This is a genomic window from Enterobacter sp. V89_11, assembly GCF_029967775.1.
Taxonomy (GTDB): domain Bacteria; phylum Pseudomonadota; class Gammaproteobacteria; order Enterobacterales; family Enterobacteriaceae; genus Enterobacter; species Enterobacter ludwigii.
In genome coordinates this window covers 57,672-114,090 of the sequence record NZ_JASCAN010000006.1, presented here as the reverse complement: position 1 = coordinate 114,090, position 56,419 = coordinate 57,672, and the positions used below count along the sequence as shown (strand labels likewise).

The window sequence follows — 56,419 nt, the reverse complement described above, 5'->3', positions numbered from 1 at the left end:
TGCGCTCGCCGTAGGTGGCGGTCACCTGCTCCAGCCCGCGTTCGAAGCGGTTTTCCAGGCGGGCGACTTCATACCACTTGCCGAGATAGCGGCTGGCTTCAAAATTTGAAATGGGCTTTACGCCTTTCGGTGGCGTAGGGGATTTGCAGGCCACCAGAGTCAGGGCAATGGCGACACCCGTCACAACAGGCCATAGTTTCATGAGAATTCCTTTCATTTGCACGGTTGGAAGTAAAGTGTAGTGCACCGTTACGGCGCTTCATCCCGTGAGGGAAAATTCGTAGTATATTGAGAGTATTCCTCCACTCTGGACACGGACATGGCTTACTCCATCGGCGAATTCGCCAGACTCAGCGGGATCACCGCCACGACGCTGCGGGCATGGCAGCGTCGCTATGGTTTACTCAAGCCACAGCGCACGGAGGGCGGCCATCGCCAGTACAGTGATGAGGACGTCCAGCAGGCACTGAAAATCCTCGACTGGGTGAAAAAAGGCGTACCCATTGGCCAGGTCAAACCGCTACTGGAACGCCCCGTCCCGCGCCGGACCAACAACTGGCAAACGTTGCTTGAGACCATGCTGCAACGCCTGCAGGACGGGAAAATTGAGTCCCTGCGCCAGATGATTTACGACGCCGGCCGCGAATACCCCAGGCCAGAGCTGGTTGCAAATGTGCTGCGTCCTTTGCGCAGCCAGATGTCAGCCAACATCCCTGCCGCCATGACCCTGCGCGAGATCCTCGACGGCATTATCATCGCCTATGCCTCGTTCTGCCTTGAAGGCGACAAAAAAGCGCCGGGTGATAACATCCTGCTCAGTGGCTGGTACCTGAATGACCCGTGTGAAATCTGGCTCGAGGCCCTGACGCGTACCGGACAAGGGCACCGTATCGATATTTTGCCTACCCCCTCCACGTCACTGGCGCCTGAGATTTTCCCCGAGCGCAAATGGCTTCTGGTGACCAGCGGTAAACTGACCGCCGCACGGAAAAAGCAGGTGGCGCAGTGGCAGCAGCAGGTATCCCTTGAAGTGATTATCCTCTGATTATTTTCTCCTGCGGTAAACTTCACGAAAAGTTGAATATTTTTCCGTCCCGCAAATGCTAACGTTTTCCTGTGACTGACAACTCCACAGGAAAACACAATGAAAAAAACAACCCCTCTGCTGATGCTGGCCGCCATGGCCTTTACTCCTGCCGCGTTTAGCGCCCCTGCCGGCACCCTGAGCGTACATATTCTCGACCAGCAAACCGGGATGCCGCCATCTGACGTTACCGTCACGCTGGAGAAGCAGCAGCAGAACACATGGACCCAGATTGCCAGCGGCAAAACCGACCACGACGGACGTATCAAATCACTCTATCCGCAGGATCAGGACATGCAGCCAGGCGTGTATAAAGTGACCTTTAAAACCGCTGATTACTTCCACGGCAAAAAGCTGGACACCTTCTTCCCGGAGATCCCAGTGCTATTTACCGTGACCCGAACCAACGAGAAACTTCACATCCCGCTTCTGCTGAGCCAGTATGGCTACTCGACCTACAAGGGCAGTTAAGAAACATTGATTTTAAAGGATAATAAAAAATAACTCCGCCAATACTTGGACAAATTACTCATGTTGTGTAAGTTTTAGATATACGAACTGGAGACACACACCATGACAATGAAACCTGTAATCGGTATTAGCGGATGTTTGACCGGTTCCGCCGTTCGCTTCGACGGCGGACATAAGCGTATGGGCTTTGTCATGGACGAACTGGCCCAGTGGGTGAATTTCAGGCCCGTCTGCCCTGAGATGGCCATCGGCTTGCCGACGCCACGCCCTGCACTGCACTGCGTCTTATCGTGACGGACAGCGGTGAAACCCAAATGCGTTTTAGCCACGCCCCGCACGAAGACGTTACGCAAAAGATGGCTGACTTTACGGCAGATTATCTGCCTAAAATCGGCGATCTGGCAGGTTTTATCGTCTGTGCAAAATCCCCCAGCTGCGGCATGGAACGCGTGCGGCTGTATGATGAAAACGGCAACCGGGGCCGCAAGGAGGGTGTCGGGCTGTTCACTGCCACCCTCCTTGAAACCCTGCCATGGTTACCCGTGGAAGAAGATGGCCGCCTGCACGATCCGGTGCTGCGGGAAAACTTTGTTGAGCGTGTTTTCGCGCTTCATGAACTGAACACACTGCGCGCCCAGGGTCTGACGCGCCGTGCGCTATTGGACTTCCACAGCCGCTACAAACTTCAGCTGCTGGCGCACCATCAGGCGGGTTATCGTGAAATCGGCCCGTTCGTTGCCACGCTGCACGAGTGGGAAGATCTGGACGCCTTCTTTGTGGCGTACCGCGAAAAGCTGATGACCATCCTGAAAAAACCGGCTTCGCGGAAGAACCACACCAACGTGCTGATGCATATTCAGGGGTATTTCCGTAACCAGCTCAACAGCCGTCAGCGCGGCGAACTTCGCGACGTGATCCTGCACTACCGTAACGGGCAGTTGCCCATCCTCGCGCCGATCACGCTGCTGAAGCACTACCTGGCCGAATACCCTGACCGGTATCTGATGACGCAAAACTACTTTGATCCCTATCCTGATGATTTGGGTCTGCGTCTGGCAGTCAAGTGATCATAAAAATGCGAAGGCCCCATTGACCCTCAGAGGCCCAAAGCAGTACCCCGTTTAGACGACACCCTCACTGTCGTCTCTTTTTTTGCATTTAACCTTAAAGACTGTAATTATATACAGGCCTACAGTGCAAAAAAGGAGCCTGCCTGTGATCAAAAGCCTGCACATCCAAAACTACCGCTCGATTCGCGACATGTCGCTGGAGCTGGAAGCGCTCAATATCGTCTTCGGCCCTAACGGTACCGGGAAATCGAATATCTACAAGGCGATACACCTGATGCACAGCGCGGCGCAGGGGCAGTTCTCCCAGGCGCTGGCAAATGAAGGCGGTATTCTGAAGGTGTTCTGGGCAGGTAAGACCCGTAGCGACCAGCTCCGGCGGATGAACCTCGCGGTGGAAACGGACACTTACGAGTACGAGCTGCAGGTGGGCTTTGTCGAGCAGCTGCCCTATCCCTCCCAGTTTCAGCTCGATCCGGTCATTAAAGAAGAGTCCATCTGGCTTACCGGTCAGCGCCGTCGCCCTTCATCACAGCTGATGAAGCGCAGGAATCAGGCGGTATTTCTCAACAACGTGCACCACGAAAAAGTGACTCACAGCGGCACGCTGTATGAAAACGAATCGGTGTTCGGGCAGCTCGGCGAACCGCATCTCTACCCGGAAGTGTCGCAGATGCGCGAGTCCCTGCGTAACTGGCGCTTTTATCATGAATTTTCCGTCTCGTCCGGCTCGGCGATGCGTGCCCCGCAGGTCGGTTTCCGCTCCCCGGTACTGGCCAGCGACGGCGCCAACCTGGCGGCAGCATTTCAGACCATTGTCGAGATTGGTGATGAAATGTTGCTGATGCGCATTCTCGACCAGGCCTTCCCCGGCTGCGAGTTTTACAGCGACAACACCGGCGGCCGCTTTCGCATGATGATGCAGCGCGAGGGGCTGAGCAGGCCGCTGGAACCGGCGGAGTTTTCCGACGGCACCCTGCGCTTTCTGTGCCTGGCGGTAGCGCTGTTAAGCCCACGCCCACCGGCCTTTATCGCGTTGAACGAACCGGAAAACAGCCTGCACCCGCAGATGCTGCCCGCGCTGGCGAGCTTAATTGCAGAGGCCAGCCGCTACTCACAAATTTGGCTCACCAGCCACTCGCCGGAACTGGCGAATTTGATTGAGAAACAGCGGTCGTTTTCATTGTATGAGCTGTCGATGGCGGAGGGAGAGACGAGGGTGGAGAGGCTGGGGTAAGCCCGGTGCGAAAGCATGCGCTGCCACCGCCTGCGTGATACCTTCCGTTAAGATAAAATTTAAAGGCCTTTATTTGCCCCTTAACTCTTGAGTTAGCCGTAATAAATTAATGACGAAGCCGAAAAGTCTTACGCCACTCTGCCGGACTCACGCCAAAACGCGTCTTAAATTGCTGGCGCCAGGTCACCGCAGAGTTAAACCCTACCAGCTCTGCCACGCTTTCAATGGGCATATTCCCGGCTTCTAACAATATCTGGCTGCGCCGCAGGCGCTCGGTGGTCAGCCAGTCGGCCACGCTCATCCCGGTGGCTTTTACAAAATGGCGGGTAAGCGTGCGGCGGCTCATCGATACCACCTCTGCCAGCGAGTCCAGATTATGCGGTTCGGCAATGTGCTGCTGGAGATAGTCAATCAGATAATTGATTCGTCCGTCACGGGTATCTTTCGGTACCGGCTGGGCAATAAACTGTGCCTGCCCCCCCTCGCGGTGTGGCGGTACGATCATACGGCGGGCAATCTGGTTGGCGACCACGCTGCCAAAGCGCTGGCGGATGATGTACAGGCAGCAGTCAAGCGCGGCAGCGGTACCCGCAGAGGTGATGATATTGCCGTCATCGACGTAGAGCGCATTGATATCCAGCTTTACGTCCGGGAAAAGCGTCTGAAACTGATGTTCAAACTCCCAGTGCGTGGCCGCGCGTTTACCGTCGAGAATGCCCGCATAACCCAGCACAAACGACCCCAGACAAAGCCCGACGATCTCCGCCCCGTTGTCTCTGGCCTGGACCAGGCTGTCGAGAAGCGTCTGGGGCGGGCGTTGCTGGACATGCTGCCAGTAAGGCACCACGACGATATCTGCCTGGCCGATGGCGGAGAAATCGTGAGTCGCGTTAAGCGCAAACCCGTCTGTGGATGTCAGTAATCCCGGTTTTTCGGCGCAGATCAACACACTAAAGCGCTTTTCGCCGGATACCGTATCACCAAACAAAATGCAGGGAACGGAGTAGTGGAACGGGCTGAACCCGTCTACCGCAACAATCGCGACGTTGATTAGCGCCATGTATCTCTCCTTTCCCCTGGTGATGCTCAGAATATAACGGTTTCACCATCCTCGGGAATGCTCACCGCATCCCCAATCAGGTTCGCGTCAACGTACTCACGCAGCGCATGGCGGGTCAACAGACAGTGGTTGATTGCCTCCATATGGGTCGCCACAATTTTCGCCTGCGGCAGCAGGAAGTGGACGTTGAGCACATCTTCCTGGCCCATGATAATCGGCCCAAACCCGATGACGTGCGCATAGCCCGCGTTAAGCACCACCACATCCGGCTGATGCTTTTGCAGATCGGCTGCCACTTCATCACGCCAGATGGTATCCCCAACAATGTAGAGCGTCTTCTCATCAGGATGACGTAAAACCACGCCACAGGCTTCACCCAGCCGTTCCGCCAGCTCCGGCACGGCGTAAGCACGATCGGTACCGTGCTGGCCGCCGCGGGTTTTCGCGATCCGGATATCGCCAAACCCCGTCTCCTCGGTCATTACCGTCAGGTGGGTAAATCCCTGGCTGCGCAGCAGCGCGGCGTCGCTGTCGTTCTGCACAAAGACAGGTTTATCTTTGCCGATCAGTTCGACTGCGGCGCGATCCCAGTGATCGTCATGGGTATGGGTGACGATCACCGCATCCGCCTCCAGCAACGTGTTGACGTCAACGGGTAGCTCAACCATCGGGTTGCGGATTTCCGCATGCGCCGTGCCGGGGAAGCCCGGATAAGCGCCCTTCGGGGCCAGCATTGGGTCGATTAAAAAGCGTTTCCCGGCGTAGGTAATCAGCTGAGTGGCATTACGAATCTGGGTGATGTTCATGGGTATTCTCCTCATAGTGTGAAGAGGAGAATAGCCCGATGCCGCACGTAACAATGTGGGCCACAGGGCGATGATCGATGAAATCGGGTCAACGTTATCGCATCCGCAACGCATCCACCACCAGCGAAAAGGCCGGCGACGGCTGCTTTCGGCTCGGGTAGTAGAGATAATACCCCGGGAAGGGCAGACACCAGGGTTCCAGCACGCGGATTAACCGGCCTTCAGCAATATGATCGCCAAACTCGTCTTCGGGCAGGAAAGCAATCCCGAATCCCGCCAGGGCAGCTTCGACAATATGCCAGGAAGTATTGAAGGTCAGCTGGCCATTCACGCGCACGTTCAAATCGCCACCGTCCTGATCAAAATCCCAGACGTAAATCCCGCCGGATTTTATCATCCTCTGGTTAATGCACTGGTGCTGCGTCAGCTCATGCGGCGTTTGCGGAACAGGATGACGGGCGAAGTAGTCCGGCGAGGCGACCGCGGCCATACGCAACTGCGGGCCTATCGGCAACGCGATCATGTCTTTATCGATGGTATCTCCCATACGAACGCCCGCATCGAAGCGGTCGGCAACGATATCGCGAAAACCGTGATTGGCGTCGAACTCGATGTGAATGTCGGGGTATTGCCGCAAAAGTGGCGTCAACTTAGGCAACAGGGTGCGCGATAACACATCGGGTCCACAGGTGATCCTCACCGTGCCGGCGGGCTTGTCGCGAAGCTCCGTCAACATGTCCAGCTCCGCTTCGATTTCATCGAAACGGTTGCCAATGGCGTTGAGCAAGCGTTCGCCGGCTGCGGTGGGGGAAACGCTGCGGGTGGTGCGGGTGAGCAGGCGGATCTGCATCCGGTTCTCCAGCCCGGTTATGGCCTGGCTTAACGCGGGCTGGGTCACGCCCAACTGTGCCGCGGCACGGGTAAAACTGCCCTCACGCGCCACGGTGACAAAAGCAAAAAGATCGTTCAGGTTACGCTTCATCACACCCTCATTTATAAGCCATACTTATAAGCTCATTAAGCATTGATTAGCTAGTCAGAATACACCCGCCGTGTAAAATTTTCACTGTGACCTGACGTCAACCACACTCCAACCCTTCATCTGCATGCGTTATTCCCGTGAATAGCGCCCGGCCCCGGCTTGTCCGAATCTGGCCGAACGAATAACAAGGTAAACACGATGTCCGCTATGGTGAACGAAACATCAGCGCGCCAGTCCCGTGCCTGCTGGAGCGGCGTGCTGGCAATGACCCTCTGCGCTTTTACGCTGGTCGCCTCAGAATTTATGCCTGTAAGTCTGCTGACGCCCGTTTCGCGGGATCTCGCCGTCAGCGAAGGCCTGGCGGGCCTCGGGATCGCGATATCCGGCGCGCTGGCCGTATTGACCAGCCTGTTTCTCTCTTCTCTTGCGGGAGGCATTAACCGCAAATCGCTGCTGCTGGGCCTGACGGTGTTGATGGCCGTCTCCGGTCTGATTATCGCCGTGGCTGAGAGCTATCCCCTTTATATGCTGGGACGCGCACTGCTTGGCGTGGCCATTGGCGGCTTCTGGTCGCTCTCCGCGGCGACCGCAATTCGCCTTGTGCCACCGCATCAGGTTCAACGTGCGCTGGCCATTTTTAACGGTGGCAACGCCCTGGCGACCGTCGTTGCGGCTCCGCTCGGCAGCTGGCTGGGGGCGACAATCGGCTGGCGCGGTGCCTTTTACTGCCTGGTGCCCGTGAGCCTGCTCGCGTTTATCTGGCAGTGGTTCAGCCTGCCTTCCATGTCCGTGGAAAAGCGCACCGCGTCGTCCACCAGCGCCTTCGGCCTGCTGAAAAACCCACTGGTGGCAAAAGGAATGGTCGCGTGCGGCGTCTTTTTCATGGGGCAGTTCGCGCTGTTTACCTACGTGCGTCCGTTCCTGGAAACCGTGACTTTCGCCAGCGCGACGCAGTTATCGTTAATCCTGCTGGTGATTGGCGTGGCGGGTTTTATCGGCACCCTGCTGATCGGCACGTTTCTGCGCCGCGGATTTTACACCACGCTGGTCGCCATTCCCGTGGTGATGGCGCTGATTGCCGCGGCACTGATGGCCTTCGGCCATCACCTTGCCGCCGTCACCGCCCTGCTCGGCCTCTGGGGACTGGTCGCGACGGTCGCCCCCGTCGGCTGGTGGACCTGGGTTGCCAGAACGCTTCCTGAAAATGCCGAAGCGGGTGGCGGACTGATGGTGGCAATGGTGCAGCTCTCCATTGCGCTCGGCTCCACGCTCGGTGGCCTGGCCTTTGACCACAGCGGCTGGCAAAGCACCTTTGCACTCAGCGGTGTACTGCTTATCGCCGCTGCCATGTTCACGTTTTACACCTCACACAACGACACACTTCACAGGAGTTAATCATGAGAAGATTCACCATGGCGCTCGGGCTGTTAGTCAGCACCTTCGCCGCCAGCGCTGCCGATATGTCCCGGGGCGCAGATAATTTCTACAAAAGCGATAAGGTTACGCAGCAGAAGGTGACCTTTAAAAATCAGTATCAGATGAACGTCGTCGGCAATCTGTATAGGCCAAAAGAGGCGGATAAAAACGCCAGACTGCCGGCGATCGTGGTCGGCCATCCGATGGGCGCGGTGAAAGAGCAAAGCGCCAGTCTCTATGCGCAAAAGCTCGCGGAACAGGGCTTTGTCACCCTGGCGATTGATCTCTCATTCTGGGGGGAAAGCGAAGGTAAACCGGGGCATCTGATCTCACCAGAAATCTATTCCGATGATTTCAGCGCGGCCGTGGATTATCTGAGCACCCAGGCCTTTGTCGATCCGCAGCGCATCGGAGTGCTGGGCATTTGCGGCAGCGGCAGCTTCGTTATTAGCGCGGCGAAAATTGACCCGCGCATGAAAGCGATCGCCACCGTCAGCATGTATGACATGGGCTCCGCCTTCCGCAACGGTCTCAACCATTCCGTGACGGTTGAACAGCGTAAAGCGATGATTGCCTCTGCCGCTGAGCAGCGTCTGAAAGAGTATCAGGGTGCAGAGACAGCCTACATTCCCGGGACGGTAAATAAGCTGGATGATTCTACGCCGGCTATCCAGCGTGAGTTCTTCGATTTCTATCGCACCGAACGCGGCGGGTACACGCCACAGGGCGAGAAAGAGGCGCTGACGACGAAACCGATGATGAGCAGCATCGGTAAGTTTATGAACTTCTACCCGTTCAACGATATCGAAACCATTTCACCGCGTCCGATGCTGTTTATCACGGGTGATAAAGCGCATTCGAAAGAGTTTAGCGAAGACGCCTATAAACGCGCCGGTGAACCGAAAGAGCTGTATATCGTGCCGAATGCAGGCCACGTTGACCTGTATGACCGCACGGATCTGATCCCGTTTGCAAAACTGGCCTCGTTCTTTAAAGCCAACCTGAAATAACCCGGTAAGGCGTATAACACCCTGTTATACGCCTTTGTCCTGACTACCAGCCCGGCACCGCGCCACCGTTAAAGAGGGTCTCTGCGGCCTTCGCCACTTCCGGCGACTGATACGACTGGATAAATTCCTTCACGTTTTCCGCGTCTTTGTTGTCTTCCCGCGTCACTACGATGTTCACATACGGCGAGTTTTTATCTTCAATAAACACGCTGTCATGCACCGGCGACAGCCCGGTTTGCTGGAGATAGGTGGTGCTGATAATGGCAACATCCACTTTCGGATCATCCAGCACGCGCGGCAGTTGCGCCCCTTCCAGCTCCATAATGTTCAAATGCTTCGGATTGGCGGTGATATCCAGCGCCGTCGGCAGCAGGCCAACGTCAGGCTTCAGGGTAATCAGCTTCTCTTTTTGCAACAGCAGCAGTGCGCGGCCAAGGTTGGTCGGATCGTTTGGAATGGCGATGGTCGCGCCGTCCTTCAGCTCAGACACGGATTTTATCTTGCGGGAGTAGCCGGCCATCGGGAAAACAAAGGTATTCGCCACAGCAACCAGCTTGTAGTGATGCGCCTTATTATCTTCTGCCAGGAACGGGCGATGCTGGAAGACATTGGCATCAAGATCGCCCTGACTGGTGGCATCATTGGGCAACAGCGAGCCGCTGAACCCCACCAGTTCCACATCCAGACCGTATTTCTCTTTCGCCACTTTTTTAGCGACTTCCGCGACATCCTGCTCAGCGCCGTTAATCACGCCGACTTTTATGTGTTTGGCATCGCTGCCGCCTTGATCGCAACCTGCCAGCAGCAGGCCCGCGAGAACCAGAGCACCCAATCGAAGTTTCACGAGACATATCCTTTTGATAAACGTTTCAGTGACTATATCGACAACGGTACGGCTGGCTAAAAAACGAAAAAGCATCTATAAGACGGATAAGTTATATGTGCGGGGGCGCTATTGATCCGACCTGAGCATGCCCGCACGGCGTAACGGCGTTTCCCGTAAAAACCACGACAGTACAAACGCCAGCACCATAATGCTTGCCGCCAGCAGGAACACCGCGTGAATGGCTGAGCCAAACGCGTCCAGGTAATCGAGCCGCAGGGCTTCTGGCAGCCGGTGAATGGCCGCTGGATTGAGCTCATGCGGTAACTCCGCCCCTTGCGGTAAACGGTCCATCAGACCCGATTGCAAAACGTGGGTGAAGACCGCGCCAAACAGCGCGACGCCGATGGCCCCGCCAATGGAACGAAACAGCGTGACCCCGGAAGTCGCTACCCCGTATTGATCGGCAGAGACGCTGTTCTGCACGGCCAGCACCAGTACCTGCATGACCAGCCCCAGACCCATCCCCAGCACGCCGGTAAAAATGTACAGCTGCCAGGTCGGCGAGTGGATCGAGATGCGCGTCAGCAGCACCATGCCCACCACGCCAAGCAGCGTACCGGCGATCGGGAACAGACGGTATTTTCCGGTACGGCTGATAATCCGCCCGCTGATGATCGAGGTTAGCAGCAGTCCGCCCATCAGCGGGATCAGCTGCAGACCGGCCTGAGTCGGCGTGGCGTCTTTCACAACCTGCAGATAGAGAGGCAGGAAGGTGACCGAGCCAAAGAGCGACATCCCGATAATAAAGCCAATCAGGCTGCAGAGCAGAAAGCTGCGATCGCGGAACAGCGAGAGCGGAATGATCGGCTCCCAGGCCAGACGCTCCTCATAGATAAACCCGGCGATACCCGTCAGGCCAAAGGCCAGAATGCACCACAGCTGCGGGTCGTTCCACTGGCGTATCGTCCCGCCTTCAGTGGTAAACAGGATGATACACAGCAGCGCCATGCTGAGGTAAATCGCCCCCAGATAATCAATCTCGTGCTTGTTGCGCCGTGCGCTGCCGTGGAACACCGCGCCTATCACCAGCAGGGCAAAGAGACCGAGCGGCAGGTTGATATAAAAAATCCAGCGCCAGGAGGCGTGCTGTACGATAAACCCGCCGATAAGCGGCCCGATCACCGTCGCCAGACCAAACACGCCGCCAAACAGCCCCTGATAGCGGCCACGCTCCGCAGGCGGAATAACGTCCGCCACGGCGGCCATACTGATGACCATCAGACCGCCGCCGCCCAGCCCCTGCAGGCCGCGCATCAGCACCAGTTGGGTCATGTTTTGCGCCAGACCGCAGAGCACCGACCCCGCCAGAAACAGCACAATAGCGATTTGAAGGACGATTTTACGCCCAAACAGATCGCCGAATTTTCCGTACAGCGGCACCACAATGGTCGAGCTGAGGATATAGGCCGTCACCACCCAGGAGAGCTTATCCAGGCCACCCAGTTCCCCAACGATGGTGGGCAACGCCGTGGAAACAATCGTCTGGTCCAGCGCCGAAAGCAACATCACCAGCAGCAACGCGCTGAACAACAGCTTTATCGACGGCGCGTTTTGCGCAGGTTGAGTCATTACGTCGGACTCCATAAGAGATCGCTTGAAATTAATTAACTGGATAATTAATATTTAAGTAAGTGATGAATAAGATCAAGAGATCCTGCGACTATGCCAGCACATAAGGACAATTCTGAACCGCGCCGCCCCGGTCGACCACGCGGCGGAAAGCGGGCAACCGCCAGCCGCGAACAGCTGCTGGATATTGCGTTGAGCCTCTTTTCCCGCCAGGGAATCGCTCAAACCTCGCTGAACGCCATCGCCAAAGAAGCGGGCGTAACGCCAGCGATGCTGCATTACTACTTCAATTCACGAGAACAATTGCTCGACGCGATGATTGAGGAGCGCTTCCTGCCCTTACGTAACCGGATCGGCGCAATTTTCGCCGAAAACCCCGACTCGCCGGTCAACGCATTAACGCAAATGGTGAAGGTACTGGCCGAGCTGGCGGAGCAGCACCGCTGGTTTGCCCCGCTGTGGATGCAGGAGGTCATCGGGGAGATGCCTGTACTGCGCACGCATCTGCACGCGCGGTTCGGTGACGACAAATACCAGGCAACGCTTGCCACCCTTAAACGCTGGCAGCAGGAAGGGCAACTGAACCGGGCACTCGCGCCAGAACTGCTGTTCACCACGCTGCTAAGCCTGGTGCTGGTGCCGTTCTCAAGAATGCGCAACGACGAGAGGCTACACGCCCTCTCGCCAGAGATCATTGTGCGTCACGCGCTGGCCGTGATGGGTAACGGCATCGGCGGTTAAAGGGATTTGGTCAGATAATGCCTTTGCATACCCGGGTACGGATAATCCGGCAACGACATCTGCAGCTGATAGCCCTGCTTTTCATAGAATGGACGTGCCTGGAAGCTGACCGTATCCACCAGCGCATGGGTGCAGCCTTTGCGTCGGGCTTCGTCTTCTGCCGTTTTGATAAGCTGGCTGCCGACGCCCGATCCCCGCACGGTGTCGCTGACCCACAGAAAATCGATGTTTAGCCAGTCGCCTTTGCGCACGCCAATTAACCCACCCAGCATCACGCCCTTATCGTCTCGCACATAAACGCCAATGTCGCCGCTAAAGTTTGAGAGATCTAAAAATTGTCCGTTGTAGGCACGAAGCCCTGTTAATAATTCTTCTTTTTCATCGTGTGTGACGTTATCCGTCGTGCTCAGATGCATATTTTTCTCCTTATTTTCTGTGCAATCTTAATATTGCACAGCCTTTCCTTCATCAAAACTCCTTTTTTTCTCCATTCTTTAAACATTGAAATATTCATTCAATAAGTACTTAAAAAAAGTCTTTCCAATACGCACCTGAAACGTATAATGAGAACGATCATTCTCACTTTTATAGGGTAACCGACGATGAGCACAAAACTGGAAAAACGCCAAAAGCAGCGTCAGGACGACATCATCGCTGCCGCGCGTCAGTGCTTTCGCGCCAGCGGTTTTCATGCGGCCAGCATGTCGCAGATCGCCAGTGAGGCAAAGCTCAGCGTCGGGCAAATCTACCGTTATTTCAGTAACAAAGATGCGATTATTGAAGAGATGATTCGCCGTATCATCGACTCACGCATCGAAGAGATTCAGGGTAAAACGCTGGTCGAGGGGATGCCTCAGGCGCTCGCCTGGCGACAGACCCTGAATGAAGATGACGATGCGCTGATGCTTGAGATGTCGGCTGAAGCCACGCGTAATCCCCAGGTGGCGGCCATGCTGGTCGAAGCGGAAAAGCGGATGTTTGCTAATGCCTGCGCACACCTGAAAAAACAGTTTCCCCACCTGAGTGATGATCATATTCGCTGCTGCGTGGAGATTACTGCGGTAATGATTGAGGGGTCTATTTACCGTCGACTCACCCCCTTAAACGTACCCCCTGAACAATTAGAGCCTCTTTATCAAAATATTTTAAATATGCTTTTCTCTGCGAAGTAATCGCATGTGAATAATTAGCGGGAAGACGTTATTCCCTTATTAACATTTCCGGCTCTGCCGGAGATGCGGTATCGCTGTGCCTTTAAATAGCCCCCTTCCTTGTTAAGCCATTAACAGGGCAGGCATCGTTCACCCTGGAAAAAATTATGAAAGCCATAACAACCTCCATCGCAGCATTATTCCTCCTGACGGGGTGCGATAATGCACAAACATCTGCTCCTCAACATCCCCTCCCGCAAGTGGGGATTGTTACGCTCCTGAGCCAACCCGTTTCCGTGGTCAGTGAACTGACCGGACGCACCACGGCCGCCATGAGCGCGGAAGTGCGTCCTCAGGTGGGCGGCATTATTCAGAAACGGCTCTTTACCGAAGGCGATACCGTGCAAGCCGGACAGGCGCTGTATCAAATTGACCCTTCCAGCTACCGCGCCGCCTACGATGAAGCCGCCGCGGCCCTGAAACAGGCGCAGGCGCTGGTGCAGGCCGATTGCCAGAAAGCTCAACGCTATACACAACTGGTGAAAGACGACGGCGTATCGCGTCAGGATGCCGAAGATGCAAAGTCCACCTGCGCGCAGGACAAGGCCAGCGTGGAGTCGAAAAAAGCAGCCCAGGAAAGCGCGCGCATTAACCTCAACTGGACCACGGTGACCGCCCCGATTGCCGGACGTATTGGCATCTCTTCGGTCACCCCCGGCGCACTGGTCACTGCCCAGCAAGAGACCGCGCTCGCCACCATTCGCGGCCTGGACAATATGTACGTCGATTTAACCCGCTCCAGCGCCGATCTTCTGCGATTACGCAAACAAACGCTTGCCAGCAACAGCGAGACATTGAGCGTGTCGTTGATCCTTGAAGATGGCAGCACCTATCAGGAAAAAGGCCGTCTCGCCCTGACTGAAGTGGCAGTGGACGAATCCACCGGGTCGGTCACACTGCGCGCCGTCTTCCCCAACCTGCAGCATCAGCTTCTGCCCGGGATGTTTGTTCGCGCCAGAGTGGATGAAGGGGTAATGAGCGAGGCCATCCTCGCCCCGCAGCAGGGAATTACCCGAGATGCCAAAGGCAACGCCACCGCGCTGGTGGTGGGGGCCGGCAATAAGGTGGAACAACGTCAGCTGGAAACGGGTGACACCTACGGCGACAAATGGCTGGTGCTGAGTGGACTGAAGGCTGGCGATAAGCTGATTGTGGAAGGCACCGATAAAGTGACCGCCGGTCAGCAAGTTAATGCCGAAGAGATGAAAACCGCGGGAGGAAACGCCTGATGTTTTCCCGCTTCTTCGTGCGTCGCCCGGTTTTTGCCTGGGTGATTGCTATTCTGATTATGCTCGCCGGGGTGCTGGCAATCCGTACCCTGCCCGTCGCGCAGTATCCCGACGTCGCCCCGCCGTCGATAAAAATCTCTGCCACCTACACTGGCGCGTCGGCACAGACTCTGGAAAACAGCGTCACCCAGGTCATTGAGCAACAGCTGACCGGGCTGGATAACCTGCTCTATTTTACCTCCACCAGCAGTTCGGACGGCTCGGTAAGCATCACCGTCACGTTCGAACAGGGAACCGACCCGGATACCGCGCAGGTTCAGGTGCAGAACAAAGTTCAGCAGGCCGAGTCGCGCTTGCCGACCGAGGTACAGCAGGCCGGCATTACGGTGCAAAAATCGCAGAGTAACTTCCTGCTGATCATGGGCGTGTACGATAAAACCGACCACGCCAGCAGTTCGGATATCGCCGACTGGCTGGTGAGTAATATGCAGGATCCGCTGGCACGCGTAGAGGGCGTCGGCAGCCTGCAGGTGTTTGGTGCGGAATACGCCATGCGCATCTGGCTTGACCCGGCAAAGCTGGCGTCGTACTCGCTGATGCCATCCGACGTTCAGAGCGCTATTGAAGCGCAGAACGTGCAGGTTTCCGCCGGTAAAATCGGTGCTTTACCCGCGTCCGGTACCCAGCAGTTGACCGCCACCGTGCGTGCCCAGTCGCGCCTGCAGACGGTCGATCAGTTTAAAAATATCATCGTTAAGAGCCAGTCCAGCGGCGCAGTGGTGCGTATCGGCGACGTGGCGCGCGTGGAGATGGGCAGCGAGGATTACACGGCTACCGCCAGGCTGAATGGCCACCCGGCAGCCGGTATGGCGGTGATGCTCTCGCCGGGCGCAAATGCGCTCAATACCGCCACCGCGGTGAAAGATAAAATTGCCGAATTCAAACGGGCTATGCCGGAAGGCTATGACGTGGCCTATCCGAAAGACAGCACCGAGTTCATTAAGATCTCAGTGGAAGATGTGATTCAGACGCTGTTTGAGGCCATTATCCTCGTGGTGGTGGTGATGTATCTGTTTCTGCAGAACATTCGCGCCACGCTCATCCCCGCGCTGGCGGTACCGGTGGTTCTGTTGGGCACCTTTGGCGTGCTGGCGCTGTTCGGTTATTCCATCAATACCCTGACGCTGTTTGCGATGGTGCTGGCGATAGGTCTGCTGGTCGATGACGCCATCGTGGTAGTGGAAAACGTCGAGCGCATTATGCGCGATGAAGGTCTGCCCGCCCGCGAAGCCACCGAAAAATCGATGGGCGAAATTTCCGGTGCGCTGGTCGCCATTGCGCTGGTGCTTTCCGCCGTGTTTCTGCCGATGGCCTTCTTCGGCGGCTCAACCGGCGTCATCTACCGCCAGTTTTCGGTCACCATTATCTCAGCGATGATCCTCTCGGTGGTGGTGGCGCTGACCCTGACACCCGCGCTCTGCGGCTCGGTACTGCGCCATACGCCTCCTCACAAAAAAGGGTTCTTCGGCGCCTTTAACCGCTTCTACAGTAAGACCGAGCATGGCTACCAGAATAAAGTCCTGCGCGCGCTGCGCCGCTCCGCGGGCATGCTGGTGGTCTACACCCTGCTCTGTGGCGCGATGGCCGTGGCAATGCTGAAGCTGCCCGGCAGCTTCCTGCCCACGGAGGACCAGGGTGAAATCATGGTGCAGTACACCCTGCCTGCCGGTGCGACAGCGGTACGTACCGCGGAGATCAGTCGTCAGGTTCGCGAATGGTTCCTCACTAAAGAGAAAGCCAACACCGATGTGATTTTTACGGTCGAGGGCTTTAGCTTTAGCGGCAGCGGCCAGAATGCCGGGATGGCGTTTGTCTCCCTGAAAAACTGGTCCGAGCGTAAAGGCGATGAGAACACCGCTCAGGCGATTGCCCTGCGCGCCACTCAGGAACTCGGCTCCCTTCGCGATGCCACCGTCTTTGCCATGACGCCCCCGGCCGTAGACGGCCTCGGCCAGAGCAACGGTTTTACCTTCGAGCTCATGGCCAGCGGTAGCACCGATCGCGACACGTTGCTGAAGATGCGTAATCAGCTCATCGGCCAGGCGAATCAGGACACCTCCCTGCATGCCGTTCGCGCCAATGATTTGCCGCAGATGCCGCAGCTGCAGGTGGATATCGACAACAACAAAGCCGTATCGCTGGGGCTTTCCCTGAGCGACGTCACCGATACCCTCTCCAGCGCCTGGGGCGGAACCTACGTGAATGACTTTATCGATCGGGGCCGCGTGAAAAAGGTCTACATCCAGGGAGACAGCGATTACCGCGCCGTGCCTTCCGATCTCAACAAATGGTACGTACGCGGCAGCGACAGCACCATGACGCCGTTCTCCGCTTTCGCCACCACGCGCTGGGAATATGGCCCGGAGAGTCTGGTGCGCTACAACGGCTCGGCGGCCTATGAAATTCAGGGCGAGAACGCCAGTGGTGCCAGCTCCGGTACGGCGATGACCCGGATGGAACAGCTGGCGAACAACCTGCCGGCCGGCACAACCTGGGCGTGGAGCGGGTTGTCGTTACAGGAGAAACTGGCGAGTGGTCAGGCGATGAGCTTGTATGCCCTCTCCATCCTGGTGGTATTCCTGTGCCTGGCCGCGCTGTATGAGAGCTGGTCGGTGCCGATTTCAGTCATTCTGGTGATCCCGCTTGGGGTGCTGGGTGCGGCGCTGGCCGCCTCGCTGCGCGGGCTGAGCAACGACGTCTATTTCCAGGTAGCGCTGCTGACCACCATCGGCCTGTCGTCGAAAAACGCCATTTTGATCGTTGAGTTTGCGGAGGCGAAAGTCGCGGAAGGTTACTCCCTGACGCGTGCCGCGCTGCGTGCGGCTCAGACGCGACTGCGTCCGATCATCATGACGTCGCTGGCGTTTATCGCCGGGGTAACACCGCTGGCCGTCGCCACCGGTGCAGGCGCCAACAGCCGCGTGGCGATTGGGACCGGCATCATCGGCGGGACGCTCGCGGCAACGCTGCTGGCCATCTTCTTTGTTCCATTATTCTTCGTACTGGTGAAACGTCTCTTCTCCGGTAAGCACGCAAACCGGAGGTCATAATGTTTCGTGTATCTGTTTTAGTGTTAGCGCTGCTGAGCGCAGGCTGTGTTTCGTTAGACCCTACCTATCAGCGTCCTGACGCGCCCGTCCCTGCCACGTTGCCGGGCGCCCACGGCGAAGCCACCGCCGTGGTCAGCCAGTGGCAGCAGGTGATGAACGATCACCGCCTGAACAGGGTGGTAACAATGGCACTCACCAGCAACCGCGATGTGCAAAAAGCGATTGCTGATATCGACGCCGCCCGCGCCCAGTATGGTGAGACGCGCTCGTCTCTGTTCCCGTCGGTGGATGCCAGCCTGAGCCATACCCGCAGCCGCACGCTGGCCAGCGGCGTGAGCACCAGCGATGAGGCTAACGGCGCCGTCTCCAGCTTCGAGCTGGATCTGTTTGGTCGTAACCAGAGCCTCTCGCGCGCCGCGCGTGAAACCTGGCTTGCCAGCGAGTTCACGGCGCAGAACACGCGCCTGACAATGGTCAGCGAGCTGACCACCGCCTGGATTACTCTGGCGGCAGATAACAGCAATCTGGTACTGGCAAAATCCACTCAGGAGAGCGCAGCGAACTCGCTCAAGATTGTGCAGCGTCAGCAGGACGTCGGGGTCGCCGCCGCAACGGATGTCAGCGAAGCGATGGCGGTTTATCAGCAGGCCCGCGCCAGCGTCGCCAGCTATCAGACGCTGGTGATGCAGGACAAAAACGCCCTGAATTTGCTGGCGGGCGAGACGGTACCGGAAAACCTGCTACCCGGTACGCTGGAGAGCCTGAGCGATAACGCCATCACCCTGATCCCGGCGGGCGTTAGCTCCGCCACGCTGCTGCGTCGCCCGGATATTCAGGAGGCTGAACATAACCTGTTGAGCGCGAATGCCAACATCGGTGCTGCGCGCGCCAACTTCTTCCCGACGATTTCGCTTACCGCCAGCGCCGGGGTCGGCAGCGATTCGCTCTCGTCATTGTTCAGCCACGGCATGAAGGTCTGGTCGTTCGCGCCGTCCATCTCCCTGCCGCTGTTCAGCGGCGGCAATAACATGGCGCAACTGCGCTATGCCGAAGCGGAGAAAAAAGGGCTGATTGCCACCTATGAGAAAACCATCCAGAGCGCGTTCAAAGATGTAGCTGATGCGCTGGCGCGCCGCGAAACCCTGAGTGAAGAGCTTGACGCGCAACGTGAATACGTGGCGGCAGAGCAAAAAACGCTGGATGTGGCAACGCGCAGCTATCAGGTGGGGGCGGGTGATTACCTGACCGTTCTCACCGCGCAGCGCGCCCTGTGGTCGGCACGGGCATCATTGATTGCCCTGCAGCAGACCGACTTTGAAAACCGTATTACGCTGTGGCAGTCGCTGGGCGGAGGGATTCAATAACCGCCGGTGCCGGTCCGGGTGCAGGGTTCTCATACGCAGGAAGACAAAAATTCATACTTTCGGCTGGCGTCGCTACACTGAATGTAACGATATATTTCATGGGAAGCCTGTGACGTCTAAAGGGGATTTTGATGAAAGCTGCACACCTGGTTTGCCTGCTCGTTTGTCTGCTCTTCGCCGCGTTTGTCCATGCCCAGGAAAAAGACGATCCCGTGAAAGAGGCCCAGATAAAGCAGCAGATCCTTAAAGATGTGAAGAAGGCCTGCACGCCCCAGAAAAAGCAGAGCGATAAAGCCTGGCAGGCGATGATTTTGTCGTCTGAGGCCAATCAACTGTTGATCAAAAACGCCATCACGGCCGTGAAGCGCGACAATCTGGATGCTTACTGGGACGCGGTCAGTCAGGTGGATTGTATGGAAGATTATTAAGCGTGAAGCCAGGCTTCACGCTTTTTTTTAGCGCTTTCGTACATCCGGAATAATCAAATCCCCGCGCAGAACATAGGACCCCAGCATCTGCGTTTTCTCCGTCAGCCAGCCCACAATACGTGCCGCCATAGCATCCATCGAGTATTCGATGGCCGGGATCACCGGGATACCTGGCAGATGCAGCGATCCGGCAAGGCTAAAGACCATAATGTCGTCCGGAACGGATTTATTAAACGCCTGCAGCTGCGGGATCACCCGCTGAGCTTCCTGTTCGTCCGCCACCAGCAGCGCGTTAAAATTCAGCGTGCTCGCATTGTTAAGCAACTCCTGCAGCGCAACGGATGAGGAGGTGGCATCCATAAAGACGAGGTTGCGATTAAAGGGCAGAAAATTTTTCTCCAGCGCGTGTTTATAGCCCAGCAACACCTGGTCGGCGAAACCGCTGCCTTGCGGATGGATCAGGGCTATCTGGCGTCGCCCCTGGCTGGTCAGATAGTTACAGGCGGTTTCGGCGGCAAAGGCGTGATCGAACTGGATGCTGTTGGAATTATCGGACTCCATACAGTCAACGAGAATGACATTGTCCATCTCGACGTCCAGCGGGAAACGCGCGCCAATCACCAGGATGTCATCACATAACCCACAGGAAAGTTCTTCCAGGGCGTGCATCACTTCCGCTTTGGTATGCGCGAAGCGCAACAGCAGATGTTTTTGATGCTGGCTGAGGTGCTTTTCCAGCGCGTAAAGATAACCGGTGGTCTGGTTAATATTCTCCTGCGCGCAAATCACCCCAATACACCCCGTCGACTGGCTCAGCAGCGACTGCGCAATTACATTGGGCCGGTAGTTCAGTTCATCAACCGCTTTTAAAACGGCCTGGCGGCTGGCTTCCTTTACGCCACGCGACCCACTCAACACTCGCGATACCGTGGCTTTAGACACCCCGGCAAGACGTGATACATCATTGATTGTCGACATCTCTTTCCCCTGGCAGGCTTACTTCGCACCTGCAAATTCCATCACCGCTACGGCTCATATTATAGCCAGAATGGAGTATATCCTTTTCCGTTTTTCATGGAAACCGATTTTCCATTTCAACTCAAAATGATGTCAAAACGCGCAAATTATGTGACATGCATCTGGTTAATTAGCGTCATAAGTAGTGGATCTTGATGGTTGTCACACTTCTGTCTTTTATAAATGGAAACCGGTTTCCGTATAATGTCCAATCATCCTCGCAATAACTTTTTACATTTAGAGGATGGTTGTCGATGTTCAAGATTATGCTGTGTTGCTCTGCCGGGATGTCCACCAGCCTGCTGGTCAGCAAAATGGTCGATGTCGCGAAAGAGCGCGGGTTGCCGGTAAAAATAGACGCGTATGGCGTTTCCGAATTTGATACGCAGTTTCCGCAGTACCAGGTTGTCCTTCTCGGACCCCAGGTGAAGTACATGTTACAGACACTCTCAGACAAGGCGGCTACAAAGGGCATCCCGGTCCAACCCATCGACATGATGGATTACGGTATGCAACGTGGCGATAAAGTACTGGACTATGCTCTGTCGCTCATCGACGCGGCACACTAAAAGGTGTTCACATGAGTTCGTTATATCAATCAATGGTCGCGGTTATTGAGCAGTCAATTACCCCGCTGGCCGCGAAGCTCGGCCAGCAAAAGTATGTGATTGCCATCCGCGACGGCTTTACCGCCGCGCTGCCGTTTATGATCATCGGCTCGTTTATGCTGGTGTTCATCTTCCCGCCCTTCTCCGCGGATACGACGAACAGCTTTGCCCGCGGCTGGCTGGATTTCTCCCAGACTTACCGTGAACAGCTGATGCTGCCGTTCAACCTCAGCATGGGCGTGATGACGTTCTTCATTTCGGTGGGGATTGGTGCAAGCCTGGGGCGTCAGTTTAACCTCGATCCGGTGATGTCCGGTCTGCTGGCCTTTATGGCCTTCCTGCTGGTGGCGGCTCCGTATGCCGACGGCAAGATCTCGACCCAGTACCTCTCCGGCCAGGGGATTTTCACCGCGCTGATTACCGCCATCTACTCCACCCGCGTGTATGCGTGGCTGAAGCAGAACAACGTGACCATCCGTCTGCCGAAAGAAGTGCCGACCGGTGTGGCGCGTTCGTTTGAGATCCTGATCCCGGTCATGGTGGTGATCGGTACCCTGCACCCGCTGAACCTGTTTATCGAAGCACAAACCGGGATGATTATCCCGCAGGCGATTATGCACCTGCTGGAACCGCTGGTCTCTGCATCTGACTCCCTGCCTGCCATTCTGCTCTCCGTGCTGCTGTGCCAGATCTTCTGGTTTGCCGGTATCCACGGCTCGCTGATTGTCACCGGCATCATGAACCCGTTCTGGATGGCCAACCTGTCCGCAAACCAGGCGGCACTGGCGGCTGGCGCGGCGCTGCCACACGTTTACCTGCAGGGTTTCTGGGACCACTACCTGCTGATTGGCGGCGTCGGCTCCACGCTTCCGCTGGCCTTCCTGCTGCTGCGCAGCCGCGTCACGCACCTGCGCACCATCGGCAAAATGGGCGTTGTGCCCAGCTTCTTTAACATCAACGAACCGATTCTGTTCGGCGCGCCAATCATCATGAACCCGATGCTGTTTATCCCGTTCGTGTTTGTTCCGCTGGTGAACGCCTGCCTGGCGTACGGCGCCACCAAAATGGGCTGGCTGGCACAGGTGGTGTCGTTAACCCCGTGGACGACCCCGGCCCCTATTGGCGCATCGTGGGCGGCAAACTGGGCGTTGAGCCCGGTGGTGATGTGTCTGGTGTGTATGGTGATGTCAGCGCTGATGTACCTGCCGTTCCTGCGTGCTTACGAGCGTACGTTGATGAAAAACGAAGAGCAGAAAGCCCAGGCAACCGTCGGTGCCGCTGAAACAGCAAGTCATTAAGTCAAAGAGGAAAGGTCATGAAATACGCATTTCCCGATAATTTCTGGTGGGGCAGCGCAAGCTCCGCCCTCCAGACCGAAGGGACACGAGAGGGTGAAACCACCTGGGATTACTGGTTTGCCCGCGAGCCGAACCGTTTTCATAATGGCGTGGGACCGCAGCACACCTCCACGTTTTATCAACACTGGAAAACGGACATTCAGCTGTTAAAGCAGCTGAACCACAACAGCTTTCGCACCTCGATTAGCTGGGCGCGCCTGATCCCCGACGGTATCGGTGAAGTGAACCCGGAAGCGGTCGATTTTTATCATCAGGTCATTGATGAGCTGATTGAACAGGGTATTACCCCGTTTATCACCCTGTTCCACTTCGACATGCCGATGGCGATGCAGGAGATTGGCGGCTGGGAAAACCGCAACGTGGTGGACGCTTACGCCCGCTATGCGCAGATTTGCTTCGATCTGTTTGGCGATCGCGTGCTGCACTGGTTTACCTTCAACGAGCCGATTGTGCCGGTGGAAGGCGGCTATCTGTACGATTTCCACTATCCCAACGTGGTGGATTTTCGTCGTGCGGCCACCGTGGCGTATCACACCGTGCTGGCGCATGCGCAGGCGGTACGCGCTTACCGTGCCGGGCACTACGCCGGGGAGATCGGTATCGTACTGAACCTGACGCCGTCCTATCCGCGCTCGCAAAACCCGGCTGACGTCAAAGCGGCACACATTGCGGACCTGATGTTTAACCGCAGCTTCCTTGACCCCGTCCTGCGCGGTGAATACCCGGCGGATCTGGTGGCGTTGCTGAAATCTTACGATCAGCTCCCCGCCTGCAAACCGGAAGACAGTTTCCTGATTGCGGAAGGAAAAATCGACCTGCTCGGCATTAACTATTATCAGCCGCGTCGCGTGAAATGCCGTGACAGTGCGGTGAACCCACAGGCACCGTTTATGCCGGAGTGGTTCTTTGATAATTACGAAATGCCTGGCCGCAAGATGAATCCATACCGTGGCTGGGAAATTTATGAGCCGGGTATTTACGATATTCTGATTAACCTGCGCGACAATTACGGTAACCCACGCTGCTTTATTTCTGAGAACGGTATGGGTGTCGAAAATGAACAGCGCTTTATTGAGAATGGTCAGATAAACGATCAATACCGCATCGATTTTATTTCCGAACATTTGGCCTGGCTGCATAAAGGTATTAGCGAAGGGTGCCAGTGTCTTGGCTACCATATGTGGACCTTTATTGATAACTGGTCGTGGTGTAATGCGTATAAAAATCGCTACGGATTTATCCAGCTCGATTTAACTACCCAGCAGCGCACCATCAAGAAAAGCGGCGAGTGGTTTGCCGCCACCGCATTAAATAACAGTTTTGACAGAGAGTCAGTGTAATGATCGCATTAGAAGAAGCCGTAATGGAAATTATCGTCAACGCCGGTCAGTCGCGTAGCCTGTGCTTTGAAGCTCTGCACGCGGCGCGTCAGGGCAACCTTGACGAAGCCAAAAGCCTGCTGCGCGAAGCCGATGGCTACGCGCGCCAGGCGCACAAAATGCAGACAAAACTGATCGAACAGGATGCGGGCGAAGCCCGCCAGCCGATGACCTTAATAATGGTTCACGCGCAGGATCATTTAATGAATTCCCTGCTGGCACGTGAATTATCCGAAGAAATAATCCATTTATATCAGAGATAATGTATGGCGAAAAAACGTTAATGTAATCACTCTGTACCTAAAATAGAAATCCACTTGTTCTGATGATAGCGACAAACTCTGTCAGATCGGAGCGGGATGGTTATTGTCTGAATAAAATTAAACTATATTGAGATAACCATGAATTATATTAAAAAACTTCCATTAACCATGGCGGTTGTCGCCGCGCTTTGCCCAATTTCTGTACTCGCACAAGAATTTACGCAAGAGCAAATCGACGCCATCGTGGCGAAAGCGGTAGACAAAGCGCTGGCCGAACGGCAGGCCAAAATGGACGCCGCCGTCGCGAAAAAAGCGGACGTGGTCACCGAACCGCAAAGCGCAGCGCAATCACCGGACCTCGCGATTCCGTTTGGGGTTAAATTTACCGGCTATGCCCGCTACGGCGCGCACTTCCAGGCAGCCGATCAGAAATACGTGGCGGTAGACGGTTCCTATAACGGTGCATCCGCAATCGGTCGTCTGGGTAACGAAGGCAACGGCGGTGAATTCCAGCTCTCCAAAGCCTTCAAGGGCGACAACGGTGCCATCTGGGACATCAACGTGATGATCGACCACTGGGGCGACGAGGTTAACCTGAAAAAAGCCTATGCCGGTGTGACCAACATTATGGCCTCCAACCCGAACGCCTACTTCTGGGCCGGCCGTGACTTCCACCAGCGTCCACAGCAGGGTATCAACGATTACTTCTGGATGAACCACGACGGCCAGGGTGCCGGGGTGAAGAACTTCGACATCGGCGGCGTGCAGTTTGACGTTGCCGCGGTGGCCGCGGTGGAATCCTGTAGTCCGGAAGTGATGGAAGATGAGGCGAACCCGTCGCGCATTACCTGTACCGGCGGTTCCGGCACGGGCGACAAAGGTAACTACGCTGCGACCTCAAAAATCCACGGCATGAAAGTCGGCCCGCTGGATCTGGAGCTGTACGCGAACTACGGTTTTGACTCCAAAGCCATTGAGAGTGAAGAGCGTCTGAAGGCCTGGCAGGGCGGCGTGGTGCTGAGCCACACCAACGACAGCGGCGTGAATAAGGTGATTGCCCGTTATTCTGATAACGCGGACAACAGCGTATTCAACAAAACCGAGGATCTGACCACGGTCTACGCCAGCTTCGAAGGGCTGTACAAATTCACCCAGGCCACGCAGGTGGAGTACATCCTCGCCTTCCACGACTATGACAACAGCCGTGACAAGACCGACAACCGTAAGAACTACAACGCCATCGTGCGTCCGATGCACTGGTGGAACGACGTTCACTCCACCTGGCTGGAAGCAGGCTGGCAGCACGTGGATTACGACAATGGCGGTGATAACAAAGGCTGGAAGCTGACCCTGTCGCAGAACATGTCCATCGCCATGGGGCCAGAGTTCCGCCCAATGCTGCGCTTCTACGTGACCGGCGGCAAAGTGGATAACGAACGCACCGCCCGTGTGAACGGTACAAAAGATGAGACGCTGGATGATTTCAACGTCGGCGCGATGTGGGAAGCGTGGTTCTAAGCAAGGTAAAAGCAAAACGGCAACGCATGTTGCCGTTTTTCGTGTTTGCACCCTCTCCCGTGGGAGAGGGCCGGGGTGAGGGCATCAGGCCACACCGCACCCGGCAAGACCCATGTTATGCTACACAAAAACCAACATAACAGGGGAGAACATGGGTTCCACACGTAAAGGAATGCTCAACGTTCTGATCGCCGCCGTTTTATGGGGCAGCTCAGGGGTTTGCGCGCAGTACATCATGGAGAAAAGCCAGATCTCGTCCCCTTACCTGACGATGATTCGCCTGCTGTTTACCGGCGTCATCTTGCTGACCCTCTCCTTCGTTCATGGCGACAAGATTTTCTCGGTCATCAAACATCGTAAAGACGCCCTCAGCCTGCTGTTTTTCTCGCTGGTTGGTGCGCTCACCGTCCAGCTCACCTTCCTGCTGACGATTGAAAAATCCAACGCGGCGACGGCCACCGTGCTGCAGTTTCTCTCGCCAACGATCATCGTCGCCTGGTTCGCGCTGGCGAGGAAAAAACGTCCCGGCGTGTTTGTTTTATCCGCCATTTTGACGTCACTTGTCGGCACCTTCCTGCTGGTCACCCACGGCGATCCGACCTCGCTCTCCATCTCCCCTGCCGCCCTGTTCTTCGGTATCGCCTCAGCCTTTGCCGCCGCGTTTTATACAACCTACCCGTCGACGCTTATCGCCCGCTACGGCACGCTGCCGATTGTTGGCTGGAGTATGTTAATCGCGGGGGTCGTACTGACGCCGTTCTACGCCGGACGCGAGACCACATTTGTGATTGATGGCAGCCTGCTGCTGGCGTTTTTCTATCTGGTGGTGATTGGCACGGCGCTGACGTTCAGCCTGTATCTGAAAGGCGCGCAGATGATTGGCGGGCCGAAGGCGAGCATTCTGAGCTGTGCCGAGCCGCTGAGCAGCGCCCTGCTGTCGGTGATTTTGCTTGGGGTGGCGTTTACGCTGCCGGACTGGCTGGGCACGCTGTTGATTGTGTCGTCGGTGGTACTGATTTCGATGGATTCGAGAAGACGGGTTCAGACATCGGCGTAGCCTGATGCCCTCACCCCATCCCTCTCCCACGGGAGAGGGAGAAAAGCATTACTTCGCCTTAACCTTCCCCGCCACCAGCAGCGCGGTCAGCAGCATCAGGGTTCCTGAAATCACCAGCGGTGACGTCAGCCCCAGATGGTCCAGCGCAACGCCGCCGATCGCCGCACCGCAGGTGTTCGCCAGCTGGATCACCGCGACCTGAATCGACCCGGCTTTTTCCGCCTGATCGGCGAGCGAGCGGGTGATCCACGTCGACCAGCCCACCGGCACTAGCGCAAAAGCAAAGCCCCAGATAATCGCAATCGCCGACGCAACCCACTTATCGCTGCCCCACAGCACCAATACCGCAGCGCTAATTGCCAGCACCAGCGGCGCGCCTGCCAGCGCCACTTTCAGGGAACGCTTCAGGAACGCGGACGATAGCGAGGTGCCGACAAAGCTGGCGATACCGAAGCTCAGGAGCACCAGCGTCAGGCCATCCACATCAAACCCGGCCATGTTCATGAATACCGGGCGGATATAGGTGAAGAAGGCAAACTGTCCGGCAAATGCCATAAAGATGGCGGTCATCCCCGCCAGCACGCCCGGGCGCTTCAGCAGGCTGAACATATTCTGTTTATGGTGTGCCGCTTCCCCCGGTAAGGACGGCAGCGCTTTCCAGACCCAGAGAATGCAAAGCACCCCCATCACCGCGGCAGCGTTAAAGACGTTACGCCAGCCGATGATCCCGCCAAGGAAACTGCCCAACGGCGCAGCAATGACCAGCGCAATCGAAACAGCACCAAAGATCACGGAGAGGGCTTTCGGCACGGTGCGCGCGGGAACCAGACGCATGGTGAGCGAGGCCGACATCGCCCAGAAGCCGCCTAATCCCAGCCCCAGACAGGCGCGACCCAGCAGCAGCAGGGTGAAGTTATTGGCAAAAGAGACCAGCAGGCAGGAGAGCGTCAGCAGCACGCTGAACAGAATGACCACTTTGCGGCGGTCGATGGTGCCAATCACCTGGGTAATAAACAGGCTCGCGAACATCGCCACAAACGCAGTCACGGTAACAGACTGCCCCGCCACGCCTTCGGAAATGCCCAGATCCTGCGCCATCGGCGTCAACAGGCTCACCGGCAGAAACTCAACGGTAATCAGGCAGGCAACGCAAAATGCCACGGAGAAAACCGCCGACCAGTTGGGACGAGTGACCTCCTGGGTCTGCGGTCTGGGCGTGGGCTGAATGTGTTCTGTCATGGCGTCACCTGAAGATAAAAACGTGCGGAAAAGTCGCGCAGTTTATCATCAAAAGTGTGATGGATTTAACGTTTCAACAACTTTCGTCGTATTTTTATCGGGCAGCGCGCACCTGTAAGACCCGCTAAGCACAGCGCCACCGGGACCGGCGGCAGGAGCAGGTACTATCAATGCAAATAAAACACGCCCTCTTCCGGCAGGAAAAGCTGGTTATAGCGCAACTGGAAGGCGTTTAGCTCCTGCGGATCGGGCTCCATTTCACGCATAAAACCCAGCGTCAGACGGACCTGCGCGTCCGTGATCGGCGCGGCCAGACGGGCTTTACGCAGCATACGGTGCCAGGCAAGCAAATTCTCTTCACTGCCGTCGACAATGCAGACCTGCCAGATCAGCAGCACCTGCGCCGCGTTTTGCAGATGCGCTTCGTCCGGGCGTTCAAGGTAGCGGATAAACTCATTGCCGGGCGTTTTACCGAACTGATCGATCATCGATTCTACAGGAACCGGGGTGATCCCCAGCCGCTCGCTCAGGCGTTTAATTGCGCGACGTGAATCTGAGGTCAGGACCCGAAATCCCACCACAAACACCACGGCAAGCGTTGCCAGCATTATCCAGACCATGCGTTCTCCTCTACGTCAGCCGCTCATCATAGCGGGAAACGCGCGGCGTCGACAGCGGGCAAGGTCATAATAGTGCAGTGAAAAAAGGTGGAAAATCGTTATGAGGGCAGCGCCAGGTATGCTGGCGTGTAGTGCGCGGAAGACAGCCCGCGCAGAACGGGCTGCGGGGCTGTTGCTTTAGACCGGTCAGCGTGCCTGCAGCCCTTTCAGCAGCGCGTCATGGAAGCGCTGAGGGTCCTGCATCTGAGGCGCATGGCCCATGTCGTTAAACTCAACCAGCGTCGCATGCGGAATGCGTTTTTCCGTCTCCTTACCCAGTACTGCATAGTTGCCCAGCGTCTTGCGGATCGCCGGCGGGGCGAGGTCTTTCCCGATGGCGGTGTTGTCTTTGGTGCCGATCATCAATAATACCGGCATCTTCAGTTCACCAAATTCGTAGATCACCGGCTGGGTATAAATCATGTCGTAGAGCAGGGCTGAGTTCCAGGCGACACGCGTTTTGCCCGGCCCATTGTTCAACCCGGCCAGCATCGTCACCCAACGCTCATACTCCGGCTTCCACTCCCCGGCATAGTAGGTATTTTTCTCGTACTGACGAATACCATCGGCGCTGGTTTTAAGTTCACGCTGATACCACTGATCGACCGTAATATGCGGTACGCCGCGGGCTTTCCAGTCTTCTAAACCAATCGGGTTAACCATCACCAGCTGTTCCACTTCCTGCGGCCACATCAGCGCGTAGCGGGTCGCCAGCATGCCGCCGGTCGAGTGCCCAATAACCGTCACGCGATCGACGCCGAGCTGCTTAAGCAACGCGTGGGTGTTATCCGCCAGCTGCTGGAAGGTGTACTGGTAATGCTCGGGTTTGGTGGATTTACAAAAACCAATCTGGTCTGGTGCCACCACGCGGTATCCGCTGGCGGAAAGTGCGCGGATAGTCCCCTCCCACGTTCCGGCGCAGAAGTTTTTACCGTGCATCAGCACCACGGTGCGGCCGTTGGGTTTTTCTGGCTTAACGTCCAGATAGGCCATATCAAGCGGCTGATGTTGCGAGGTAAAGGTGAAATGCTTAACCGGCCAGGCGTAATCAAACCCCTCCAGCTTCTCGCCGTACGTCGGCGCATCCGCCGCCAGGGCGGGGGAGGCAAGCGCCACCAATAGCGCAAGACAGGATAGTCGTCGGTTTACCATGCAAGCTCTCCATAACAAAACGGACAAAAGCCGCGGGGTGCGGCAGCAAAATTAAAATGTAGAGCATTGCAGGGAGCGGGTCTGTAAAGGGGGGTAAAGGTGGGATGTAAAAAAAAGCCCGGCGGTCAACCGGGCAAAGAAGTTACCTGCACACTCAGGCTACTTTTAATTTCTGCATCCGATTTTCACGGCGGATCTTACGTTCTTCCAGCACCGCGACCATCGCCATCAGGACGATACAGCCGATGGCGGCGGCATCCAGCGCGGCAAAGGTGCCCGCCCAGCCGGTGAGGCCGAAAATCGGCGTGCCGTCGGCGATCATACCCAGACCCAGCTTGGCGAAGCTGTCGCCGATCAGGTAGGCGAAGGTGCCTTTAATTCCATCGGCAGCGCCGATCGCTTTTTTCGGTACGAAGCCGACTGCTGCCACGCCGATCAGCAGCTGTGGACCAAACACCAGGAAGCCGAGCGCGAACAGGGACGCCAGGTAAACGTACTGGTTGCTGGCGTGCTGGTAGACGCCGAGCGTGGCGATAATCAGCGCCAGCGCGACGCAGGCCACCAGCGCGCGGCGACCATTGGCGAGGTCCGAGAGCCAGCCCCACAGCAGCGTGCCGACCAGCGCGCCCACTTCGAACAGGGTGAAGCCCTGAATCGCAACTTCTTTGGAGAGCTTCAGCTCCTGGAAGGCATACACGGTGGACCACTGGTCGATACCGATACGCACCACGTACAGGAAGATGTTGGAGAAACAGAGCAGCCAGATCACTTTGTTTTTCAGCACGTACTCAACAAAGATCTGCCATTTGGACATCTCGTTTTCTTCGGTCTCTTTGTCCTCTTCGCTGATCTCCTCGCCGAACAGCTCTTCGGCTTTGCCGAGGCCGTACGATTCCGGGGAATCGCTGCCGTAGCGCAGGCCAATAAAGCCGACAATCAGGGCGATAATCGACGGGAAGATAAACATGCCGATCACGTGGCCGTCGAACAGGTAGTTTGCGCCGAACAGCGCCACGCCTGCCGCACCCGCCCCGCCGAGGTTGTGGGAGATGTTCCACATGCCGAGGTACGAACCACGCTTGCGGCGAGGGGTCCATTTGGTGATGGTGGAGTAACTGCACGACCCGCCGGTACTCTGGAAGAAACCGCTCAGGGCGTAGAAGGCGATCATCATGAACAGGCTGACGGAGCCCGCGCCCATGCTGGCGCTGAAGCCGAGCATACAGATGGCGGAGAGGATCAGCATAAACGGCAGGAACTGCTTGGTGTTTTTGCCGTCCGCGTAGTAGGAAACGACGGTTTTACCCACGCCGTAAGTGATGGAGAAGCCCAGGCCAATCATGCCCAGCTGCGTCATGCTCAGCCCGTAGGTTGAGATCATGTCGTTCTGCGCGATGTTAAAGTTTTTGCGGATCAGGTACATGGTCAGGTAGCCGATAAAGACCACCAGGTAAGACTGCATGAACGGTTTGAACCACATCTTGCGCCGCACGTCGAGCGGCAGATCCAGGGTCGGCTTGCGCACCTGATTTAAGAAGGCCAGCATGATTGGTTTACTCCTGAGCTGATTTTTGCAGCATTGTAAAAACCAGCCGGGAGCGACGCCTGAGACAGCGTCCAGGTGAAACCAGGAAAATTTCTTAGTTTTGCGCCATTCGGGATGAAAAGGTGAAGCACATCACGCTTCGTGTGCCTCGCGCGGCGCCTGTGCATGCAGGAACGGCAGCAGCAGCAGGGCCGAAATTCCTGCCGCGATGGCGATCACGGCAAAGAAACCGCTCCAGTGCCAGACGTCGATCACCCTCGCCAGCGGCCAGCCGGAGAGCGAAGCGCCAAGGTAAGCAAACAGCCCGACAAAGCCCGTCGCTGCCCCCGCGGCGTCTTTGTGCGAACACTCCGCCGCGGCCATGCCGATCAGCATCTGCGGGCCAAAGACGAAAAAGCCGGTGGTGAAGAAACACGCCGCCTGCATCACGTAGCTGGCAAACGGCATCAGCCATAGCGAACCAACGGAAAGCAAAATCCCGGCGGCGAAGATCAGGTTCATCGGCCCACGGTTACCGTTGAAGAGCTTATCCGAGCCCCAGCCCGCCACCAGCGCGCCGATAAAGCCGCCCAGCTCGAACATCGTGACCGCCGAGTTGGCGGTCACCAGATCGACGCCCAGGGTTTCGGACATATACAGATTGCCCCAGTCGTTGATCGCCGCACGCACCACGTAGACCAGCACGTAGCAGAGGGAGAGTAACCAGATATAGGGATTTAACAGCACATATTTGGTGAGGATCTCTTTACGCGTCAGCCCTGCACCTTCCTGCTGTTGAGCGACTTCCATCTCGTCGTGCCGCCAGTCGCCTACCGCGGGCAGGCCCACGGTTTGTGGCCTGTCACGCAGTCGCCAGCAGAGAAACAGCCCGGCAACGATCGCCAGCCCGCCGGCAATCATCATTCCCGTGCGCCAGCCGTAGTGCAGCGCCGCCGCCCCGACCACCATCGGAATAAGCGCCCCTCCGACGTTATGCGCCGTGTTCCAGATAGCCCACCAGCCGCCACGCTCGTTGCGCGAGTACCAGGCGGTGAGCAGACGGGCACACACCGGCGCGCCCCATCCCTGGAAAAAGGCGTTCAACGCCCACAGCAGCGCAAAGGCCCAGAGCGAGGTGGAGAAGCCAAACAGAATGTTCACCACCCCGGTGGCAATAAGTCCAGAGCCCATAAAATAACGGGCATTCGAACGGTCGCTGACGATACCGGAGAAGAACTTCGACAGGCCGTAGGTGATGTAAAACAGCGTCGCCAGCAGGCCAATATCGGTGCGTGTCATCACCCCGCTGGCGAGGATTTCCGGCGCGGCGGCATTGACACTTTTGCGGGTAAAGTAAAAAAGCGCATACCCCAGCCAGATGGTGATCAGGATATGGCGACGCCAGTAACGATAGCGGGCGTCAATTTCACGTATATCATTTAGCGGGGCGGCATTCGCCGGGGTTTTAAACATGCTGACTCCTCAGCGGTAAACTGACGCTGACGCGCGTGCCGTGGGTGCAGGAGATGGTCAGGGTGCCACCCAACGCCTTGACGCGCTCACGCATGCCCGCCAGGCCAAAACCCAGCTGGCCGGAGCCCGGCGGCAGACCGCAGCCATCATCTTCAATCACCAGCATCAGGCGTTCATCCTGTTGCCATCCCTGCAGCGTTACCGCGCTGGCGCTGGCGTGCTTAACAATATTATTCAGCCCTTCCTGACAGACGCGGAACAGCGTGACGCGCTGACCCTCGCTCAGCAAAGATTCATTGATGCGCCAGTCAAGATGGCTGACGATCCCGCGGCTTTCCAGCTCCATCTCGCGCATCAGAGACCGTACCGCCTGCTCAAGCGTAAGATCGTCCAGCTGGCGCGGTCGCAGCCTGCCAAGCAGTCGCCGCACCGAGTCATACACGCCAAGAGAGAGCTGTTCGATATGTGCCCCGCCCTGCTTTACGCCAGCGTTTTCGGCCGCCAGACGCTGAACGATGCCTGCCTGAGTACGAATGGCGGTAATGGTCTGGCCGATGTCATCGTGCAACTCGCGGGCCACCTCCTGCCGGACGCTCTCTTCCGTTTCCAGCAGGCGTTCTGCCAGACGGCGATTACGCGCCAGCTCGGTTTGTAATGAGTGGTTAAGTTCACGCAGGCGCTGAATCCCGGCCCCCAGCAGCAGCCCGGTCAGGCTCTGGGCCAGCAGGGAGAGCAGTAAATCGACGGGGTGATCGTGCCAGGTCTGGCTGGCAATCAGCGCGATAGCGTTCATCAGGGTGGCAATCAGCGCGCCCTGCCAGCCGTAGTGCCACGCGAGGGCAATAATCGGCAACGCCAGGCAAAACGGGGTAAAGCGCGACAGCTCATCGGGCAGGCCAAGCTGCAGCCACAGGCTGATCGCAAACAGCAGCAGATACCAGATAAGATGCCGGGCGCGCCAGTTTACCGGCTGAGAGACCAGCGCCGGTCCGAGCGGCTGCCAGACGGTACTGGTGAGGTAGTGCCAGATAACCAGGCAGGTGGGAGCCAGCGTCAGACCGCCGGTCAGCGTCAGCAGAAGGGCGTTAAGCATCTCCTCCTCGCCGGTCCACGGCAGGGACTGCAACAGCGCGGCGGCAATCAGCGCAGCCCCCTGACGCAGCAGCGTGCGCCAGTCGCGCTGGTGACGATAACGGGAGATCAGCGCCACCGGGATCAGCGTGAGTACGCTGCCCGTCACCAGTAAAGGCAAGTGCGCCAGCGCCACCTCCTGCGCCAGCCAGACCAGCATCAGCCATTCGGCGCCCAGCAGTACCGGCCAGAAACCGCGCGGGCATTGCAGCATCAATCCCAGACGCAGGCCAAACGGGAAAAGCAGCACCGCCAGCTCCGGGCGTTCAACCAGATGCAGGCTGATGCTCCACAGGCAGAACCAGGCGGCGGAGAAAATGGAAAAACTGGCAGCAACGGCGATCAGCCGTGAAAACAGCGGGTTCATTGCCAGCTGTCGAACATGCGGCGCGCCAGTTCAACGTCATTACTGACGCCGAGTTTTTCCATCAGGTTAGCGCGGTGAACGTGAACGGTTTTTGGCGACAGCCCCAGGTCCACGGCAATCTCTTTCACCGACATCCCCTGCGCCAGTTTTTCTGCCACCTGACGTTCGCGTCGGGTGAGTGGGTCTTGTCGCCCTGCCGCCAGCTTGATGGCGATATCCGGCGTCAGGTAGCACCCGCCGGTGGAGACCGTGCGTACGGCAGCGATCAGTTCGTCCGGGCTGCAGCGCTTGGAAAGAAATCCACGTGCGCCTGCGTTCAGTGCCTGCTCAACCAGCGCCGGGCTGTCATGGACCGAGAGCATCACGATCGCCATCCCTTTCGGTAACTGGCTCAGCAGCTCGAGTCCGGAGAGATCCGGCATCGAGATATCGCAGATACAGACCTGGACACCGCGCCCGGGCAAACCTGCCAGCGCCTCGCGACCGGAGCCGAACTCCGCCACCACCTGAAAATCAGGCTCAAGGTTCAGCAGCTGGGCAAATCCGGAGCGGACGATGAGATGGTCGTCGATAAGGGCGATGGTGGTCATGGCGCGTTCCTGGCGGGTTAAAAAACGCGCTTACCTTAACGATAAGCGCGTGGGGGTTCAAGCTTTGCGCTATTTACTCGAAGAACACCGCAATTTTGTTAAACATGGTGGGATCGGACTGGTTGCGCACCACTTTCTCGACATCTTCCAGCTTATCGATCTGCGCAATCATCTGCTCCAGACGCTGATCGTCATTCACCAGTAACCAGATGCGGCTGTGCTCGCTGCCCTGAATGGGCAGACAGAGGATACCTTCCACGTTAAACGCGCGGCGGGCAAAGAGCCCACAGACGTGCGTCATCACGCCTGGGTGGTTGCGGACGGTGAGTTCCAGAATGACGTTATCATGTTGTTTCTGCATGGCTTATTCCCCCACCATCTCAGTATTTGCCGCACCTGGCGGCACCATCGGGTACACTTTTTGTTCAGGATCGATACGCACGTGGATCAGCGCCGGGCCAGGACGAGAAATCGCCGCCTGCAGCGCCGCATGAGGGTCCGCTTCGGCGTTCAAATCGCAGGTATGCAGGCCAAAACCGGCGGCAATCTGCATAAAGTTAATCGTTCCTGGATAGGTCGCGGCAAACACGCCCTGCGTATAGAACAGACTCTGCTGCTGGTGCACCAGCCCCAGCGCCTGGTTGTTCATCAGGATGATTTTCACGTCTAACTGGTTTTCGGCTGCCGTCGCCATTTCCTGAATGTTCATCATCAGGCTACCGTCACCGGAGAAGCAGATCACCTTGCGATCGGGATTGGCCAGCGCCGCGCCCACTGCCGCCGGCAGGCCAAAGCCCATGGTCCCCAGTCCACCCGAGGTCAGCCACTGACGCGGACGGTTCAACGGGTAGGCCTGGGCGGTCCACATCTGGTGCTGGCCTACGTCGGTGGTGATAATTGCGCTGTCATCAACGCAGGCGGCCACGGCGTTAATCAGCCCGTAATGGCTCAGCGGGTCCCCCTCGGTTGGGATAGCGCCCGGGAACTCTTTTTGCAGATCGGCAACCAGCTGACGCCAGTCGGCGCGATCGGAAGCGTCCGTTTGCGGAATCAATTGCGCCAGCACCTCGGCAACGTCACCCTGAATCGCCACGTGCGGCTGCTTGATTTTACCCAGCTCGGCACGGTCGATATCCACATGAATGATTTTGGCGTTCGGGCAGAACTGCTCGGTCTTGCCAATCGCCCGGTCATCAAAACGTGCACCGAGAACAATCAGCAAATCCGCTTCTTGCAGAATGTAGTTCGTGCTGCGCGCGCCGTGCATCCCCAGCATACCCAGCGACAGCGGGTGCGCTTTTGGCAACATACCCAGCGCCATCAGGGTCATGGTGGTGGGCAGGCTGGCTTTCTCTGCGAGCTGGCGTACCGCGTCGGAGGCATTAATCGCCCCGCCACCCAGATAAAGCACCGGGCGTCTGGCGGCGTTAATCATCGCCGCTGCAGCCTGCACGCTCTCTGCGCTGAACTGCGGCGCTGGCGCACGTTCACCCGGCTCCGGCAGCACGTCAATCTCGATCTCTGCGGTCTGAACATCCTTAGGAATGTCTATCCACACCGGGCCGGGACGGCCGGATTGCGCAATACGAAACGCATCGCTGATAACCTGAGGAAGCTCGGCGATATCGCGAACTAAATAGTTATGTTTAGTGATGGGGATAGAGATGCCGTAGGTATCCACCTCCTGAAACGCGTCGGTACCGATCATGGAGGACGGCACCTGGCCGGTAATGCAGATCAGTGGAATTGAGTCCAGGCGCGCGTCGGCGATAGCGGTGACCAGGTTAGTCGCACCCGGGCCACTGCAGGCCATACAGACCGCGGGTTTGCCCTGCGTACGCGCCATGCCCTGAGCGATGAAACCCGCGCCCTGCTCGTGACGCGCCAGAACGTGACGAATCTGCGTGCTTTGGCTTAACGCATCATACAGCGGCAGCACCGTGCCGCCCGGGATCCCCGCAACCGTGGTGATGCCCTGTCGTTCCAGCAAATGAACGATTAACTGCGCGCCCGTGAAACGCGTTTTGGTGGATGTTGTGCCCGAACTTGCCATGCTCCAGTCCTTTTCTTCTGAGCCGACTTTCCGGGGAGGGTCCTTAAACGAAAAACCCCGCCCGGTTTGCGCCGGCGGGGTTTTGGATTCGTGTGTTGATCCAGTCCCTACGGCGCATTGCCGACGACCACCACACGCACGACGACCACTGCGGCTGGTTGCGCAGTTGCTAGTAGGGTCGAGGTGAACATGGATGCTGTCATTGGGGACCTGTGTTTGGAATCTATTGATAGAATTTATACAAACACAGCTTTTCGGGCATGACAATGGAAATATTTTCATCTGCGCAAAAATGCGTCGAAGATCACGTTTCGTTTGTTGCGTGCAGAAAACAAAAAACCTCGCCTGAGCGAGGTTTTTTTCAGAGGTTTTGCGGTTGGTCGCCGCAGAACACACTGTGTTACGTCAACGCAAAAAGTATACGCGATCGAAGACGAACGCGCAATTCGGGCACGGATTTTGACGTTTTTGAGTATGGACCGCCTTCTGAATTTTGTCCAAAAAATACTGTTCATGCATACAGTATTTATCTATACTGAGGGTGTTCGCAGTGAGCGAGGGGGCCGCAGTTCTACCGGCGCAACGAAGTCCTGGCTGAAACGGGTGGTGCCGTCAGTGCCTTAACCCCCTGAAGTGAGCACACTGTGTTACGTCAATCCAGGTGCTGGTCACAGGCGGCGGAAAGGTACGCCAGCATCGTGCTCCTTTTAACCAAAAGGAGACGCGTATGAGCGTAGTGGATATGGTGATACTTATCCTCAAACTCATTGTTGCTGTACTGCAACTACTTGATGCTGTCCTGAAATACCTTCGGTGATTCAGGTTCAAGTCGCACCTGAGAGGGGCGGGCAACCGCCCCTCTTTAATAACGAGGGAATGCTATGTCGCGTCTGTTAATTGAGCCTGTCACGCCAGAAGAACCTGGCTATATCGCCTTAAAGGCCGAAAGTATCGCATCGAATTTCAACATGCTGCGCCGGCTGGAAGAGAACTGGCAGCGCGGTGAAAACCGTTTTAACGCACCGGGCGAAAAGCTGCTGGGCGCCTTTTTGAACGGCAAGCTGGTGGGCGTATGCGGTCTTAACCGCGATCCCTTCAGCCAGCAGCCGCGCGCCGGCCGCATTCGTCATCTCTACGTCAGCGAGAAGTGCCGCGGGCTGGGCATTGGTAAGCAGCTTCTGACCGTGGTAATGGCCGATGCCAGCATCTGGTTTGATTTTCTCAACACCCACGCGCCGGACGCTGCATACGGGTTTTATCATCAGGCGGGCTTTACGCTGGTCTCGGATGAACCACGGGTCACACACCGTCTGTTTTGCGCGGTGTGACCGGCTGGCAGCATCAGGTTGTTAATGTTACAGTTGAGTGACAATTCACCGCCAGATACGCCATGACCATTACCGTCTTCTGCATTTTACTGTTCGCCGCGCTGCTGCATGCCAGCTGGAACGCCATTGTTAAAGCCGGTACAGACAAGCTCTATTCAGCAATCAGCGTTAGCGGTTCCGCCGCGTTTATCGCCCTGGTATTACTGCCCTTCTCCCCACAGCCGTCTGCTGCCAGCTGGCCGTTTTTAGGGGTCTCCTGCGCGCTGCAGGTGGTGTACACGGTGCTGGTTGCAAAGACCTACCAGGTCTCCGATATGAGCCAGACCTATCCGCTGATGCGCGGTACGGCACCGCTGCTGGTGGCATTGATAAGCGTGCTGGTGCTGGGAGATAGTCTGTCATGGCTCGCGTGGTCCGGCATCGCCGTGATCTGCCTGTCGATTCTGGCTATGGCCATGAACGGCCGCATGACGTCGCGTAAGGGGGTCTGGCTTGCACTGCTCAACGCCTGCTTTATCGCCGGGTATACGCTGGTCGACGGCACCGGCGTGCGGTTATCAGACACCGCGCTGGGCTATACGCTGTGGACCTTCTTTATGAATGGCTTCTGCCTGCTCTTGTGGGCGATGATGGCACGCCGACGGGAAGCCTCCAGATACCTGCGTACGCACTGGAAAAAAGGGCTGCTCGGGGGTATCGGCACCATGGGCTCTTACGGGCTGGCGCTCTGGGCGATGACCCAGGCTCCGCTGGCCGTGGTCGCCGCCCTGCGTGAAACATCCATCCTCTTCGGGGCGCTGATCGCATTTGTGCTGTTAAAAGAGAAGGTTGCGGGCCTGCGTATCGCGGCCGCAGTGGGAATTGCGGGCGGGGCGATCCTGCTGCGCCTGGCATAAATCACTGGCAACATTAGTTGCCGATCTTGTTTACAAATCCTGCCTTTACCCCTTCTGACATTCATCACAGGAATGCTTAATTTGTCATCTATCTGTGGTAGATTCCTCGCGCATTTATGGGAATGCGTAGTCACTTATTCTTTATTTCTCTCTTTTGGCAAAAGTATTCAGCGACATGAAAAAACACAGGAACGTTAACTTATTGTTGATGCTGGTGTTACTGGTGGCCGTCGGTCAGATGGCGCAAACCATCTACATTCCGGCGATCGCCGATATGGCAAAGGAACTTAACGTCCGCGAGGGCGCAGTACAGAGCGTAATGGCAGCTTATCTGCTGACCTATGGCGTTTCGCAGCTGTTCTATGGACCGCTGTCTGACCGCGTCGGGCGTCGCCCGGTGATTCTGGTGGGTATGTCCATTTTCATGGTGGCGACGGTGATTGCCATTACCACCCATAACCTGACCATATTGATTGCCGCCAGCGCCCTGCAGGGTGTCGGCACCGGCGTCGGTGGGGTGATGGCGCGAACCCTGCCACGCGATCTCTATCAGGGCACCCAGCTCCGCCATGCCAACAGTTTGTTAAATATGGGGATTCTGGTGAGCCCGCTGCTGGCGCCGCTGATTGGTGGCCTGCTCGATACGATGTGGTCCTGGCGTGCCTGCTACGCTTTCCTGCTGGTGCTGTGCGTGATTGTGACCTTCAGCATGGCGCGGTGGATGCCGGAAACCCGGCCAACGGACGCGCCACGCACCCGCCTTATCACCAGCTATAAAACGCTGTTCGGCAACGGCGCGTTTACCTGTTATCTGCTGATGCTGGTTGGTGGCCTGGCGGGTATTGCCGTGTTTGAAGCCTGCTCCGGCGTGCTGCTGGGTGCCGGGCTTGGCCTGAGCAGCATGGTGGTCAGTATCCTGTTTATTCTGCCCATCCCGGCCGCGTTCTTTGGTGCCTGGTTTGCCGGCCGTCAGAACAAGCGTTTCTCAACGCTGATGTGGCAGTCGGTGATCAGCTGCCTGCTGGCAGGTCTGATGATGTGGATCCCGGGACTGTTTGGCGTGATGACCGTCTGGACGCTGCTGATCCCGGCGGCGCTGTTCTTCTTCGGCGCGGGGATGCTGTTCCCGCTCGCCACCAGCGGCGCAATGGAGCCGTTCCCGTTCCTCGCAGGCACGGCGGGCGCACTGGTGGGGGGACTGCAGAACATCGGTTCCGGCGCGCTGGCCTGGCTCTCGGCGATGATGCCGCAAACTGGCCAGGCTAGTCTGGGGTTGCTGATGACGCTGATGGGGCTGCTGATTTTACTGTGCTGGCTGCCGCTGGCGTCGCGTGTTCCCCATCACGAGCAGCCGGTTTAACCGCATGATGGCCCGGCTTCTCGCCGGGCTTTTCACAAACAGGCGCGATCATGGCCTGCAGCAGCGGCTCTGGCGCTGGACGCCAGGCGCCCTCTTCCCCGTCGTAAAACTGAATATCCGCGTTGATAGCGTAGGGAACTTTGGCCTTTTGCAGTTCGCAGGCCATAAACGAGGCAAACGCCATTTGCGATGCGGTTGGGGTGAAGTGATTTGATTCACCTACGCCCCAGCCGCCCACCCAGCTGACGTGGCCGTTTTTTTGCTGCCAGTGCAGCGCGGTCGCAATGCGATTATGGATAGCCGCTTTCTCCGCCACCGTCCCGGACGTCCACGGATATTTACCGTTACTCTTTAGCGGGCCCCACGGGAAAATGTGCCACTCCGCCAGCAGATAATTTTGGCTGTGCGCCGGGAGTTTCAGGCTGGAGAGGTCCTCTGGCGCAGCCCGCAGACGTGGCGCGATGAAGATCATGCGATTAGCATCAATTGCATGAATGTCTTTGACGGTTTTCTCGTAAACCCGGTTAAGCGACGCGGCGTTATGGTTGAGCTTGTCCGCCGGTTCATAAATCAGGTCAAAACCCAGCAGGGGATAGCTTTGGCCGAAGTAGTGCGCCACGGCAATCCACCAGTTAATCACCTCTTTTTCCGTCTCGGCTTTCGGGTCGTTTTTATATTCATCGGCCTGATAAGTGATAATCGGGATCACCCCGTATTGCTCGCAGGCTTCCACCAGCTTACGCAGATGAATCAGCCGCGCCTCCGTCGGTTCATCGGCCACGCGGATACGCACATGGCTGATACCCTTCGCACGAAAATCGCGAACCACCAGCGGATCGAACTCCCGAATGCCGCGCTCGGTGCGCGCCCAGTCTACGTCCATCCCCACGCCCAGCTTTTGCGCATAAAGCGCAGCCGTCAGCGGTGGCTCAGCGGCAATCACCCAGCCGGAAGAGAACAGTAACGCAGTGGCAATCAAAGGCTTTAACACGGTGTACCTTGCGAGAAATCAAAAGCATTACCTGTATTTAGCACGCTTTTTCACATTTGGTGTAGCGCCAAAGCGTAATAATTCTTCAGCCAGCCAGTTCTCTCAGCCAGCTAATAAAGGCATCTATTTTCGGCCACTGTCGTCCTGGCAGGGTCGACATGTAGTAATGCTGATGGCATTTAAGCGTTTTCTCCCCAAACGGTGCAATCAACTCACCGCGTTCGAGCCGCTTTTGTACCAGCCGTTTTCGCCCCATCGCGACCCCGACATGGTTCATTGCCGCGACAATCGCTAAATCAGAACGATCGAAGCCAATGCCCGATGATGATGGCATGTTCACTGCAAAATGTGCCGCCCAGCTGAGCCATTCGTCGGTACCGGAATCGTTGCTCCAGGCCTGGCGATCGTGCAGGAGCGTACAGTGGCTGAGGTGGGCGGGGTTTTTCAGCAGGTCATGTTCCCGGGCATACGCCGGCGAGCAGACGGGTAAAATCGCCTCGTCCATCAGGAAGTGATGCGTCAAATTGGCTGGCGGCGTATCGTCGAAATAGAGCGCCAGATCGATACCGGTTCGCTGCATATTGACGTTTTCATTGCCGGTCAGGATGGTCAGCGAGATCGCGGGATAACGCCGGGTGAAATCTCCGAGCATAGGCACCAGCCAGCACTGGGCAATCGACGGGCGAGAGTAAACCGTCAACGTACCGGACAGCGCCTGGTTCTTGATATCCAGGATCTCCTGGTTCAACGTATCCAGCGACGATTTCAGCGTCCAGTAGACGCGTTTACCCTCCTGCGTCAGCTCCACTTTACGGTGGGAGCGGACAAACAGCGCTATCCCTAACTCCTCTTCCAGCAGGTTGATACGGTGGCTCACCGCACTGGGGCTGAGCGACAGCTCCTCCGCCGCCAGCGCGAAGGACTCGTGGCGGGCGGCCACTTCAAACGTATACATTTTTGACAGTTGCCAGCCGTTTAACAGCCGGTTTCGACCTTCATTTGCGTCATTCATCGCACTTCTCACACAGACTTTTGCTGCTCAGGATACCGCTCAAAGTTGAATTTATGTGAACCAAACACGCATTAAGTGCGCTTTTTTGAGTCCAGTCACGCGTTTGATCCAATCTGGCTCACCTGAAAGGCAATTTATATCGTTTGTCATCACCCGCTGATTTTTCGTCCAATACCCGTAAATAACATAAGGGTGAGGTGAGATATGGGTGCTCAGGTCTGGGTTGTGGCGACGCTGCTCATCAGCATCGCGTTAATCGTATTAACTATCGTAAAACTGAAGTTTCACCCGTTCCTGGCGCTGCTGCTGGCGAGCTTTTTTGTCGGTGCCATGATGGGAATGCGCCCGCTGGACATGGTGAATGCCATTGAAAGCGGTATTGGCGGCACGCTCGGCTTCCTGGCGGCGGTGATCGGGCTTGGCACCATCCTCGGCAAAATGATGGAGGTGTCCGGTGCGGCAGAACGCATTGGGATAGCGCTTCAGCGTTGCCGCTGGCTGTCAGCCGATGTCATCATGGTACTGGTGGGGCTTATCTGCGGCATTACGCTGTTTGTTGAAGTCGGCGTCGTCCTGCTGATCCCGCTGGCCTTCTCCATCGCCAAAAAGACCCATACCTCGCTGCTGAAGCTGGCCATTCCCCTCTGTACCGCGCTGATGGCGGTGCACTGCGTGGTTCCGCCGCACCCGGCTGCCCTGTTTGTCACGAATAAGCTGGGGGCGGACGTGGGGACGGTTATCGTCTACGGTCTGATGGTTGGCCTGCTGGCCTCGCTGGTTGGCGGCCCGCTGTTCCTGAAATTGCTGGGCGATCGCCTGCCCTTCAAAGCCGTCCCGGCTGAATTTTCTGACCTCAACGTTCGTGAAGAACATACGCTGCCCTCGCTGGGAGCCACGCTGTTTACCGTGCTGCTGCCCATTGGCCTGATGCTGGTGAAGACCCTCGCCGAGCTGAATATGGCAAGAGAAGGCACGCTGTATACGCTGCTGGAATTTATCGGTAACCCGATCACCGCCATGTTCATCGCCGTGTTCGTCGCCTATTACCTGCTGGGGCTGCGCCAGCATATGGGGATGGGTACGATGCTGACCCACACCGAGCATGGCTTTGGCGCCATCGCCAACATTCTGTTGATTATCGGCGCGGGCGGCGCGTTTAACGCCATCCTCAAAACCAGCGGCCTGGCCGATACCCTGGCGCACATTCTGTCGAACCTGAATATGCACCCGATCCTGCTCGCGTGGCTGGTGGCGCTGGTTCTGCACGCGGCGGTGGGGTCGGCCACGGTGGCGATGATGGGCGCAACCGCCATCGTCGCACCCATGCTGCCGCTCTATCCCAACGTCAGTCCGGAGATCATCACCATTGCCATCGGTTCCGGTGCCATTGGCTGCACGATCGTGACCGATTCCCTCTTCTGGCTGGTGAAGCAGTACTGCGGTGCCAGCCTGAACGAGACCCTGAAGTACTATACGACGGCGACGTTTATCGCCTCGGTACTTGCACTTGGCAGCACATTCCTGCTTTCTTTCATTATCTGAGCGCGAAGAGACGTACTATGGAAAACGCAACTATCAGCACCTTAACCGCACAGTTCCCTCTGATTGAGGATCTGATTGCCCTGAAAGAGACCACCTGGCTAAACCCGCGCACCACCTCGCTTGCTGAAGGGTTGCCGTATGTCGGGCTGAGCAAAGCCGATGTGGACGATGCGCATGCACGCCTTAACCGCTTTGCGCCGTATCTGGCAAAAGCGTTCCCCGAAACGGCGGCCACACAGGGGATTATCGAGTCCGAGCTGGTGGCTATCCCGGCGATGCAGAAAAGGCTGGAGAACGAATCGGGGGTGGCCATTCCCGGCACGCTGCTGCTGAAAAAAGACAGTCATCTGCCTATCTCTGGCTCCATCAAAGCGCGCGGGGGCATCTATGAAGTGCTGACTCACGCCGAGAAACTGGCGCTGGAAGCAGGGTTGCTGAGCGTCGAAGACGATTACAGCATCCTGCTGGAACCGCGTTTTAAAGCGTTCTTCAGCCAGTACAGTATCGCGGTGGGATCCACCGGCAACCTCGGGATGTCCATTGGCATCATGAGCGCGCGCATCGGCTTTCAGGTTACGGTGCACATGTCTGCCGATGCCCGTGAGTGGAAAAAAGCCAAACTGCGCAGCCACGGTGTGATCGTCGTGGAATATGAGCAGGATTACGGCGTGGCGGTGGAGCAAGGACGTAAGGCCGCGGAGAGCGATCCGAACTGTTTCTTTATCGACGATGAGAACTCCCGCACGCTGTTCCTCGGCTATGCGGTGGCAGGCGAGCGGCTAAAAGCGCAGTTTGCCGCACAGGGTCGCGTGGTGGATGCGGAACATCCGCTGTACGTCTATTTGCCTTGTGGCGTCGGTGGCGGTCCTGGCGGCGTGGCGTTTGGCCTGAAGCTGGCCTTTGGCGATAACGTACACTGTTTCTTCGCCGAGCCGACGCACTCCCCGTGCATGCTGCTGGGGGTCTACACCGGACTGCATGATGCCATCGCCGTGCAGGATCTGGGTATCGACAACGTGACGGCCGCCGACGGGCTGGCGGTTGGACGCGCGTCTGGCTTTGTGGGCCGGGCGATGGAGCGGCTCCTTGACGGGTTCTATACCCTTTCCGATCAAAGCATGTACGACATGCTCGGCTGGCTGGCGCAGGAAGAAGGCATTCGCCTTGAGCCGTCGGCGCTGGCGGGCATGGCCGGGCCGCTGCGTGTTCCTGTCGCATCCGCGAACGCGACCCATCTGGTCTGGGCGACCGGCGGCGGAATGGTGCCGGAAGACGAGATGGCGAAGTACCTGGCTAAAGGGAAAAAATAAACTGCAGATGGGTGACCGCAAACAGCAGTGACAACGACAGCACCGCGAGGGCGATCAGGAACTTATCGCGCACCGCCTTCGGCTGTACAAAATCGTCCTGCGTCACATCCATTACGTTGCGACTGCGGGTATAGCGCCACAAAACGATCGCCACAAGCGCCAGCACGACCAGTGAGATCCAGAATGGCACGCCTGTGCGATGCCAGTTGTGCTTGATGGCGAGGGCAATCAGCGCGCCATACCCCAGTAACGTACGCAGCCAGGCCAGCGACGTCCGCTCCGGCTGCAGGCCGGGGTCGGCTTCGCGTCGCGCTTTGCGGTTATCCACCATACAACACCAGCACCATCACCACGCCCGCTACCGCCAGCAAAATCATGCTGATGATGAGTAACCCACGCGTATAGGGAAGATCCTGCTTGAGCCGCATCGCCTTTTCGTTACGCAGCCAGCGCAGGTAGCCGTAAATGGCCAGCACGCCGGCAAACAGGCACAGCAGCAACGCCAGCACTTCGCGGATCAGCGGCGTGGCAAAATCAGGCGCGAGCTGGTCAAGCCCCACACCCGCGGCGAGAAAGCCCAACGCGGTGCGGATCCATGCGAGGAACGTACGCTCATTAGCCAGCGAGAAGCGGTAGTCAGGGGCTTCACCGAGGCGGGAAATTTTCATGAAGATTCCTTGTCTGCTACAGGCAGGTTCCAGCATAGCGTAAATCGACAAGGACAAGGAGACCGGCATCGGGCGATGCCGGTCAGGACGATTAATGCAGCGCTGGCCAGTACGCTTTGTTGGCCTCGATCAGGTCATCCAGAATCGCTTTCGCAACGGAGGCGCTCGGCACCGTTTTCGACAGCGTAATCGCCTGCCACAATTTCTGGTACGAGCGCTGCTCCCAGGCATCCACTACCAGTTTTTCCACCGCTACCTGTTGGCTCATTAACCCTTTCTGGAAGTGTGGAATATCGCCCACCGTTAACGGCTCCGGCCCGTTATGACCGACCAGGCACGGAATTTCTACCATCGCGTCGGCATCAAAGTTATGAATGGCACCGTTGTTGGGCACAATCAGCAGCATGCGCTCCTGAGTGTTGAAGGCAATCGCAGTCGCCAGATCGACTATGTACGACGCATGTTCGTCGATTTCCAGCTCCCCGGCGGACGATACACCGGCTTCGATAATCGCCCGGCAGGCGCTGAACACATGCTTCTCACGGTGATCCATCACCTCGTTAGCGCGCGTGCGTTCCGGATTGGAGTGCGCGACCACGTAGTCCGGGAACAGGTAATATTTCAGATAGGTGTTTGGCATGGTGTCCGGATCCAGCGACTGCACATCTTTTGCCTTCGCGAACGTGTCGTTCCAGCTGGCTTCGGTATGAGCATTGTCAGAGGGCGGTACATAGCCGTTTTTCGCGACATATTCGCGCAGTTTCGGCATTAAATCATTGCCGTTTGCATCTTCAATGGATGTCCACCATCCGAAGTGGTTCAGCCCGTAGTAACGCACGCGCATCTCTTTACGGTCTTTAAGGCCGACTATCTGCGCCATACGCCCTTCTATGCCGATGGGCATATCGCAGATGTTGAGGATTTTGGCGTTGGGTCGCAGGCGACGGGTCGCTTCAGCCACGATGGCCGCCGGGTTGGAGTAGTTCAGCATCCACGCATTCGGGGAGTATTGCGTCATGTAATCGACCAGCTCCAGCACACCGCCAATAGAGCGCATGCCGTAGGCGATCCCGCCGGGTCCGCAGGTCTCCTGACCCAGCACACCGTGACGCAGGGGGATTTTCTCGTCTTTTTCACGCATCGGGTATTTCCCCACGCGGATATGTGCCATCACAAAATCGACGTCGGTAAAGGCCGCTTCAGGATCGGTGGTGTAGCTAAACTCAATCTCCGGAGCCTGCTCTCTAAGGATGATCTTGCACGCCTCGGCGATGGTCTCCTGACGTGCGCCGTCGTTGTCATAGAATTTCAGCGCGCGCAGCGGAAAACGGTCGCGGTTGGCTAACAGCATCAGGACGATACCCGGCGTGAAGGTACTGCCGCCGCCTGCAATGACAACTGAGAATTTTTTCATGATATAGCCTCTGTCAGGGTAGTTTGTTCGTTTGTTGAAGGGGTTTTCATCAGCGATTCAAGCTGGTCTCGCACCTGAGGAACGTGCAGTCCAACAATCACCTGAATGCCGTTGCCGCGTCGCACCACACCGTGTGCGCCCAGGGCCTTAAAGACGTCGTCGCTTTGGGTTTGCGCCATGTCGACCAGCGCGATACGTAAGCGGGTGGCGCAGTTATTAATGCTTTCGATATTGGCCGCGCCGCCCAGCGCCTGCAGGAATCCGGCGGCTTGCCCAACCTGCTGGCTGGCGGCAGCCGGTGCGGTGGTTTGCCCGCGTGCCGCTTTATAATCCGCCTTGCTGTAAAGTTTGACTTCGCTCTCTTCACGGCCCGGGGTTTTAAGGTTCAGCCGTTCAATCAGCGTTTTGAAGACCACGAAATAGAGGCCGGTGAAGCAAAGACCGATACCCATCTGGGTGAATACCGTCGAGGCGTGGTTGTGGAACATGGGGATCCAGTTTTGCGGCAGGAACTGGTCCAGCAGTCCGCCGCCCATGTTGCCCACGACGCCGAAGATGTACATCACCGTCGCCATCGTGGCAGCCAGAACGGCGTGGACGGCAAACAGCAGCGGCGAAATGAACAGGAAGGTGAATTCCAGCGGCTCGGTAATGCCCACCAGCACGGCGGTCAGCGTGGCCGGGATCAGCAGGCCTGCCACTTTGACGCGGTTTTCCGGTGACGCGGTGTACCAGAGCGCCAGCGCAATCCCGACAGAGCCAAACACTTTGGCGTTGCCATGAAGCGCAAAACCGCCTTCCGGGAACAGGGTTTTCAGCGGCAGCGTGCTTTGGCTAAATTCCTGAAGATGCTGCGCCCAATAAACCTGGATGCCGCCCTCGACCGCTGCCGGGCCAAAGATAAACGGACCGTAGACAAAGTGGTGTAATCCGGTAGGGATCAGAATGCGTTCCAGGAAGGTATAAACCCACACCCCCAGCGCACCGGCAGAGCGTAAAAAGGCCTGCAGGGACTCAATGCCCAGCTGCACTTTCGGCCAGCCCATCAGCGTCAGCCAGGCGCAGGGGATCATCACAAAGAACGCGAGGATAACGACAAACGAGGTGCCCTGAAAAATCCCCAGGAAAACAGGCAACTGCTTGTCGAAATAGCGGTTGTGGATAGCGGTGACAATCCCCGAAATCACAATCGCCCCAATGATGCTGGTATCGAGCGTTTTGATACCGGCAATCATGGCCAGTCCGCTGCCGGCAGTGGGCTCAGCGGCGAAGTCGACGCCAAAGAAATGACCCCATGTCATCCCCATCGCATTGATAAAGTAGTTCCAGGTCAGAAAACTGATCAGCACCGCCAGGCAGGCGCGGCCCTGCGCCTGCTTCGCCAGACCAATCGGTAAACCCACGGCAAAAATCAGCGGCATATTGCGAAACACCGCCCAGCCGCCCTCTTCAATGATGTGAACAATTTGCGCGAACAGATTATCGGGGGCGGTTAAGGCCTCGCCCACAAACAGCGGGTTGCGAAGCATGATGGCGATCCCGACCACGATCCCGGCAAAGGGAAATAACAACACCGGGGTAAACATGGCGCCGCCAAAACGTTGTATTTGACTGAGCATTTTTAAATCCTCACGTAACAACCTGTAGGGGGTAGAGGCCTTTATGATTTTTTGCTGGGCCTGAAGTGAGCATAAGAATTTACCCATGGGCGAACATGACGTGCCGCTGCGATTCGTGATCGCATTCATGGTTTTATTTTGACCAGTCAGGTCTACTTTTCGTGGTTAATATGGACATGTCAGGACGCAAACCACGCGTTAATACGGGCAGAGAGGTCTACTGGTGATCTACAAATCTATCGCTGACAGGTTGCGGCTGCGGCTAAATTCGTCGGACTACAATATCGGGAGTCCGCTGCCGGGTGAGAAAGCGCTGGCGCAGGAGTTTGGCGTGGCGCGGATGACCATTCGAAAGGCGCTGGATCTGCTGGTGAACTGGGGGCTGGTTGAACGCCGACACGGTAGCGGGACATTCGTGGCGCGTAAAGATGTCCACCACGAAACCACCAATCTGACCGGGCTGGTGGAGGTGCTGCGCCAGCAGGGAAAAGAGGTGCAGAGCAAGGTGCTACAGTTCGAAGTGATGCCCGCCCCGCCCGCTATCGCCAGCCAGCTCCGCATTCAGGTGGATGAGCGTATCTACTTCTCGCGCCGGGTGCGTTATGTCGACGGAAAACCCCTGATGCTGGAGGACAGCTTTATGCCCGTGAAGCTGTTCCGCACGCTTTCACTGGCACATCTGGAAGGGTCGAAGTTTGATTACATCGAGAAGGAGTGCGGGATAACCATCAGCGGCAACTACGAGAGCCTGACGCCGGTGCTGGCAGATAAACAGCTCGCCGGTTACCTGAACCTGCCGGAACAGACGCCGCTGCTGCGGATAACGTCTCTCTCCTACAGCGACAGCGGCGAATTTCTCAATTATTCCGTGATGTTCCGTAATACCCGTGATTACCAGGTGGACTACCATCTGCGGCGCATCCACCCGGACGATCTGCTAACTCATCCCCCAGAACAGCACCGCCAGTAGCTGCGGGGTAATAATACGCAGGAACATCACCAGCGGGTAGACCGTGGCGTATGACAGCGCCGCCGCGCCGCTGGTGGCGTGCAGGTTGTTGGCAAAGGCCAGTGCGGGTGGGTCAGTCATTGATCCGGCGAGCATGCCGCAGAGCGTCAGATAATTCATTTTGGCGAACATCCGCGCCAGGATTCCCATCGTCAGGAGCGGAATCGCCGTGATAAATATCCCGTAGCCGACCCAGCTCATCCCCTCGCCCTTCACCAGGGTATCGATAAAATCGCCCCCGGATTTCAGGCCGACCACCGCCAGAAACAGCACAATCCCCAGCTCGCGCAGCGCCAGGTTGGCGCTCGGCGGCATAAACCAGTAGAGCTTACCGATACAGCCGATACGCCCGAGGATCAGCGCCATAATCAGCGGTCCACCCGCCAGGCCCAGCTTGAGCGCGACCGGAAAACCCGGGACATACAGCGGAATGGAGCCAAGCAGCACCCCCAGCCCGATACCGATAAAGACCGGCAACATTTGCACCTGCTGCAGTTTTTGCTGGGCGTTACCCACCATGTCCGCTACCGCATCAATGGATGACGGGCGCCCAACCAGGTTCAGGATATCGCCGAACTGCAGGCTGGCTTCCGGGCTGGCGACCAGTTCCACCCCAGCACGGTTAAGACGGGAGATCACGACGTCATAGCGCTCTTTAACCTGCAAATCGCGTATTTTCTTGCCAAGCACGTGCTCGTTGGTCACCACGACGCGCTCTACGCGCATATCGGTGCCGCGCGTGGAGAGCGAGGTCTCCACCTCCTGACCAATCACCAGCCGCGCGTTGTTTAAATCCCCGGGCTGTCCGACCAGGTGCAGCAGGTCACCCTGCTGAATAATGGTTCCGGGCGCAGGTACCATCAGCATATCGTCACGTTTAAGGCGTGAGCAGATAATATTGGCGCTGTTCAGGATCGGCACATCCTGAATCGCCATATTGTTGAGGTTGGGGTTATCGACGCGAATGTTGATGGTTTTGATCGGCATATGGCCGTTGGTGAGCGTGGTTTCGTGGTCTTTCGCCTCGTGTTCGACGTTAATGCGAAAGAGTACCCGCACCAGCCACATGGAGAGCAGAATGCCGCAAATCCCAAACGGATAGGCCATGGCGTAGCTCATCCCCATCTGGTCGACAATACCGGGAGAGATGCCAAGGTCGCGCAAAATTTGCTGCCCTGCACCCAGTGCAGGCGTATTGGTGACCGCCCCGGAGAAAATACCCAGCACCACCGGCAGCGGAATATCAAAGAGCTTATGCAGAATGGCGGTGACCAGCCCTCCCATCACCACAATGCCGAAGGCAAACAGGTTCAGCCGTAATCCGGAGACCCGAAGGGAAGCGAAAAAGCCAGGCCCCACCTGAATACCGATGGTGTAGACGAAGAGGATCAGACCGAATTCCTGGATGAAATGGAGCATTTCGGCGCTGAGCACCAGCCCAAGCTGGTCGGCAAAATGGCCGACAAAAATCCCGCCGAACAGCACCCCGCCTATCCCAAATCCGACGCCGCGGATTTTAACATTGCCAATCCACAGACCCACCACTGCGACCAGGGCCAACACGCTAACGGTTAACGCGATATCACTCATGATCCACTTCCTGTGCATAACCTTAGTTATGCTACGGATTCTCTCAGAGCCGCACGCGGTTGTATGGGTGATGGCGCACAAAAAAGCCCTGCCGGGGCAGGGCGTTATCTTTTCATCCTCTCCCTGTGGGAGAGGCAACAACCCGCAGAGGGTTAACTGTTCAGCGCAGGACGCTCGCTAATGGCGATACGCTGCGGTGCAATGGCTTCCGGCACGTTGCGGGTCAGGTCGATATGCAGCAGCCCGTTGGTAAATGTCGCGCCGGACACTTCCATATGGTCAGCCAGAGTAAAGCTCAGGCTAAACGGCTGATTAACCAGGCCCTGGTGCAGCCATTTGGTCTCGGTTTCTTGTTTTTCCGGCGTACCTTTCACGGTCAGGCGCGTGCCTTCGAGCTGAATATCCAGATCGTCCTGGCGGAACCCGGCCAGCGCAAGGGTGATGCGATAGTGGTTGTCATCGCTTTTTTCGATGTTGTACGGCGGAAACGTCTGTTGCTCGGTGGTGCTTTGCAGGGCATTAGCCAGTTTGTCAAAACCAATCCACTGACGCAGCAGGGGGGATAAATCGTAGTTACGCATACTAAATCTCCTTCTGAGAAGCGAGTTCGGCACAGTTTATTTTTGTGCGCAGTTGTTCCTGCAAATCCTCATGGATTCACATATGCTCCCATTACGGCAAGCAATTCTGGGTGGGCCGCTCGCGCGACCCGCATAATCAGTTGATCTCGATACGGCGCGGTTTTTTCTCTTCCGGAATCACACGTTCCAGTTCGATAAACAGCAGGCCGTTGACCAGGTTCGCGCCTTTCACGTGAATGTTCTCGGCTAACTGGAACTTGCGTTCAAAGTTGCGCTCGGCGATACCCTGATAAAGGTAGGTACGTTCTTTCTGCTCAGCCGTATGTGAACCTTTCACCACCAGCAGGTTGTCCTGCGCGGTGATCTCCAGTTCGTTCTCTGCAAAACCGGCGACGGCAATGGCGATGCGGTAGTGGTTTTCATCAACCAGTTCAACATTGTATGGAGGGTAGCCGTTGCTCTGGCTTTGGTTATTTTCTAAATGGTTAAACAGGCGGTCAAAACCAATTGCAGAACGGTATAGCGGGGAAAGATCGAAGTTACGCATAAATAAAAGCTCCTGAAATCAGCGAGAAATTGTAGCCTTCCACCATGGACAGGCCAGTGTGCCCCTGAACACCCCGCAGGCGTGTTCGTTATCGGGTTACATTCTTAAAATGGGTCTGGAACCGGTCTTTTCAAGCGCAGCGGGCGCACTTTTTTTTGCACTTTCGTGCATCTCGCTTAGACTGGGACAACAGCACAAAGGGTTAAATTGCGATGGCTGCCACAGTGCGGGGTTATCGGGCTATCCATTTTGAACGAGGCTCGCTATAACCCTGAGTTGCAGGTTTATGCAGAGCCATTAACGATGACTGAGTGATGATGAAAAATGTTCTGATAAAGCTGACGACGTTCAGCGGGGTTGTTTTACTTTGCGGGTGTTCGAGCGTGATGTCTCACACCGGCGGTAAAGAAGGAACATATCCGGGGACGCGTGCCAGCGCTGAGATGATCTCCGATGACGATACCAACTGGGGCACAAAATCCCTGGTCATCCTGGATATGCCGTTTACGGCTGTGGCCGATACGCTTTTGCTCCCGTGGGATATGTTCCGTAAGGACAGCTCCGTGCGCTCGCGGGTAGAGAAAAGCGAGCAGCAAAATCTGGCCACCAATTCCGTCATTCCACCCGCTTAATGCCAACGCGTTAACGCTGCCCGGTTTCCGTTAGCCAAAGCTGACGGAAACCTTCTGTCTCTTCCATCCATGCAATAAAACGCCCGTCCGGGGAAAACACGACCGCATCACCAGACGGTGGATTGCCGTGATCGGACGTCAAAAACGTCACCTCTCCGGTTTGCGCATCACAGCAGGCAATCCGCTCTTCCAGCACAAATCCAAGACGGTGACCGGCAGGGTGCCAGGTAAATGCCGACTGAATGTCACTTTCGTTATGCGTCAACTGGCGTGGTTCGCCGCCTTCAGGGGCGATAAGCCACAGCTGCACAATGCCCTTATCATCACGCATCAGAAACGCAATCTGCGTCCCCTGTGGGTTGCAGCGCACCCAGTGACGCGGCACGTTTACCAGCCCCGGGAATGCCCGCTGGTGGGTAAAGGTCAGCCGGCGCTGCATGACACCCGCCGGGGGCGCAGGCAGCGTCTCAGGAGTCCCCTGCAGCGGCGCATCGCCCGCGCGTTTCCATCCCTGCTCGTCGTTGGGCAGATCCACAATAAACAGTTCTGGCACTTTCTCGCCTGTCGCAGACACGGTATCGCCGATAAACGCCAGCCTGTCATTGCCCACCCAACCCTCTTCATAGGCTCGGTTGATCTCATCGCTGCCGGGCTGAGGTGCGGGCGTCGTGCGGCTCACCAGCACGCTCCAGAAGGTGCCGGAATATTCACGTGGATGCGTCCCCTGCGGCATCACCGGGCCAAAAGGTACTGCGACGCCGACGTTGCGTAAATCGAGCTTCGGGTCACGCTCATGCAATACATGGTCGTTGTAGGTAAAGCTCACAAACTGTCCGTCAGGGCTAAAAACGTGCACGTGGCTGCCGCCACGCAGCGCGCCTGCGGTATAAGGCGGCGTGATATCCATGGCGTCCAGGTTACTCACCTGACCGTTGTGTACAACCACGCCCTGACGATGATGAAAATCGTAGTGCCAGTCTGCATCCGGGTTTTCCGGGCCGTGGATAAAGACATATTTGTCCTGCTGCGGATGAACGGTCACCACGCCAACATGCGCACCGTGACTGGCGCGATAGATCACCTCGACGTCACCCGTAATGACATTGACCCGCTCAATGGTTTCACCGGTAAACGATGCGCCGGACGGACGCACATCGTAGGCCAGCCACTGGCTGTCCGGCGTCCAGGTATTGATATTGGTAAGCTGGTGATGACGGGAGGCGAAGGTGATTTGTTTCATGGCGTTACCCTGATGCGCAGTTATCGCATCAGGGTAAAACATTGCGGGGAATTAGCCTACACGTTTGACGTCACCCACCAGCAGGATGTAGGAGAGCGCACCGAGCAAGGCCACCGCGGAGATATAGATCAGTGCCGGGCCAAAGCCATAGTCCTGAGCCAGATAACCGATGACCAGCGGAACCGTGATCCCCCCCAGTCCACCGACAAAGTTGAACACGCCGCCGGTCAGACCAATCAGGCGCATCGGGGCCAGCGAGGAGACCAGCGACCAGGTGATGGAGGCAAAACCGTTACCGAAGAACGCAATCGCCATCAGCGTCATAATCCAGACCGGATCGCTGGTGTAGTTTGCGCCCATGATGCAGGTGGAGATCAGCAGCCCGCAGATAATAGGCGTTTTACGCGCGACACCTAGCGAGAATCCTTTTTTCACCAGCCTGTCCGCCAGCCAGCCGGAAAGCAGCACACCAAAGAAAGCCGCCAGGAACGGTACGGTGGTCATAAAGCCCGCCTTCAGCGCGGTGATGCCTTTTTCCTGGGTCAGATAGTTCGGGAACCAGGTCAGGAAGAACCACAGCGTGGAGGTCACCGCGAACTGCCCCAGATAAACCCCCACCAGCTTGCGGTGGAAAACCAGCTTCCAGTCGGCTTTGGTCAGCGGCTGACGCGCCTCTTTTTTCACCGGCGCATCGCCATCCACCAGACCGCCACCGTCGCGGATATAGTCCAGTTCAGCTTTGCTGATACTTTTGGTGAGACGCGGCGGTTGATAGACCTTGAACCAGATTAACGACCAGATAATGCCGATCCCTCCGGTCACAATAAAGACCCAGTGCCAGCTCAGCAGTTCCTGGATCCAGATCAGCAGCGGCGTCAGGAACGCCAGGCCGACAAACTGCCCGGAGGTGTAGAACCCAACGGCCGAGGCGCGTTCATGCTCCGGGAACCAGCTGGTCACCATGCGGTTATTGGTCGGAAACGCCGGGGCTTCGAAAATCCCGGTGATCGCACGCAGGCCAATCAGCGACATCAGCCCGGTGGCAAAGCCCTGGAACAGGGTCGCCACCGACCAGCCGAAGATGGCAATGAAATAGGTCAGGCGCGAGCCGACGCGGTCAAGGAACCAGCCGCCGGGGATCTGGCACAGCGTATACAGCCAGGCAAACGCCGAAAAGACGTAACCCATTTCCGCTTTGCTGATCCCAAACTCCTCCTGAATATGGGCTGAAGCCACGGCAAGGTTGGCGCGGTCAACGTAACAGATGACCACAGTAATAAAAATCATGACCAGCGTCAGGTAGCGCCGACGCCCGGTTTTTGCAGCAGTAACGGGAATATCCATCGCAATCTGTCTCCAGATTTTGGGCATAGCGAAGCCGCTCACCATGCCCTGTAATTTACAGAGGGTGTGTTTGTTATTGTTGAAATTACTTTTTAGTGGCGATGTGCTTAGGCTGAATTACCACTCAGCGACAGAGCCATCTTCATGACGCCATAACGGGTTACGCCAGTCCGGCGCGTTTTTACTCAGCTCAATGACTTTGGCTTCGTCGATATCCACGCCAAGGCCCGGCTTCGTTAACGGTTTAAAGAAACCGCCTTCCATGCTGAAATCATC

At 57.0% G+C, this 56,419-nt stretch carries 54 protein-coding genes, 1 pseudogene and 1 other annotated feature (2 of these 56 only partly in view); of the genes and pseudogenes, 26 read left to right on the top strand and 29 right to left on the bottom strand.

Translation table 11 applies throughout. The features are described from left to right. Positions 1-202, bottom strand: the beginning of a protein-coding gene (locus QLG09_RS06500) for a lipocalin family protein (RefSeq protein WP_041162354.1). The gene continues 323 nt to the left of window position 1, outside the view; 202 of the gene's 525 nt are visible here — the first part of the coding sequence; its start codon is at positions 200-202; its stop codon lies beyond the left edge, outside the window. A gap of 117 nt (positions 203-319) precedes the next feature. On the opposite strand from QLG09_RS06500, the gene QLG09_RS06495 reads away from it, so the two are divergent. The 4 genes and pseudogenes from QLG09_RS06495 to QLG09_RS06480 all read left to right on the top strand — a co-directional run bounded on the left by QLG09_RS06495 (position 320) and on the right by QLG09_RS06480 (position 3,859). After that, on the top strand, positions 320-1,045 hold the full coding sequence (locus tag QLG09_RS06495; protein WP_014168030.1) for a MerR family transcriptional regulator: 726 nt from the start codon (positions 320-322) through the stop codon (positions 1,043-1,045). A 99-nt stretch (positions 1,046-1,144) separates the two neighbouring features. Continuing rightward, a complete protein-coding gene (uraH, locus tag QLG09_RS06490) occupies positions 1,145-1,555 on the top strand; it encodes a hydroxyisourate hydrolase (protein WP_014168029.1) in 411 nt (136 codons plus the stop codon). 102 nt (positions 1,556-1,657) lie between these two features. After that, positions 1,658-2,622, top strand: a pseudogene (locus QLG09_RS06485) (DUF523 and DUF1722 domain-containing protein). Positions 2,623-2,770: 148 nt separating this feature from the next. Next, the gene (locus QLG09_RS06480) at positions 2,771-3,859 is read left to right on the top strand and encodes an AAA family ATPase (protein WP_049023099.1); all 1,089 of its coding nucleotides are present in this window, start codon (positions 2,771-2,773) and stop codon (positions 3,857-3,859) included. Between the two features lie 106 nt (positions 3,860-3,965). Here the strand turns inward: QLG09_RS06480 and QLG09_RS06475 are convergent, their stop codons facing one another. The 3 genes from QLG09_RS06475 to QLG09_RS06465 form a co-directional block, all read right to left on the bottom strand. Beyond that, positions 3,966-4,919: a helix-turn-helix domain-containing protein gene (locus tag QLG09_RS06475; protein WP_059305836.1), complete on the bottom strand. Its 954-nt coding sequence runs from the start codon at positions 4,917-4,919 to the stop codon at positions 3,966-3,968. Between the two features lie 26 nt (positions 4,920-4,945). Continuing rightward, positions 4,946-5,725, bottom strand: a complete 780-nt coding sequence (locus tag QLG09_RS06470; protein WP_244047567.1) for an MBL fold metallo-hydrolase — start codon at positions 5,723-5,725, stop codon at positions 4,946-4,948. 94 nt (positions 5,726-5,819) lie between these two features. Then, a complete protein-coding gene (locus QLG09_RS06465) occupies positions 5,820-6,707 on the bottom strand; it encodes a LysR family transcriptional regulator (RefSeq protein WP_020882709.1) in 888 nt (295 codons plus the stop codon). A gap of 198 nt (positions 6,708-6,905) precedes the next feature. On the opposite strand from QLG09_RS06465, the gene QLG09_RS06460 reads away from it, so the two are divergent. Both QLG09_RS06460 and QLG09_RS06455 read left to right on the top strand, forming a co-directional pair. Beyond that, complete coding sequence (locus QLG09_RS06460) at positions 6,906-8,102, top strand: MFS transporter (protein ID WP_282488783.1); 1,197 nt, start codon at positions 6,906-6,908, stop codon at positions 8,100-8,102. A gap of 2 nt (positions 8,103-8,104) precedes the next feature. Then, the gene (locus QLG09_RS06455) at positions 8,105-9,133 is read left to right on the top strand and encodes an alpha/beta hydrolase (RefSeq protein WP_282488782.1); all 1,029 of its coding nucleotides are present in this window, start codon (positions 8,105-8,107) and stop codon (positions 9,131-9,133) included. A 43-nt stretch (positions 9,134-9,176) separates the two neighbouring features. Here QLG09_RS06455 and nlpA read toward each other — a convergent pair whose 3' ends face one another. Then, positions 9,177-9,977: a lipoprotein NlpA gene (gene nlpA, locus QLG09_RS06450; protein WP_020882712.1), complete on the bottom strand. Its 801-nt coding sequence runs from the start codon at positions 9,975-9,977 to the stop codon at positions 9,177-9,179. A 108-nt stretch (positions 9,978-10,085) separates the two neighbouring features. Next, on the bottom strand, positions 10,086-11,588 hold the full coding sequence (locus QLG09_RS06445) for an MDR family MFS transporter (protein ID WP_226777994.1): 1,503 nt from the start codon (positions 11,586-11,588) through the stop codon (positions 10,086-10,088). A gap of 93 nt (positions 11,589-11,681) precedes the next feature. Between QLG09_RS06445 and QLG09_RS06440 the strand changes: the two genes are divergently transcribed. Further along, positions 11,682-12,329 (top strand): TetR/AcrR family transcriptional regulator, encoded by a 648-nt coding sequence (locus QLG09_RS06440; RefSeq protein ID WP_025206509.1) that lies wholly within the window; start codon positions 11,682-11,684, stop codon positions 12,327-12,329. On the opposite strand, the gene QLG09_RS06435 is transcribed toward QLG09_RS06440, so the two are convergent. Continuing rightward, positions 12,326-12,745: a GNAT family N-acetyltransferase gene (locus QLG09_RS06435; RefSeq protein WP_014168016.1), complete on the bottom strand. Its 420-nt coding sequence runs from the start codon at positions 12,743-12,745 to the stop codon at positions 12,326-12,328. The two genes, QLG09_RS06440 and QLG09_RS06435, sit on opposite strands and share 4 nt — an antisense overlap. A 186-nt stretch (positions 12,746-12,931) precedes the next feature. On the opposite strand from QLG09_RS06435, the gene QLG09_RS06430 reads away from it, so the two are divergent. The 5 genes from QLG09_RS06430 (at position 12,932) to QLG09_RS06410 (ending at position 19,671) form a co-directional block, all read left to right on the top strand. Further along, a complete protein-coding gene (locus tag QLG09_RS06430; RefSeq protein WP_282488781.1) occupies positions 12,932-13,501 on the top strand; it encodes a TetR/AcrR family transcriptional regulator in 570 nt (189 codons plus the stop codon). A gap of 146 nt (positions 13,502-13,647) precedes the next feature. Beyond that, positions 13,648-14,769: an efflux RND transporter periplasmic adaptor subunit gene (locus QLG09_RS06425; RefSeq protein WP_282488780.1), complete on the top strand. Its 1,122-nt coding sequence runs from the start codon at positions 13,648-13,650 to the stop codon at positions 14,767-14,769. Then, complete coding sequence (locus QLG09_RS06420; RefSeq protein WP_282488779.1) at positions 14,769-17,879, top strand: efflux RND transporter permease subunit; 3,111 nt, start codon at positions 14,769-14,771, stop codon at positions 17,877-17,879. Before QLG09_RS06425 ends, QLG09_RS06420 begins: the two co-directional genes overlap by 1 nt. Further along, on the top strand, positions 17,879-19,243 hold the full coding sequence (locus QLG09_RS06415) for a TolC family protein (protein ID WP_025206513.1): 1,365 nt from the start codon (positions 17,879-17,881) through the stop codon (positions 19,241-19,243). Before QLG09_RS06420 ends, QLG09_RS06415 begins: the two co-directional genes overlap by 1 nt. A 131-nt stretch (positions 19,244-19,374) precedes the next feature. Further along, positions 19,375-19,671: a YicS family protein gene (locus tag QLG09_RS06410; RefSeq protein ID WP_020882719.1), complete on the top strand. Its 297-nt coding sequence runs from the start codon at positions 19,375-19,377 to the stop codon at positions 19,669-19,671. A gap of 27 nt (positions 19,672-19,698) precedes the next feature. Here QLG09_RS06410 and QLG09_RS06405 read toward each other — a convergent pair whose 3' ends face one another. Next, positions 19,699-20,649 carry a LacI family DNA-binding transcriptional regulator gene (locus QLG09_RS06405; RefSeq protein WP_014168010.1) on the bottom strand — a complete coding sequence of 317 codons (951 nt, stop codon included), beginning with the start codon at positions 20,647-20,649 and terminating at the stop codon, positions 19,699-19,701. A 293-nt stretch (positions 20,650-20,942) separates the two neighbouring features. Between QLG09_RS06405 and QLG09_RS06400 the strand changes: the two genes are divergently transcribed. The 6 genes from QLG09_RS06400 (at position 20,943) to QLG09_RS06375 (ending at position 26,871) form a co-directional block, all read left to right on the top strand. Then, positions 20,943-21,257 (top strand): PTS sugar transporter subunit IIB, encoded by a 315-nt coding sequence (locus QLG09_RS06400; protein WP_078775090.1) that lies wholly within the window; start codon positions 20,943-20,945, stop codon positions 21,255-21,257. A gap of 11 nt (positions 21,258-21,268) precedes the next feature. Beyond that, positions 21,269-22,594 (top strand): PTS cellobiose transporter subunit IIC, encoded by a 1,326-nt coding sequence (locus QLG09_RS06395; protein ID WP_014168008.1) that lies wholly within the window; start codon positions 21,269-21,271, stop codon positions 22,592-22,594. A 17-nt stretch (positions 22,595-22,611) separates the two neighbouring features. Continuing rightward, on the top strand, positions 22,612-23,994 hold the full coding sequence (locus QLG09_RS06390) for a glycoside hydrolase family 1 protein (protein WP_020882721.1): 1,383 nt from the start codon (positions 22,612-22,614) through the stop codon (positions 23,992-23,994). After that, a complete protein-coding gene (locus QLG09_RS06385; RefSeq protein WP_014168006.1) occupies positions 23,994-24,296 on the top strand; it encodes a PTS lactose/cellobiose transporter subunit IIA in 303 nt (100 codons plus the stop codon). The genes QLG09_RS06390 and QLG09_RS06385 overlap by 1 nt, the downstream gene beginning before the upstream one ends. 138 nt (positions 24,297-24,434) lie before the next feature. Further along, positions 24,435-25,814 carry a carbohydrate porin gene (locus QLG09_RS06380; RefSeq protein ID WP_014168005.1) on the top strand — a complete coding sequence of 460 codons (1,380 nt, stop codon included), beginning with the start codon at positions 24,435-24,437 and terminating at the stop codon, positions 25,812-25,814. A gap of 151 nt (positions 25,815-25,965) precedes the next feature. Continuing rightward, on the top strand, positions 25,966-26,871 hold the full coding sequence (locus tag QLG09_RS06375) for a DMT family transporter (RefSeq protein WP_282488778.1): 906 nt from the start codon (positions 25,966-25,968) through the stop codon (positions 26,869-26,871). Positions 26,872-26,919: 48 nt separating this feature from the next. On the opposite strand, the gene nepI is transcribed toward QLG09_RS06375, so the two are convergent. From nepI to ilvB, 9 genes are all read right to left on the bottom strand, one after another. Continuing rightward, positions 26,920-28,110: a purine ribonucleoside efflux pump NepI gene (gene nepI, locus QLG09_RS06370; RefSeq protein ID WP_044865934.1), complete on the bottom strand. Its 1,191-nt coding sequence runs from the start codon at positions 28,108-28,110 to the stop codon at positions 26,920-26,922. Between the two features lie 167 nt (positions 28,111-28,277). Beyond that, the gene (locus QLG09_RS06365; protein ID WP_014167992.1) at positions 28,278-28,730 is read right to left on the bottom strand and encodes a DUF1198 domain-containing protein; all 453 of its coding nucleotides are present in this window, start codon (positions 28,728-28,730) and stop codon (positions 28,278-28,280) included. A gap of 186 nt (positions 28,731-28,916) precedes the next feature. Beyond that, entirely contained in the window at positions 28,917-29,921 is a 1,005-nt protein-coding gene (locus QLG09_RS06360) for an alpha/beta hydrolase (protein WP_020882732.1), read from the bottom strand. A gap of 154 nt (positions 29,922-30,075) precedes the next feature. After that, positions 30,076-31,467, bottom strand: coding sequence for a hexose-6-phosphate:phosphate antiporter (gene uhpT / locus QLG09_RS06355; RefSeq protein WP_020882733.1), 1,392 nt, complete (start codon positions 31,465-31,467; stop codon positions 30,076-30,078). A 132-nt stretch (positions 31,468-31,599) separates the two neighbouring features. Next, positions 31,600-32,919, bottom strand: coding sequence for an MFS transporter (locus QLG09_RS06350; RefSeq protein WP_282488777.1), 1,320 nt, complete (start codon positions 32,917-32,919; stop codon positions 31,600-31,602). Beyond that, positions 32,912-34,417 carry a signal transduction histidine-protein kinase/phosphatase UhpB gene (uhpB, locus tag QLG09_RS06345; RefSeq protein WP_025206526.1) on the bottom strand — a complete coding sequence of 502 codons (1,506 nt, stop codon included), beginning with the start codon at positions 34,415-34,417 and terminating at the stop codon, positions 32,912-32,914. Before uhpB ends, QLG09_RS06350 begins: the two co-directional genes overlap by 8 nt. Further along, complete coding sequence (uhpA, locus tag QLG09_RS06340) at positions 34,414-35,007, bottom strand: transcriptional regulator UhpA (protein ID WP_014167987.1); 594 nt, start codon at positions 35,005-35,007, stop codon at positions 34,414-34,416. The genes uhpB and uhpA overlap by 4 nt, the downstream gene beginning before the upstream one ends. Before the next feature lie 73 nt (positions 35,008-35,080). Next, a complete protein-coding gene (gene ilvN / locus QLG09_RS06335) occupies positions 35,081-35,368 on the bottom strand; it encodes an acetolactate synthase small subunit (RefSeq protein ID WP_014167986.1) in 288 nt (95 codons plus the stop codon). Positions 35,369-35,371: 3 nt separating this feature from the next. Next, on the bottom strand, positions 35,372-37,060 hold the full coding sequence (gene ilvB, locus QLG09_RS06330; protein WP_020882735.1) for an acetolactate synthase large subunit: 1,689 nt from the start codon (positions 37,058-37,060) through the stop codon (positions 35,372-35,374). Between the two features lie 727 nt (positions 37,061-37,787). On the opposite strand from ilvB, the gene tisB reads away from it, so the two are divergent. The 4 genes from tisB (at position 37,788) to emrD (ending at position 40,644) form a co-directional block, all read left to right on the top strand. Continuing rightward, a complete protein-coding gene (tisB, locus tag QLG09_RS06325; RefSeq protein ID WP_020684667.1) occupies positions 37,788-37,877 on the top strand; it encodes a type I toxin-antitoxin system toxin TisB in 90 nt (29 codons plus the stop codon). A gap of 64 nt (positions 37,878-37,941) precedes the next feature. After that, a complete protein-coding gene (locus tag QLG09_RS06320) occupies positions 37,942-38,388 on the top strand; it encodes a GNAT family N-acetyltransferase (protein ID WP_014167984.1) in 447 nt (148 codons plus the stop codon). Positions 38,389-38,450: 62 nt separating this feature from the next. Next, positions 38,451-39,284, top strand: coding sequence for an EamA family transporter (locus QLG09_RS06315; RefSeq protein ID WP_032680035.1), 834 nt, complete (start codon positions 38,451-38,453; stop codon positions 39,282-39,284). A gap of 175 nt (positions 39,285-39,459) precedes the next feature. Beyond that, the gene (gene emrD / locus QLG09_RS06310; RefSeq protein ID WP_020882737.1) at positions 39,460-40,644 is read left to right on the top strand and encodes a multidrug efflux MFS transporter EmrD; all 1,185 of its coding nucleotides are present in this window, start codon (positions 39,460-39,462) and stop codon (positions 40,642-40,644) included. On the opposite strand, the gene QLG09_RS06305 is transcribed toward emrD, so the two are convergent. Then, complete coding sequence (locus QLG09_RS06305; protein ID WP_049021965.1) at positions 40,547-41,635, bottom strand: cellulase family glycosylhydrolase; 1,089 nt, start codon at positions 41,633-41,635, stop codon at positions 40,547-40,549. The genes emrD and QLG09_RS06305 overlap by 98 nt on opposite strands. 85 nt (positions 41,636-41,720) lie before the next feature. Then, positions 41,721-42,647, bottom strand: a complete 927-nt coding sequence (gene dsdC, locus QLG09_RS06300; RefSeq protein ID WP_025206531.1) for a DNA-binding transcriptional regulator DsdC — start codon at positions 42,645-42,647, stop codon at positions 41,721-41,723. Positions 42,648-42,851: 204 nt separating this feature from the next. Here dsdC and dsdX point away from each other — a divergent pair, with 204 nt between their 5' ends. Next, positions 42,852-44,189, top strand: a complete 1,338-nt coding sequence (dsdX, locus tag QLG09_RS06295; protein WP_014167979.1) for a D-serine transporter DsdX — start codon at positions 42,852-42,854, stop codon at positions 44,187-44,189. A 17-nt stretch (positions 44,190-44,206) separates the two neighbouring features. Then, complete coding sequence (dsdA, locus tag QLG09_RS06290; RefSeq protein ID WP_032680040.1) at positions 44,207-45,499, top strand: D-serine ammonia-lyase; 1,293 nt, start codon at positions 44,207-44,209, stop codon at positions 45,497-45,499. Here dsdA and QLG09_RS06285 read toward each other — a convergent pair. From QLG09_RS06285 to QLG09_RS06270, 4 genes are all read right to left on the bottom strand, one after another. Then, positions 45,483-45,830: a DUF202 domain-containing protein gene (locus tag QLG09_RS06285; RefSeq protein ID WP_014167977.1), complete on the bottom strand. Its 348-nt coding sequence runs from the start codon at positions 45,828-45,830 to the stop codon at positions 45,483-45,485. The genes dsdA and QLG09_RS06285 overlap by 17 nt on opposite strands. Continuing rightward, positions 45,820-46,167: a YidH family protein gene (locus QLG09_RS06280; protein ID WP_020882741.1), complete on the bottom strand. Its 348-nt coding sequence runs from the start codon at positions 46,165-46,167 to the stop codon at positions 45,820-45,822. The genes QLG09_RS06285 and QLG09_RS06280 overlap by 11 nt, the downstream gene beginning before the upstream one ends. Before the next feature lie 91 nt (positions 46,168-46,258). Further along, the gene (locus QLG09_RS06275; protein ID WP_049021961.1) at positions 46,259-47,581 is read right to left on the bottom strand and encodes a 6-phospho-alpha-glucosidase; all 1,323 of its coding nucleotides are present in this window, start codon (positions 47,579-47,581) and stop codon (positions 46,259-46,261) included. Continuing rightward, entirely contained in the window at positions 47,578-49,200 is a 1,623-nt protein-coding gene (locus QLG09_RS06270; protein ID WP_020882743.1) for an alpha-glucoside-specific PTS transporter subunit IIBC, read from the bottom strand. Before QLG09_RS06270 ends, QLG09_RS06275 begins: the two co-directional genes overlap by 4 nt. Positions 49,201-49,423: 223 nt before the next feature. Between QLG09_RS06270 and QLG09_RS06265 the strand changes: the two genes are divergently transcribed. Beyond that, positions 49,424-50,170: a GntR family transcriptional regulator gene (locus QLG09_RS06265; protein ID WP_014167973.1), complete on the top strand. Its 747-nt coding sequence runs from the start codon at positions 49,424-49,426 to the stop codon at positions 50,168-50,170. On the opposite strand, the gene QLG09_RS06260 is transcribed toward QLG09_RS06265, so the two are convergent. The 3 genes from QLG09_RS06260 to ibpA form a co-directional block, all read right to left on the bottom strand. Continuing rightward, positions 50,138-51,799, bottom strand: a complete 1,662-nt coding sequence (locus QLG09_RS06260) for a putative transporter (RefSeq protein WP_049021960.1) — start codon at positions 51,797-51,799, stop codon at positions 50,138-50,140. The genes QLG09_RS06265 and QLG09_RS06260 overlap by 33 nt on opposite strands. Before the next feature lie 152 nt (positions 51,800-51,951). Continuing rightward, complete coding sequence (gene ibpB, locus QLG09_RS06255; protein ID WP_025202652.1) at positions 51,952-52,380, bottom strand: small heat shock chaperone IbpB; 429 nt, start codon at positions 52,378-52,380, stop codon at positions 51,952-51,954. Between the two features lie 136 nt (positions 52,381-52,516). Further along, positions 52,517-52,927, bottom strand: coding sequence for a small heat shock chaperone IbpA (gene ibpA / locus QLG09_RS06250; RefSeq protein ID WP_008500162.1), 411 nt, complete (start codon positions 52,925-52,927; stop codon positions 52,517-52,519). Continuing rightward, positions 52,921-52,993: a sequence feature (ROSE (Repression Of Heat Shock gene Expression) occurs in the 5'-region of heat shock genes and acts as an RNA thermometer to modulate expression.), on the bottom strand. (Overlaps the previous gene by 7 nt.) A 248-nt stretch (positions 52,994-53,241) precedes the next feature. Here ibpA and QLG09_RS06245 point away from each other — a divergent pair. Beyond that, positions 53,242-53,559, top strand: coding sequence for a YceK/YidQ family lipoprotein (locus QLG09_RS06245; RefSeq protein ID WP_025202651.1), 318 nt, complete (start codon positions 53,242-53,244; stop codon positions 53,557-53,559). A gap of 10 nt (positions 53,560-53,569) precedes the next feature. On the opposite strand, the gene QLG09_RS06240 is transcribed toward QLG09_RS06245, so the two are convergent. From QLG09_RS06240 to dgoD, 3 genes are all read right to left on the bottom strand, one after another. Then, on the bottom strand, positions 53,570-54,799 hold the full coding sequence (locus QLG09_RS06240; RefSeq protein ID WP_072126526.1) for a DUF3748 domain-containing protein: 1,230 nt from the start codon (positions 54,797-54,799) through the stop codon (positions 53,570-53,572). Between the two features lie 51 nt (positions 54,800-54,850). Continuing rightward, positions 54,851-56,188: an MFS transporter gene (locus QLG09_RS06235; protein WP_080975358.1), complete on the bottom strand. Its 1,338-nt coding sequence runs from the start codon at positions 56,186-56,188 to the stop codon at positions 54,851-54,853. 72 nt (positions 56,189-56,260) lie between these two features. Beyond that, positions 56,261-56,419, bottom strand: partial view of a galactonate dehydratase gene (gene dgoD / locus QLG09_RS06230; protein ID WP_014167964.1) — the 3' end only. 990 nt of this gene lie beyond the right edge of the window; only the last 159 of its 1,149 coding nucleotides appear in the window; its start codon lies off the right edge, out of view; it ends in the stop codon at positions 56,261-56,263.

Bases quoted from the DNA above. Each gene is read 5' to 3' on its own strand.
- QLG09_RS06495 (WP_014168030.1), top strand. From the start codon at position 320: ATGGCTTACTCCATCGGCGAATTCGCCAGACTCAGCGGGATCACCGCC.
- uraH (WP_014168029.1), top strand. From the start codon at position 1,145: ATGAAAAAAACAACCCCTCTGCTGATGCTGGCCGCCATGGCCTTTACT.
- QLG09_RS06475 (WP_059305836.1), bottom strand. From the start codon at position 4,919: ATGGCGCTAATCAACGTCGCGATTGTTGCGGTAGACGGGTTCAGCCCG.
- QLG09_RS06470 (WP_244047567.1), bottom strand. From the start codon at position 5,725: ATGAACATCACCCAGATTCGTAATGCCACTCAGCTGATTACCTACGCC.
- QLG09_RS06465 (WP_020882709.1), bottom strand. From the start codon at position 6,707: ATGAAGCGTAACCTGAACGATCTTTTTGCTTTTGTCACCGTGGCGCGT.
- QLG09_RS06460 (WP_282488783.1), top strand. From the start codon at position 6,906: ATGTCCGCTATGGTGAACGAAACATCAGCGCGCCAGTCCCGTGCCTGC.
- QLG09_RS06455 (WP_282488782.1), top strand. From the start codon at position 8,105: ATGAGAAGATTCACCATGGCGCTCGGGCTGTTAGTCAGCACCTTCGCC.
- QLG09_RS06445 (WP_226777994.1), bottom strand. From the start codon at position 11,588: ATGACTCAACCTGCGCAAAACGCGCCGTCGATAAAGCTGTTGTTCAGC.
- QLG09_RS06440 (WP_025206509.1), top strand. From the start codon at position 11,682: ATGCCAGCACATAAGGACAATTCTGAACCGCGCCGCCCCGGTCGACCA.
- QLG09_RS06435 (WP_014168016.1), bottom strand. From the start codon at position 12,745: ATGCATCTGAGCACGACGGATAACGTCACACACGATGAAAAAGAAGAA.
- QLG09_RS06430 (WP_282488781.1), top strand. From the start codon at position 12,932: ATGAGCACAAAACTGGAAAAACGCCAAAAGCAGCGTCAGGACGACATC.
- QLG09_RS06425 (WP_282488780.1), top strand. From the start codon at position 13,648: ATGAAAGCCATAACAACCTCCATCGCAGCATTATTCCTCCTGACGGGG.
- QLG09_RS06420 (WP_282488779.1), top strand. From the start codon at position 14,769: ATGTTTTCCCGCTTCTTCGTGCGTCGCCCGGTTTTTGCCTGGGTGATT.
- QLG09_RS06415 (WP_025206513.1), top strand. From the start codon at position 17,879: ATGTTTCGTGTATCTGTTTTAGTGTTAGCGCTGCTGAGCGCAGGCTGT.
- QLG09_RS06410 (WP_020882719.1), top strand. From the start codon at position 19,375: ATGAAAGCTGCACACCTGGTTTGCCTGCTCGTTTGTCTGCTCTTCGCC.
- QLG09_RS06405 (WP_014168010.1), bottom strand. From the start codon at position 20,649: ATGTCGACAATCAATGATGTATCACGTCTTGCCGGGGTGTCTAAAGCC.
- QLG09_RS06400 (WP_078775090.1), top strand. From the start codon at position 20,943: ATGTTCAAGATTATGCTGTGTTGCTCTGCCGGGATGTCCACCAGCCTG.
- QLG09_RS06395 (WP_014168008.1), top strand. From the start codon at position 21,269: ATGAGTTCGTTATATCAATCAATGGTCGCGGTTATTGAGCAGTCAATT.
- QLG09_RS06390 (WP_020882721.1), top strand. From the start codon at position 22,612: ATGAAATACGCATTTCCCGATAATTTCTGGTGGGGCAGCGCAAGCTCC.
- QLG09_RS06385 (WP_014168006.1), top strand. From the start codon at position 23,994: ATGATCGCATTAGAAGAAGCCGTAATGGAAATTATCGTCAACGCCGGT.
- QLG09_RS06380 (WP_014168005.1), top strand. From the start codon at position 24,435: ATGAATTATATTAAAAAACTTCCATTAACCATGGCGGTTGTCGCCGCG.
- QLG09_RS06375 (WP_282488778.1), top strand. From the start codon at position 25,966: ATGGGTTCCACACGTAAAGGAATGCTCAACGTTCTGATCGCCGCCGTT.
- nepI (WP_044865934.1), bottom strand. From the start codon at position 28,110: ATGACAGAACACATTCAGCCCACGCCCAGACCGCAGACCCAGGAGGTC.
- QLG09_RS06365 (WP_014167992.1), bottom strand. From the start codon at position 28,730: ATGGTCTGGATAATGCTGGCAACGCTTGCCGTGGTGTTTGTGGTGGGA.
- QLG09_RS06360 (WP_020882732.1), bottom strand. From the start codon at position 29,921: ATGGTAAACCGACGACTATCCTGTCTTGCGCTATTGGTGGCGCTTGCC.
- uhpT (WP_020882733.1), bottom strand. From the start codon at position 31,467: ATGCTGGCCTTCTTAAATCAGGTGCGCAAGCCGACCCTGGATCTGCCG.
- QLG09_RS06350 (WP_282488777.1), bottom strand. From the start codon at position 32,919: ATGTTTAAAACCCCGGCGAATGCCGCCCCGCTAAATGATATACGTGAA.
- uhpB (WP_025206526.1), bottom strand. From the start codon at position 34,417: ATGAACCCGCTGTTTTCACGGCTGATCGCCGTTGCTGCCAGTTTTTCC.
- uhpA (WP_014167987.1), bottom strand. From the start codon at position 35,007: ATGACCACCATCGCCCTTATCGACGACCATCTCATCGTCCGCTCCGGA.
- ilvN (WP_014167986.1), bottom strand. From the start codon at position 35,368: ATGCAGAAACAACATGATAACGTCATTCTGGAACTCACCGTCCGCAAC.
- ilvB (WP_020882735.1), bottom strand. From the start codon at position 37,060: ATGGCAAGTTCGGGCACAACATCCACCAAAACGCGTTTCACGGGCGCG.
- tisB (WP_020684667.1), top strand. From the start codon at position 37,788: ATGAGCGTAGTGGATATGGTGATACTTATCCTCAAACTCATTGTTGCT.
- QLG09_RS06320 (WP_014167984.1), top strand. From the start codon at position 37,942: ATGTCGCGTCTGTTAATTGAGCCTGTCACGCCAGAAGAACCTGGCTAT.
- QLG09_RS06315 (WP_032680035.1), top strand. From the start codon at position 38,451: ATGACCATTACCGTCTTCTGCATTTTACTGTTCGCCGCGCTGCTGCAT.
- emrD (WP_020882737.1), top strand. From the start codon at position 39,460: ATGAAAAAACACAGGAACGTTAACTTATTGTTGATGCTGGTGTTACTG.
- dsdC (WP_025206531.1), bottom strand. From the start codon at position 42,647: ATGAATGACGCAAATGAAGGTCGAAACCGGCTGTTAAACGGCTGGCAA.
- dsdX (WP_014167979.1), top strand. From the start codon at position 42,852: ATGGGTGCTCAGGTCTGGGTTGTGGCGACGCTGCTCATCAGCATCGCG.
- dsdA (WP_032680040.1), top strand. From the start codon at position 44,207: ATGGAAAACGCAACTATCAGCACCTTAACCGCACAGTTCCCTCTGATT.
- QLG09_RS06285 (WP_014167977.1), bottom strand. From the start codon at position 45,830: ATGGTGGATAACCGCAAAGCGCGACGCGAAGCCGACCCCGGCCTGCAG.
- QLG09_RS06280 (WP_020882741.1), bottom strand. From the start codon at position 46,167: ATGAAAATTTCCCGCCTCGGTGAAGCCCCTGACTACCGCTTCTCGCTG.
- QLG09_RS06275 (WP_049021961.1), bottom strand. From the start codon at position 47,581: ATGAAAAAATTCTCAGTTGTCATTGCAGGCGGCGGCAGTACCTTCACG.
- QLG09_RS06270 (WP_020882743.1), bottom strand. From the start codon at position 49,200: ATGCTCAGTCAAATACAACGTTTTGGCGGCGCCATGTTTACCCCGGTG.
- QLG09_RS06260 (WP_049021960.1), bottom strand. From the start codon at position 51,799: ATGAGTGATATCGCGTTAACCGTTAGCGTGTTGGCCCTGGTCGCAGTG.
- ibpB (WP_025202652.1), bottom strand. From the start codon at position 52,380: ATGCGTAACTACGATTTATCCCCCCTGCTGCGTCAGTGGATTGGTTTT.
- ibpA (WP_008500162.1), bottom strand. From the start codon at position 52,927: ATGCGTAACTTCGATCTTTCCCCGCTATACCGTTCTGCAATTGGTTTT.
- QLG09_RS06245 (WP_025202651.1), top strand. From the start codon at position 53,242: ATGATGAAAAATGTTCTGATAAAGCTGACGACGTTCAGCGGGGTTGTT.
- QLG09_RS06240 (WP_072126526.1), bottom strand. From the start codon at position 54,799: ATGAAACAAATCACCTTCGCCTCCCGTCATCACCAGCTTACCAATATC.
- QLG09_RS06235 (WP_080975358.1), bottom strand. From the start codon at position 56,188: ATGGTGAGCGGCTTCGCTATGCCCAAAATCTGGAGACAGATTGCGATG.